Below are 48252 nucleotides of genomic sequence, written 5' to 3'. Positions count from 1 at the left end.
TCTGGTCTAGCAGCTTGAAACTACAGCGCTTTCAGGCGCACGCAACTTTTCCGGCCGAATTGGACGAATAAGCCGGGATGAACGCCCCCCTGCCGCCCTTCACCGATCAAGGCCAGACGCCGCCACGCTTCACGCCTGCGGCCCTTGTGCCGAACGCCCTTCTGCGCACCCCCGACGTTTGCGCCGTTACCGGCATGGCCCGCCCGACGCTGTATGAAGCTATGGCGAAGGGGCTGTTCCCGCGCCCGATCAAGCTTGGCGAAAAGTCGTCGGCATGGCCCGCGACCGAATGCAACGCCATTCTTGCCGCCCGCATTCGCGGCGCAACCGAAGACGAAATCCGCGCCCTTGTTGTCGAACTGACAGAAGCCCGCAAAGATTGCGCGTGATGGCAGCCGTATGGGCTGACAAAATCGAAGATAAGCCAATGAAGTAGGACGAAAAAATTTCGGCCAACAACTTCTAATAACAACCTACTACATTACAGGCCGAAAATGCAGCCGAAATTTACGTCGCAAGCCATGAAGGACACGGCCCGATGGCTTGTTTGGAAATACGGCGAACCCAATACCAAAGGCAAGCGCCCGAAGGTTCCGCACAATCCCCGAACCGGCCTTCGCTGCGACCCGACCAATCCAGACAACTGGACGACGCACAGTGAAGCCGCCGCGCTTGCATCCGGGCAGGGGTTCGACGGGCTAGGTTTCGCCCTGGGGGATGGCTGGCAGGGTATTGACTTCGACGGGGTGGACGCGAACGGCTTGGCCGATCTTGTGAACGCTGCGCCGGGTTACGTCGAATACAGCCCGACCGGAGCCGGGGCACATGCCATTGGCTTTGGGCAGCCCTTCCCGACGCTTGCCAGCAACGCCAGCGGCTTGGAAGCCTACAGCGGCGGGCGCTACTTCACCTTCACCGGGAACGCCTTCCGCGACGATCCCCTGACCGACCTTGCCCCCTTCGTTGCGCAGGCCATAGCGCCCCGCCACGGCGCAGGGAAGGCGACACCGGCTGCACCCCCTGCACGGGAACAGGCTGACCCGCTGGACGCTTCCACGGCGGCGCAGCTTGCCGACGCGCTGGACTGGATCAACCCCGATGCCCGCGAAAGCTGGATTGCCGTCATTGCCGCGTTGAAGTCGGTTCCGAACAACAGCGGCTTCGAACTGGGCCGCGATTGGTCGCGCCGGTCATCGAAGCATGACGATGCAGAGTTCGCCGCGAAATGGGCCGAAGACTGGAAGCATAGCAGCTATCGCGCTGTTTTCAGCATGGCGCAGGCGAACGGCTGGCAGAACCCCGGATGGCGACAGGACGTTGAACTTCGCCCGCATGGTCTTGCCGCCTTCGATCCCCGCTCCGGGCAGGGGGTGGAAACGCCGTTCCCTGCGACGCTGAATTTGACCGAACTTCTTCGAATTGTCCAAGCTACGCCCCCGCGCTTGTTCACAACAACATTCTTCACGCCCTGCGGCGAAGTTACGCTTCTGTCGGCAGATGGTGGCGTTGGCAAAACCAACTTCGCGCTTGCTTGGGCGCTGTGCTTGGCCTTCGGCATGTCGGGGCTGTCGCTTCACGTTCCGGCCCCGGTCCCGGTCCTTTTCGTGACCGCCGAAGACGATGCAATTGAATGCGGGCGACGGCTGGAAGCCATAGCCGCCGCGATGCATTTGAACTTTCAAGGTGAATGGTTGTCCGAAGGGTTCGGTCGCCTTCACCTTTGGGATGTTGAAGGTTCGCCGCTTTGGGTCGAAGCCCGCGACAGTGCCGCCGGGGTTGCGACCGCAGCCCTAGCCGAACTGGAACGTCGCATTATCGCGACGGGCGCAAAGCAAGTCTTTATCGACAATGCTTCGACGGTCTTCCTTGCCGATCACAACGCCCTTGTCCCGGTCAACGCATTTATCGGTGCGCTTCGCCGGATTGCCGCACGAACCGAATGCAATATTTTGCTTCTTGCGCACGTCAACGCCGAAACTGCAACCAAAGGCAGCGGCAAGACCTACAACGGTTCCGTCGCATGGAACAACAGCGTTCGGTCGCGCATGTTTATGAAGGTCGTTGTCGAAACTGATCTTCCCGAACATATCATCGTGTCGCATGAGAAGGCGAACTTGGGGCCGAAATCGGGGCCGTTCCGGCTGCGGCGAAATGCAGAAACCGGCGTTCTTTCCGCGTTCACTAATCACGAAGTTGCCGCTGCGATAGATGAAACATCTGCGCCGATGGTCGAAAAGGTCTTCGGCCATATTCAAGAAGCGCAACGTCGTGGTGAACCGATACGCGCCGCAGCATCCGGCCCGAAGACGGCTTATCACGGCCTTGCGGAAATCTTCCCCCGTGAATACGCCGAAGGCGATAAGGAAATGAAGCGCCGGGTCAAACTCGCAATCTCTACGCTTTCCAATAGTGGACGCATCGTAAAAAGAAACGGATGGGACAATAACCGAAATACGCATCAGTTTTGGGCCGTATTGACGCCCGACGATCCCCTTTACGGCACGGGGGTCTGATCGTGAGTTCGGAACCTACGAATTCGTTAGTTCAATTCATACCCCCCCTCGTGAGTTCTATCTCACAGGGGGTATGGGGGAACTTAGACGACGAACATTACTCACGATGCGAACTCACGCACCCACCTGCACGGCAACCCGGTTGCGTCCAGAAGCGGGATTTATCGTGATGGCAGCGCAGCCCGCTACCGATGGTCGTTGAAATAACTGCGAAATCTAGCGTCGAACCGTTGCTACTACATCGCTACTAACGAAGGAACCGGCGAAATGAAAGAAAATGGACACGGCGCAGTTGCCGAAGATTTCATTGCAATGATTGACGAAAACGGGGGATGCTTCGACGTTCTGTTGTGCATGAAGCTTATGGACCGTAGCCACGAAATGCCGACTGTCGCGACGCCGGATCAACTGTTGACCGACGTTCTTGTTGAATGGGTCGGCGCGAACTTCACAAAGCTGTCGTCGTTCCGCGTGTCGCGATACATGCAGCCGCGCGAAATCCCGATGATCGTCGCAGCATTGAAGCCGCTTTGCGGTCGGGCGTTCCTCAAGCTGAACATCATGCTTTCGGTCGAACGTGACCACCTGTTTGCATCGCGCGACTATGTTCGGGTTATGGGCAGGCTCTATAGCGAAGAAGCGCCGTCGGCGACGTTCGTTCGCTTCCTCAATGACATGGAAAGGTTGAAGGCCGTCGGTTCCGAAACCTATGAACGCAATGTTCCTCGCATTTCCGAAGTTCACGCCCTGAACCGCGTCGCCGAAATCATGCCCCGCGACTTTCATCATGGATGGTCGGGCAGGCTGCAACCGGGTCAGTCATATGACGCGCTACGATGGGCCGACGTGCTGGCGCTTCGCGACAGGACCGGGATTCACGCGATGGACGATCTTCTTGCCAGCGCAGGGGCGCTGTAGGGCGGCAAGCGAGGTTCGGGCAGGGTTGCCCTACCCCCGACGGCTAGAGGCGCTCCACGGGCCGGAAATCGGGGTCTGCGACGGGGCGGCATTGTGGGCAGGGTGACAGATGGGCAGACAGATAGTGCTTCCTTATTCCGAATATCGCATCGCAAATGCCTTCAAGCCGGGCATTGAACTTTCGGATAACGATATTGCCGAAATGTGGCTCCGTTGTATTGCCGACTGCGGCGATTGGAAACGCCGAAAAAATAGGACCGAAAACCTAGGCGAAGTATTGAAGAAAAAGCCGAAACCACGCTGCAAAATACGTCGCGATTTATCGCATAAAGATATTGTCCTGTTAAAAGCCGCATGGGGCTGAATATGGCTTGACAGACTGGCATTAATTGGCTCGTAACTGGCATTAATTGGCGTTCACGCGACCGATAAGGAATAACGATCATGGGCCAAGTTCCAATCAATGCATGGGGAAACCCGGTTAACCCCCCTATGGGTCAACCGAAGCCGAAACGCATTCGCTGCAAGCTGGATACGGTCGCCGATGTAAAGGCCGAAGCCTGCAAGCTGTATCGGTCTGTCAGGGCGAAGGAAATCGACGCTTCGGAAGCCGGTAAGCTGGCCTATCTGTTGCAGATCATCGCGAAGCTTGCGGAAACCGCCGATCTTGAAGCCCGCCTTTCCGAACTGGAAAATGAACAGTGAACCGCGCCCTTGCCGCCCGGATTGAACGCTTGGAACGTCGAAAGGCGAACCAAGCGCCCATGCGGCAATTTGGGGTCTTTGGTAGGGAACCAATCTGGCGAACCGAAGAACGGGGCGGCGTCGTGTATTGTTTGCCGCTTCATTCCGGCGACGCATATTCCGAACTTGCCCGCAATCAGCAACAGGCACTTTTGGCGCGGCTGAATGAATACGCCGATCAATTTGACGAAGAAGGGAACAGCGATGGCCGGGACACGTCGCCCCATGTGGGCATAGAACTAGCGCCCCTTCTGCCCGGCAAGACCAAACGCCCGCGATTTGTCGAAATCGACGGGCAGGAAATCGACGCCGAAGCATGGCGCGCATTGAAAGCGCAAAGGAACTGAAAATGAGCCGCTACCTGAACCCCAATCCTTCCCACGTCGATTTCTTGAATTTGGTCAGACTCAACGTCGGCTTCCGGGCGCATTTCACGCCAATCGGTGACGACGAAAGCGTTGACGCTATCCCGCGAACTTCCGCCAAAAGGGCCGAACATGCCGTCGCGAACGCAATCGCCCGGCTTGAACGCATCGCCCGCGACACGACCGTTACCGAAGACGTTCGCCATGAACACGCCGGTATCGTGCTGAAAGCCGTTCAGAAGGAAGTTCGCGAAGCCGCCGACACGATCCGCCGTTTCGGGGAACGGGAAGCCGCCGAAGCGCAGAAGCGCGCATTTGCCGTGCTTGAAGCCGATACCGGCAAGGCGTCGGTCTATTCTGAAATCCGCCAAATCTTCCGCGAACGTGCTGCGCAGGGTGATCCGAACTGGCCCGCCGAAGCCTCGCGCCTTGTTGCGACCAACCTTGACGTTGCCGCCGCGATCAACGCCGCGCCGGGGTTCAATTCCGGCCTGTCCGATGAACGGCATACTGCGCTGCGCCTTGAAGCCCTGAACGCCCATGCGCCCGAAGACGCTGCGGCGATCTTGCACAACGCCGACATTGCCAAGCAGGCCGACCGCATGGAAGCCGGGCTTCGCCAGCTTGGGGCGGCTTGGTATAGCCCCGCCAATGCCGACCGCGCGACAGCCAGCCGGGTTGACCCCCATGCGGCCCTTGTGCCGCCTGCCGACGCCTGACCTTGCGCCTTCGGGCGCACACAAGCTTCCGCTCACGGGCCTGTCGCGGGAGACCTTCCTAGCCCCGGTTGCAGCGATGCGCCGGGGTCTCTTAATCGCTTTCAGAGTCAGTCGGCTTAGGCAGTATCTTCGGTGGCTTAGCGTATATGCGATCCGTAAGATAGTAGAGGCCATAGAACGTGGTAACTATCATTGCTGAAACAATTACGCAGTAAATTCCAATAATAGATCCTCTAGCTACCTCAAAAATTGGAATAGAATGACCTGCGAATTCAATAGGGCTGCGATCATGCAGGTCGGCGAAAGCGGGGGCGACGATTAGAATGAATGTTGACACTATTGCGATGAATAGTGACAGGAATGAAAGAAATCCAAACATCGCACATATATACTCGCGCCGCGTTAAAGAATCTTCATCGCCTATATTCAGAAAAATCTTTCCATTTGAGATTGGAGAGTCCAGATCGCCGATAGATGCCGAAAAGCTGGCGACCGCAACCAATGCAGCAATGTAGAAACCAGTCAGAACAGCAGCAAGAGACCCCATTCGATCAACGAAACCCGCTGCGCGTGAGAAGTTCATCTGGTCGAAAACAACAAAGGGCGCGGTAAATACTAACGCAATTGCCAATATGGGGAAAAGATCACGAAAAACGAGCCGTGTCCCGCGCTCGTTTCGCAACTTCAAATACTTGAATGGTGAAATGAAGACTATCATTTCTTTTCAATGAGCTTAAGAAGCGCCAAACCCTTTGAAATCAGTTCGTCATGAAAATCAGTAGAGCAGACACTAATTTGTTTTGCAAGGTCAACTTTATCCGATTTGACAAATAATATTTCCTTGGCATCCTGAAACTGTTCTAGTTTTATCTGTCTAGAGCGTTCGTCCGGTAAGGAAATTTCGACATTAAAGCTCTGCCATCCGTCACCTTTGGCAGTTTCAATAAGATGACCAATCTTGTCCTTCCAGTTGGCTTCTTCAATTTCGCCTTTGACGCGAAGCTTCATTGTATCAACTGTTGGAACCCAGAGACCATCACCATCGGCATACTTGGCTGGCGCGGGGCGCGTGAGCGTGATCCAGCCTGCCTTGCCGGTTTTTAATGCGTCCGCAACAGTTTCCGACTTTATGCCTTCCGCCTTCACCGTGCAGTAAGTGTGTTCTTTCTTGCCCGGCTTTCTTTCAAATTCATACTCATAATCGACAAGCAACGAAGCTAGAACTTCGCGAACTGTCGCCATGCTTAGGCCAGGAATTTCTTCGAGTAGGGCGTAGTATCTTTGATCCTTGTAAGGCGAAGACCGGATAACCAAATGTGCTGACACTGACTGTTCTTCGTCGTCATCCTTGTCCGCAACTCTGACAGTTACCTTTCCTTCCTTCTTTTTTCTATATGTCGGATCGGCGGCGTCAGGATCTGCCCGGTGAAATAGAAGAACAACGCTTTTGGAAGCCTCATCGTGCTTAACCCGAACCAACTCTACAATGTCGCCGTTCGTTTGCTTGACCGAAGCCTTGTCTTTTGCGAGTTTGGCGTTGATTGCATCCAAGACAGAGTATTCCCCTGCGCCTGCGACAAGCGGAATCGTTGCGGCGGTTGGTTTGCGCGCACCAAGGATGATTTCGTAGCGACGGAAGTAGCGGCTAAACTTTTCAAGAAACATGTCACCCCCATTTCTTTCGACACTACGGCGGACCTTTCGTCTGATCAAGTCGGCAGTCACGAATGCCTTACGCTCATCGTTACAGGTCGCAACGCGTCGTCTGCGGCGCTTCGGCGACACTTGAGGCGTCAACAACTTCACGAATGCGTGATACCTGACCCCTCTGCCCGGCAGGCTACAGGGTCGAAAGGCGGGGATTTTCCGCTGTAGTAGCTTTGTAGTGGGATTTTGCGGCTCGGAAATTTCGCAACAAAATCAACAACTTACACGGATAAGTGGCAGCCCGTAGGGGAATCGAACCCCTCTTTCCAGGTTGAAAACCTGGCGTCCTAACCGATAGACGAACGGGCCGTGCTGGCTTGTGGGGCGTTTCCTAGATAAATTGGCGGGGCGGCGCAAGGGGGTATTTGGCAGTTTTTTTCGTCGATGCTCATCCGGCCCGTGCGGCGTCTTCCAGGCGGAGTTGTACCTGGCGGCGGCCGCCCCAGTCGTTGATCTCGAGCCGCCCGGCAAGGTGGAACCGTGCGCCGCCATGGGCTTCGAGCAGGGGGCCAAGGGGGGTGTCGAAGGCGCCGAAGGCGATGGCATCGAGCCGCGGGCCGGTGCCGTCGCCGAAACCGATCTTGAGATGCGTCTCGCCGACGCGGCGCACGAAGCCCAGCGCCATGGCGGCGAAGGCAAAGCGCGGGGCGGGGGCTGCGGCGCCGAAGGGGCCTGCGGTGTCGAGCCGGTCGACCAGATCGACCGTGGCCGCACCGGGCATCAGGAGCCCGTCGAGCCGCAGGTCGCGCGGGCCGCCCTCTGCGGCCCCCTGTTTCGCAAGCAAGCTGCCCAGCCGCGCCATCGCCTCGTCCAGCCGGTCGCGGGCGACCGTCAGGCCCGCCGCCATACGGTGGCCGCCGCCCTTGAGCAGCCAGCCTTCGGCCGCCAGCCGCTGCACCGATGCGCCCAGATCGACGCCGGAAACCGACCGGCCCGAGCCCTTGCCCTGGTCGCCCTCCAGCCCGATCACCACGGCGGGGCGGTTTGCAAGCTCCTTCAGGCGGCTGGCGACGATGCCGACGACGCCGGGGTGCCAGCCTTCGCCCGCGGCCCAGACCAGCGGGCCGTCGAGCCCGCGCGCCTCGGCCTGGGCCAGCGCCGCCTCGCGCACGGCGGCCTCGATCTCGCGCCGCTCGGTGTTCAGCCGGTCGAGCTTTTCGGCCAGTGCCGCGGCCTCGTGCGGGTCGGGCGTGGCCAGCAGGCGCGCGCCCAGATCGGCCTGGCCGATCCGTCCGCCCGCGTTGACCCGCGGACCCAGCAGGAAGCCCAGGTGATAGGGCGTCGGCGCGCTGGTCATCCGCGCGACATCGGCAAGCGCCACCAGCCCGGGCCGCGCGCGCCGCGCCATCACCTTGAGCCCCTGGCGCACCAGCGCGCGGTTGACACCTGTCAGCGGCGCAACATCGGCCACGGTGGCCAGCGCCACAAGGTCGAGAAACTCGATCAGGTTCGGCCCCGCCATCCCGGCGGCGCGCATCTGGCGGTTCACCTCGACCAGCATCAGGAACACGACGCCCGCCGCGCAGAGATGTCCCAGATCGCCCGATTCGTCCTGCCGGTTGGGGTTCACGACGGCCAGCGCCGGGGGCAGCGTCTCGGCGCCCAGATGGTGGTCGAGCACGATCACATCGGCGCCCCGCGCCGCGGCGATGGGCTCGTGGGACAGCGTGCCGCAATCGACGCAGACGATCAGATCGTGGTCGCTGGCAAGCGCGGCCATTGCGGGCACGTTCGGGCCATAGCCCTCGTCGATGCGGTCGGGGATGTATAGCGTTGCGCGATGCCCCATCGCCCGCAGCCAGCTCAGGATCAGCGCGGCCGAGGCGCCGCCATCCACGTCGTAATCGGCAAAGACCGCGATCCGTTCGCGCCCGCGCAGGGCGGCAAGGAAGCGTTCGGCCGCCGCCCCCATGTCGCGCAGCGACAGCGGATCGGGCAGCAGATCCTTGAGCGTGGGATCCAGAAAGGCTTCGGCCGCTTCGGGGGGCACGCCGCGCCGGGCCAGCACCGCCGCCACCGCAGGCGGCAGGCGCGCGGCCTGTTCCAGCGCCTCGGCCTGTCGGGCCTGTTCGGGCGTGGGGCCGGTCCAGCGCCGGCCCGTCGCCGAGGATTCGACGTCCAGAAACGCCCGGGACATCCGTTACTTCACGGGGGTCCGGTAGGTCATGCGCCGCACCGAGCCGGTCTTGGAGCGCATCAGCAGCGTCTCGGCGGTCAGCCAGCCCACCTCGCGCCGGATGCCGGGCAGAAGCGAGCCATCGGTGACCCCGGTCGCGGCAAAGATCACATCGGCACGCACCATCTCGTCGCGGGCATAGACCCGGTTCAGATCCCTGATCCCGGCACGCTCGGCGCGGGCGCGTTCGTCATCGTTGCGGAACAGAAGCTGGCCGAAGATCTGCCCGCCCATGCATTTCAGCGCCGCCGCCGCCAGAACGCCCTCGGGCGCACCGCCCGAACCCATATACATGTCGATGCCGGTGCGCTGCGCCTCGGCGCAATGCATCACACCCGCGACATCGCCATCGGTGATCAGCCGGATCGCCGCGCCGGTCGAGCGCACTTCGGCGATCAGCGCCTCATGGCGGGGGCGTTCCAGGATGCAGACGGTGATATCGGCCGGCGTGCCGCCCTTGGCCGCGGCCAGCTTGCGCACCCGCTCGGCCGGGGGCATGTCCAGCGTCACGATGCCATCGTCATAGCCCGGCCCGATCGCCAGCTTTTCCATGTAGACATCGGGCGCATGCAGCATGGACCCGCGCGGCCCCATCGCGATCACCGCCAGCGCGTTCGGCATGTCCTTGGCGGTCAGCGTCGTGCCCTCGAGCGGGTCGAGCGCGATATCGACCGCGGGGCCGGTGCCGGTGCCCACCTCCTCGCCGATGAACAGCATCGGCGCCTCGTCGCGCTCGCCCTCGCCGATCACGACCACGCCCGCGATATCGAGCTTGTTGAGCTGGGTGCGCATCGCATCGACCGCGGCCTGGTCGGCGGCCTTTTCGTCGCCATGGCCGATCAGCCGGGCCGAGGCAAGCGCCGCAGCCTCCGAGACACGGGCAAGGCCCAGCGAAAGCATACGGTCGTTGAAATCGTAGGCGGGCGTGTCGGTCATGGGAAATCCTGCGGGGTAAATCCGGTAAGTGGCGGCATCTAGCCCCGCAGGGGCGGGCGAGACAAGGGGTATCCCGCCCCGTTCCCGGCGCGCGGCGTTCTGCACCACCCGGCCTGCTGATGGCGTGCCGGCAAGACCGGATCGGATCAAGGATTGCTGCGGCGGGCAGACAGTGCCCTCAGCGTCCTGCCGCCCAGCATTCGGCCGGGACGGCGAAAAGCGACACCGGCCTGCCCCGCCATGCGCCCTGTTCGGGCAGGATCACCCGCAGGGGCGGGGTGTCTGCGATGCAGGCGGGTGCGGCGCCGAGCGTCGCGAACAGAACCTCGCCCGTCAGATCCGGGGGCAGGGGGTGTTTCAGCGCATAGTGATGCGGCGCCCTCCCCTCGGGCGGGACTGCGTGAAAGACCAGCCCGCTGTCGCGCGCGGAATAGAACAGGTCGGCCAGAATATCGCGGTTCGCCGCCACTATGATGTCCAGACCGGCCTCGCGCGCGGTGTCCACGATCTCCGCCGTCATCTCGTCGCGGCCTAGATAGCGCTGCAAGAGCGGCTGCCCGCCCGTCGCGGCCTTGTCGGCGAAGACGCCCAGCACCGGCAGCGCCAGCGCCAACGTGCCGTTCACGGCGAACGAGGCCAGACGCCAGCGCGGGGAAAGCCAGGGAAGGACGGCCAGCGACCCCGCCAGATAGGCCGCGGCCGCCCAGTTCGCATAGGCCCCCGACAGCAGTGCCTGCCCCGACACGATCACCAGCGGCGGCAGCGCAAAGACCAGCATCATCTGCCGCCCGCGGTCGCCCGCGCCGCCCCGCAGGCAAAGCCAGATCAGCGCACCGAACAGCACCGGGCCAAAGACCGCGAACTGGCTGGCCAGGAACTCGGCCAGACCGGCAAGGTTCAACTCGGCCCGGGTGCCCGGATCACGCACCCAGTCGGCATTGTCCAGCGTGTGCTGGACCGTGGTCAGGCCGTTCATCAGGTTCCAGACCACGTTCGGCGCGATGGTCAGCGCGAACAGCCCCAGCGCCGTCAACCCGTCGCGCAGCGCGGGCCGGGCGCTGCGGAAGATCAGCGCCGCCAGCAGGGCCGAGATCAGGTAATAGATCGCGGCGTATTTCGACAGGAAGGCCAGCCCCAGCGCGATGCCCGCGACCGCGGCCCAGACCCGCCCGCCGCCCCGCAGCAGCCGAAGCCAGCCGCCCAGCGCCAGCGCAAGGAAGGGGAACATGATCGTGTCGGTCGAGATCAGGATCGACCCCACCGCCACCATCGGCAGCGTGACATAGCCCAAGGCCACCCAGAACGCCGCCCGCGCCCCCCAGAGCCCGGCGGCGATCCAGCCCAGGATCAGCGCCGTGACCCCATGAAACAGCGGCGCGGGCAGGCGCACCCAGAACGGCGCATCGCTGCCCGCCAGTTCGGTTGCCGCCCGGATCACCCAGCCCACCATCGGCGGCTTGGAATAGTAGCCCAGCGCCAGCTCCCGGCCCCAGAGCCAGTACTGCGCCTCGTCCACGAACAGGTCCATGCGGTTGAACCACAACAGCGCGACCCGCGCCGCCGTCACGGCAAGGACGGCCGCGGCTGCCGGGATCAGCCAGCCCCGGGGCTCAGACGTTGCGGCGGTTTGCATGGATCAACCACAGGTTCCGGGAATAGATGATGATGCCCATGGACTGGCCCAGGATGAAGACCGGATCCCTGCGATAGACCGCATAGGCAAACAGGATCGCGCCGCCCGCCAGCGAAAAATACCAGAAGGCCAGCGGCACCACCGAATTCCGGGCGCGCTCTGATGCGATCCATTGCACCAGGAAGCGCGCCGTGAACATCAGCTGCCCGCCCAGCCCGATGACGACCCACCAGAATTCGGTCCAGCTTTTCACCGCCAGCACGGTGAACAGCGTCTCAATCGACATGGCGGGGCTCCTCGCTGGCGCGCGCCTTCTTGCGCCGCTTGATCAGCCAGGCCACCCCGACCAGATCGTGCAGGCCGACCAGCGCGCGTTGCAGGTTGTTGTAGTTCGACCGCCCGGCATGGCGTTCGCGATGGCTGACATCGACCAGCGCCACCTCCCAGCCGTCGCGGCGGAACAGCGCGGGCAGATAGCGGTGCATGTGGTCGAAATAGGGCAGCGCCAGAAAGGCATCGCGCCGGAACCCCTTGAGCCCGCAGCCGGTGTCGCGGGTGCCGTCGCGCAGAAGCCGCGCCCGCAGCGCATTGGCCAGCCGCGAGGCCCAGCGCTTCGACGCCGTATCCTGCCGCCCGACCCGTTGGCCCGCCACAAGCCCCAGCCGCCCGGTCGCGTCGGCGAGCAGCGGATCCCACAGTTTGGGCAGGTCGGCGGGCGGGTTCTGGCCGTCGCCGTCCAGCGTGCAGATGATCGGTGCCCGGGCCGCCAGAACGCCGCTATGGACCGCAGCGCTTTGCCCGGCCGAGGCGGCGTGGCGCACCAGCCTGAGCGCGGGATCGGCTGCCATCCGGTCACGCACACGGCCCGCGGTGTCATCGGTCGAGCCGTCATCGACCACGATCACCTCATGGCTGCCCAGCGCGGCGCAGGCCTGCGCGATCTCGTCCAGCAGGAACGCCACGTTCTCGGATTCGTTCTTCATCGGGATCACGATCGAGACGGCAGGCATGGGGGCCTCATCGGGGGCCGCCGCGGCAGGGCAGGCGGTGGCGCGGGTTAAACATGATCGGGGCGGTCTTGTCCACCGGGGCCGGGCGGTGCCATGCGCAGCGTGTCGCCGGGGTCGATCCGTGGCGTCAGCGCCACCCGTTCGCCCGCGCCCGAAAGCCCGCGCGCGACGCAGTCGGCGATGATCCGCGCCGCCCGCCGCCCGATCTCGCGGCGCTGGATGTCCATGGTCGCGGGTTTCAGCGGCAACCCGTCCAGGATCTCGATCCCGTTGAACCCGGCAAGCCCCATCCGGCCGGGAATGTCGATGCCCCGCTCAAGGCAGTGAAGCAGCCCGCCTGCCGCGATCATGTCATTGGAATAATACAGGAAATCCAGGTCCGGATTGCGGTCGAGCAGCGCGCGCGTCATCTCGCGCCCGGTGGCCAGCCCCGAGCCGCCCGAGTAGAATTCGTGATCCGCCACCTCGATGCCCGCCCGCGCCAGCGCGCCGGTGAACCCCTCGAAGCGTTTGCGCGCGCGGTGGTCCATCGGCATCTTGGTGCCCAGAAAGCCGATCCGCCGATAGCCCGCCGCGGCGATGGCGCGCGCCATCTCGGTACCCGCGCGGCGATGCGAGATGCCCACCACGGAATCCACCGGCTCGCCATCCAGATCCATGATCTCGACCACCGGAATGCCCGCGGCCTTTAGCATCGCGCGCGTTCCCTCTGAATGTTCGAGCCCGGTCACGATCAGCCCCGAAGGCCGCCAGGACAGCATCTCGAACAGCACCTTCTCCTCATGCGGGGGATCATAGCGCGACAGGCCGAACACGGGCTGCAACGGCGTGTCCTCCAGCACCTCGTTGATGCCCGACAGCACCTCGGGAAAGACCATGTTCGACAGCGACGGGATGATGACGCCCACCAGGTTCACCCGCTGGCTGGCCAGCCCCCCCGCGATGCGGTTCGGCACATAGCCCAGCCGCTTGGCCGCCTCGAGCACCTTTTCGCGGGTCTTGTTCGACACATCGCCACTGTCGCGCAGAACGCGGCTGACCGTCATCTCGGACACGCCCGACGCCTCGGACACATCGCGCAGCGTCAGCGGACGGCGCGGGCGGGGCGGGTCGGAAACGGTCACGGGTGCGGCGCTCCTGTCAAGGCGGGCTGATCTAGTTAAACGCGGCCCGCGGGAAAGTCCAAGCGCATGCGGGCTTGCATGCACGGCGCATTCCGGTGAAAAAGACCCCGCACGGCCCCGTGGCTCAACAGGATAGAGCAATCCCCTCCTAAGGGATAGGTTGCAGGTTCGAGTCCTGCCGGGGTCACCACTTGGCGCATTCCTTCCCGGTCTGGTTCAGTCCCCGGCGGCGACAGCAGCTTTCAGTGCGTCCAGCCCTTCGGGTGTCCAGCCGGGGGCGCCGGTCAGTTCGGCCCATGCGTCGAGATAGTCGTCGAAGGCATAGCTGTGGCCGTGGCCCGGCGGCGGCACCATGGGCATGGTGATGTCCATGGCCAGTTGCAGGAAGCTGACCACCGGGATCCAGCGGAAATCGGGCGAGACATCCGGCCCGCGCGGTTCCTCCAGCCAGGCCGGTCTGCGCCAGGCCGATGCCGGCTCGAAAAAGGTCACGGCGTCGCTGGCATATTGCAGGAAGACGACCCGGTAGGGCCCCCAATCCGCCTCGGCGCCGCGCCCCGCCCCGTTGCGGCCGACGAAGCGGATCACCGCACCATCGCGGAATCGCGGCAACCAGGCGGGTTTCTCGATCTCGCGCGCCCGTGTCACCGCGCGCCAGGTGCGGCTGTTGAAGGGCGGACCGGCCCAGAGCGCGCCATCATAGGGATCGCCGATCACCTGATAGAGGTCGTGGCTGAGATCGGAATTGAGCGCCCCGAGGCTGAGCCCGTGCAGCCACAGTCGCGGCCGCGTCTCGGGCGGCAGCGTGCGCCAATGGCCGTAGATCGCGGCGAAGACCGCGCGCGCCGTCTCGGCCCCGTAATCGGGATCGACCGTCAGTGCGATCCAGCTTGCAAGATAGGAATATTGCACCGCTACCGTCGCGACATCGCCGCGGAACAGGTATTCCAGCGCCTGCTGCCCGTTGGGATCGACCCAGCCGGTTCCGGTGGGGGTGTTGATGACCAGATGTGCGCGCTCGAACCCGCCCAGGCGGATCAGTTCGGCCAGCGCCAGTTCCGCCCGCGCCTCGAGGTCGGGGGCCGAATTCAGCCCGACATAGACCCTGATCGGCTCTTTGGCATCGGCAGCCCCGGTCCGCGCGGCGATGGTCGCGGCATCGGGACCGGCCGCGACCATCGCGCGCCCCGCCCGCCCAAGCCCGTCCCAGGCCAGAAGCGACCCCGGCCCGCCGGACTTGTGCGGGTCGGTCGGCTGCGGACTGGCCTCCTCGAACAGGGCATCATATTGCCGATAGCTGGCATCCAGACCCGTCAGGGCGCCATGCACCAGAAGCCCGTTGCCAAGGCTCCAGAACAGCGTTGCCGTCAGACCCACGCCAAGGATCACCGCCTGCGGCGTCGGCAATCGCCGCTCGAAGCGCTGCCTCAGCCGCGCGGCCACCAGCTTGAACAGCCGCGCGACCAGCAGGATCAGCGCAAAGACGGCCACCGCGACTGCGGCGATGGTCAGCGGGCGCCCGGTTTCGACCGGGTCCATGTCCATCAGCGCGCGCAGCCGGTCCTGCCAGACCGAGGCCATCCACAGCGCCGCGCCCGCGATCGCCAGCGACACCGCACCGGCCGCAAGCGCCAGCCAGCGCGCCGTCCGCGGCCCCGGATGCGGAAACTCCAGCACGGTCCACAGCATCCGCAGCGCAACGCCCAGCCCGTAACCGGCCGCCACGCTCAACCCGCTGAGCGCCCCCTGGATCGGCACCGAGCGCGGCATGAGGCTGGGCGTGAGCGAGGCCGCAAAGAACAGCGTGCCCAGCAGCACCCCGACCGTCGACACCAACGCCTTGCCCCCGGATGCCTTTGCCATGTCCCGTCCCTGTTGCCACCTCTCCGACTAAGTCGGCCAGCAGAGCATATGGGGTCAAGAGGACAGAGTCGGACATGCCGCCCGGGGGCCGGGCGGGCCGGAAGGACGGGCTCGCCCGTCGCACCCTGCCGGTGCAGCAACTCGATCAGCGCCGCAGCACGGAATCATCGCGCGTTGTCGGGGGCCATGCCCAGCACCAGATCGGCCGGACGCGAGTTCACCGCCACCCGGCGCGCATTGGCCAGGTCATTGCCGCGGGCGCGGCCAAGTGCTGCATCCGGGTCCAGCCCATGGGCCAGCCATCGGGCGATCAGGCGGCGTTCCAGCGCGGCTTCGGGGACGGAAAGCATCACGCTCAGATCGAATGCCGGCGCCAGCGCGCGCCAGGGGTCTTCGTCCAGCAAAAGCCAATTCCCCTCGACCAGAATCACGCCCGCCTCTTGCGGCACGGCGCGGGCCGCCGCACGCGACAGGTCCGCCGCGCGGTCGAAAACCGGCACGAAGACGGTTTCGCCGCCCGCCCGGATGCGCGCCAGATCGCGGATCAGCCCGGCCGCGTCAAAGGTCTGCGGGGCGCCCTTGACCGCGCGCCAGCCCAGCGCGTCAAGGATCGCGTTGTCCAGATGGTAGCCGTCCATCGGCACCACCACCGCGCAACCCGGCCGATCCGCGTTCAGCCGCGCCGCCGCGGCCTCGGCCAGGGTGGACTTGCCCGCTCCCGGCGGACCGGCCAGCGCCACGATCCGCCGTCCGCCCCCCGTCCCGCAGGCAGCCAGAGCGGCAGCCAGCGTCTCGACCATCTGCTGCACGGCTTACACCCCCTTCGAGATCGCGGCCGGATCGACCAGGAACCGCTCGGCCAGCGGCCGGCTGGCGGCCCCCAGCGTGCGCGCCTCGGAACCCAGCGTGCCCTCGCGCAGGACCGGCGGCGTCAGGCCGGTCATGTCCAGTTCGGCGGTCAGCGCGCCGGTTCGGGCAACCAGCCGGGCGCGCACATCGGCGGGTATCCAGCCGTCGATCAGCACGTTGTCCACGTCGATCACCGCGGCGCAGGCGACGATGGCGCGCGACATGCCATGCGCCGCACCCTCGATCCATTCGGCCAGAACCGTTTCGTCGACCGGCCAATGCCCGTCATGGAACCACAGCATGTCCGAGGCCAGCCCGCGCGCCGCCAGCATCCGTTCCAGCACCGCGATGGAGGCCAGTTCGATCAGTTGCACGGTGCGCCCCTCGCGGTCCGGTACCGGCATCGACCCCAGTGCCCCGGCATTCCCGTTCGGCCCGGTGTAAAGGCGCCCGTTCAGCACCAGACCTCCACCGACGAAGAACCCCAGATAGAAATAGACGAAATCGCGCAACTTTTGGGGATTGCCAAAGACCAGTTCCGCCCCGCAGGCGGCAGTGGCATCGTTTTCCAGAAACACCGGAAAGGCAAAGCGGGCTTCCAGTTCGGCCCGGATATCGCGGCTGCGCCAGGCGTTCATCCGCTCTTGCGGGGCACCGATCGCGGGTGCCCAGCCCCAAAGCTGAAACGGCATCGCGATGCCAAGCCCCGCGACCCTGCCAGCCTGAACCGGGCTCAGCCCGGCCAGCAGCGCGCCTACCGACTCGATGGCAAAGCCGGTGATCGTGTCGATGTCGGGCCAGGGATAATGCCGCAGGCGACGGTCGCGGATCCGACCCAGGAAATCGGTCAGCACCACCTCGCAACTGCGCCGCCCGATCTTGAGGCCAAGAAAGAACGCCCCTTCCGGGTTCAGCGACATCGGCACCGAGGGCTGGCCCACCTTGCCGCGCACCGGATTGCCGCGCGTCAGCAGCCCGTCCGATTCAAGCGCCCGCATGATGACCGAGACGGTCTGCGCCGACAGGCCGGTCGTCCGGGCGATCTCGGCCTTCGACAGCGCGCCTTGCTGGCGCACCAGCGTCAGCACAAGCCGTTCGTTCCAGGCGCGCATCCCCGACTGGTTCGATCCGCGCATGCCATCGCCCGCCAGGTTCGGCGCGGGCTGGGCCGGAGGGCGCTGGGTGAAGGCAGGCATGATCGGACCCCGGGGCAGAGGATGACCGGAGGAAAGCAGTCGTGCCTGAATCTGTCAATAATAAATCATTGTGACTTATTTATTGACAGGTCGGGGCGATTCCGTGTTTCCATACCCGTGCCGAGGGGGGAGTCCGGCAGCGGAGCCCGGCCACCGACACCAAGCAAGACAGAACCTGCAAAGGGAGGAACACCATGACCCGCACCATCCGCGCCGCCCTGACCTGTGCCGCCGCATTGGGCGCGTTCAGCGCAACGCCTGCCGCAGCCGACGCAATCGGCGCCTGCCTGATTACCAAGACCGACACCAACCCGTTCTTCGTGAAGATGCGCGAAGGCGCGACCGCAGCGGCGGCCGAGAAGGGCATCACGCTGCAAACCTATGCCGGGCGCATCGACGGCGACGTGGAAAACCAGATCGCGGCGGTGGAAAGCTGCATCGCGGCGGGCGTTTCGGGCATCCTGATCACGCCCTCTGACAGCCGCGCGCTTGCCCCGGCGGTGACCCAGGCGCGCGCGGCGGGGATCCTGGTGATCGCGCTCGACACCCCGTTCGAGCCCGCCGATACCGCAAGCGCCACCTTCGCCACCGACAATTTCCGCGCCGGGGTGCTGATCGGCGAATGGGCCGCGGCGACGCTGGGCGATGCGGCGGCCTCGGCCCGGATCGCCACGCTCGACCTCAACGCCAGCCAGATCAGCGTGGATTACCTGCGCAACCAGGGCTTCATGACCGGCTTCGGCATCGACGTCAAAGACCCCACCCGGATCGGCGACGAGGATGACGGGCGCATCGTCGGCTCGGACGTCACCAATGGCAACGAGGAAGGCGGGCGCACCGCGATGGAGAACCTGCTTCAGGTCGATCCCGCCATCAACGTGGTCTACACGATCAACGAACCTGCCGCCGCCGGGGCCTATGAGGCGCTGCGCGCGATGGGGCGGCAGAACGAGGTGCTGATCGTCTCGGTCGATGGCGGCTGCCCCGGCGTGCGCAACGTCGCCGAAGGCGTGATCGGCGCGACCTCGATGCAGTTTCCGCTGCGGATGGCGTCGATGGGGATCGAGGCAATCGCAGCCTTTGCCGCCGACGGTACGGAACCGGCGAATGCCGAAGGGCTGGATTTCTTCAATACCGGCGTGACGCTGGTCACCGACAAGCCGGTTGACGGCATCCCCTCGATCACCTCGGACGAGGCGCTGGGGCTCTGCTGGGGCTAGGCCCCGGACCGGCCCGACCGGCCGCCAGACGGGGGCGCGGCAGCCGCGCCTTCGTCCGGTCCTGCGGGCCAGCCCAAGCGTCCCGCCACCGGCAGACCTGCGCCCCGCAGATCACCGGTGACCCGATCCCCGACCCGTGGCAGACTGGCCCGGCCGCGATCCCGCGCGCCGTCCGTGCCCGGGTCCGTCCCCGAACCGGAGGACCGGATGACCACCACCCCGCCCCCACCGCCCCGACCCGGCCCCGTTTCCGGCCGCGGCCCCTCGGATTTCGAGACCGGCCTTGCCGCCAGCCCCCAGGGCGTTGCACGCTTCGAAGCGCCACGCCGCACACCCCTGGCGGGGATCCAGCACCTGCTGCATGCCACACCGACGCTGGTGCCGGTCATCGTGCTGGCGCTGAGCATCCTGGTCTTCGGCCTGATCGCGGGCGAGCGGTTCTTCTCGCCCTTCAACCTGTCGCTGATCCTGCAACAGGTCTCGATCATCGGCATCCTCGCCGCGGCGCAAAGCCTGATCGTGCTGACCGCCGGGATTGATCTGTCGGTGGCCGCGATCATGGTGCTGATGTCGGTCGTCTCCGGCAAGCTGGCGATCACCATGGGCGTGCCCGCCCCGCTGGCGCTGGGGGCGTCCTTTGCGCTGGGGACGCTGGCGGGCATGCTGAACGGGCTGATGGTTGCGCGGCTCAAGCTGCCGCCCTTCATCGTCACGCTGGGCACCTGGAACATCTTCTTCGCGCTCAATCTCTGGTTTTCTGGCGCGCAGTCCATCCGCAGCCAGGACATCGACGCGGCCGCTCCGCTCCTGAAATTCTTCGGCAACAGCTTTCGCGTCGCGGGTGCCAACATCACCTTTGGTTCGATCCTGATGGTCGTGATCTTTGCGGTGCTCTGGTACGTCCTGAACCGCACCGCATGGGGGCGGCACGTCTATGCCATCGGCGACGACAAGGCAGCGGCCGAGCTTGCGGGCATCCGCACCGACAGGGTGCTGGTGCAGGTCTACGCGCTGGCCGGTTTCATCTGCGCCATCGGGGCGTGGGCGGCGATCGGGCGGGTCGGCTCGATCTCGCCGCAATCCTTCTACGAGGGCAACCTGCAATCCATCACCGCCGTCGTGATCGGCGGGATCAGCCTGTTCGGCGGGCGCGGCTCGATCATGGGGGCGCTGTTCGGCGCGCTGATCGTCGGCGTCTTCCAGTCCGGGCTCAGGCTTGCCGGGGTCGATGTGCTCTGGCAGGTCTTTGCCATCGGCTGGCTCATCATCATCGCGGTCGCCATCGACCAGTGGATCCGGAAGGTGTCGGCATGAACCGGGAACCCATTCTCAAGGCCCGCGGGCTGGTCAAGCGCTATGGCCGCGTCACCGCGCTGGACGATTGCGATTTCGACCTGATGCCGGGCGAGATTCTGGCCGTGATCGGCGACAATGGCGCCGGGAAGTCGAGCCTGATCAAGGCGCTTTCGGGCGCGATCGCCATCGACGAGGGCGAGATCACGCTTGACGGTCAGCCGGTCAGCTTTGCCTCGCCGCTGGCCGCCCGCGATGCCGGAATCGAGACGGTCTATCAGACGCTGGCGCTTTCGCCCGCGTTGTCCATCGTCGAGAACATGTTCATGGGCCGCGAATGGCGCCGCCCCGGACTGGCCGGTCGCTGGTTCCGCGCCCTCGACCGCGACAGGATGCGCGCCTTTGCCCGCGACAAGCTCAGCGAACTGGGGCTGATGACGATCCAGAACATCGACCAGCCGGTGGAGACCCTGTCGGGCGGCCAGCGGCAGGGGGTGGCGGTGGCCCGCGCCGCGGCCTTCGGCTCGCGCGTCGTGATCCTGGACGAGCCGACAGCGGCGCTGGGCGTAAAGGAAAGCCGCCGCGTTCTGGAACTGATCCTCGACGTGAAATCGCGCGGCATCCCGATCATCCTGATCAGCCACAACATGCCCCATGTCTTCGAGGTCGCCGACCGCATCCATGTCCACCGCCTGGGCCGCCGCCTGTGTGTGATCGACCCGCGCGAACATTCCATGTCGGATGCGGTGGCCTACATGACCGGAGCGAAGGCGCCGCACTGACGGGTGGAACGGCCTGCCGCATTGGTGAGATGGCGGAGTTGGCGGGACGGCTGGCACTTGCAGGCGCGCTTCTGTCGGTCGCGATGGCGCAGGCGGGTTTGAAAGGCCGATGCCGCCCGGCAGGCATCGCCGGGCGCGCTGTCAGGCCGGGGCGCGCGCGCCGGGCTGATCGACGAGGAAATCGGTGACGATCCCGCCGATCCACATGGACAGAAGCGCAAGCCAGGCGGTTGCCACGAAGATCGAGCCCCCGGTCACGCCCGCACCGATCGAGCAGCCGCCCGCAAGCATCGCGCCAAAGCCCATCAGGACCGCACCCAGCATCGACCGGCGCATCTGCCCCTCGCCCTCGAAGCCCTGGAATTTCAGCTCCCGCGCAAGTGCCGCCGCGGCGAAGGCCCCGATGAAGACGCCCGGAACAAGCCCGATGTCGAAGCTCGCCGCGGGCGCCGGTTCCAGAAAGAACATCAGCGTGTTGGCCGACGGGCCGGAGAAGGTGATCGAGGTGACGGTGACGGGATCGAAGGCGATCTGTGCAAGGCTGTAGGTCAGCACCCAGCCCAGCGCGACGGCGAACCCGACCGCCGAGGCGAACAGAAGCGCCCGCGGCCCGATCCTGTTGCGCCGCGCAAGGACAAGCGCGAGCGCAGCCGTTGCAATGCCGAACAGCAGGCCGGCAACATGCGGAAGCCCCAGCGCCGCGACCAGATCGACGTTATGTCCCCCCGTCGTGACCCAGAGCCCGGCGAACCACTGGCGCAGCGGCGACAGCACCCCGCTGATGCTCATCTGCGTGACCACCGCAAAGATCAGCCCCGACATCACCGACCGCAGGTTGCCCGTCGCGGCCAGCACAAGCAACCGGCCCGGACAGCCGCGCGCCAGCACCATACCGATGCCGACCATCAGCCCCCCGGCAATCGCCCCCGACCATGACCCGGTGACGGCCATCATCCGCGCTTCCTCGGGGCGGAAAAGGCCCAGCTCTTGCGCGCCCTGCACCCAGACAACGGCGGTCGAGAAGGCAAGAAGCCAGATCGCCATCCTTGGGCCAAGGCTGCCGCGCGCGAATTCCACCGTCGCCGCCCTCAGGCAGAATGACGACCTTTGCGCGGCAACGCCGAACACGGCACCGGCCAGCAATCCGATCAGCGCCGCCAGATGAGCCTCTTCGAGATGGTCGAGAAGAAGCTCCAGGTTCATCCTCTTCTCGCTCCCATTCGGGCCTCAACAATCACAGACTTGCTGCTTGCACGCATGACTTGCCTTGATCCAGGTCAGGCCGCCCCGGATGCCCGCGGCGGTCCTGTCCGGATTGATCCGCGATAATCGCAAGGAAACCGTTCCCTGTCGCATGATCTGACAAGTCGGGCCGGGTCGGAGGCGTCGCATGGGCAACACGGGCACCTACTCGAACTCCATCTCGGCGAAGACGACACCCGCGTTCCTGGTGGCCAGTTCCTCGAACGTGTCGAGATGCGCCCATTGCGACTGGTCGACGTAATAGGCACCGGCAAGATCGCCTCCGTCTTCGATATGCGCGCCGATCCTGGCGCGCAGGTCGAGAAGGTAGTCGCGCGTATAGCGGGTCACCTGCGCAAGGTTGGTCGGATGGCCATGACCGGGGATCACATAGGTCGGTTCCAGCGGCGCAAAGGCGGTGTCCCAGGTCTCGATCCAGCAGGAGGTGCAGGTGCCTTCGAAGATCGGCGGCATCCGTTCGTGAAAGGCGATATCGCCCGCGATCATCATGCGCCATTCGGGGATCCAGACCTGCGTATCGCCCGGCGAATGGGCCGGGCCGAGATGCAGGACTTCGATGGTCAGGCCGCCCATCTCGATCACCTTGCGGTCGGTGAAAGTCTCGGTCGGCAGGGCGATGACGGTGCCCTCGGCATTTTCGCGTGCGTAACGTTCGAGCGCGGCCAGATCCTGCCCCGCGCCGTCGGCGAACTCTGCGGCGGCCTCCTCATGGGCAAGGATCGGCACGCCCTGCGCGGCCCAGTAGCCATTGCCGAGCATCGAGTGGCCCTGTCCGTTCTCGTTGATGAGAAGCTTCACCGGCTGGTCGGTGACGGCCCGGATCTCTGCATGCAGCGCCTCTGCCAGCTTCCACGAGGCACCGCCATTGATGACCACCACGCCGTCGCCGGTCACGATGAAGGACAGGTTGTTGTTGTGGCCTGCATTCTCGTAGGTCGGGGGCGCCGTGGCCCCGATGGCGGACCAGACATGCGGGATCACCTCGACCGGTTTGTTGTAGAGCACCGATTGCGGGTACTTGTCGGGGATATCCTCCGAGGCGGCGGCCGGACCCGCGGCGAGCAGGAGCAGCAGAATACCCTTGCGCATCATGCCTCCTCCACGAAACGAAAGCCGGATCCGGTGCGTTCGGCGCGGCCGATGCCGCCGCCGGGCAGGTGAAAGCCGACGAGGCGGGTCTGCCCGGACGCCAGACGGTCGAGCAGCGCGCTGCGCGTCGCGGCGGCGGTTGCGGGATCCTGGTCCGATCCCGACGCCCAGTCGGGCCGCTCGAACGCGACATGGTGGTTGCCTATGGCATCGCCGACGACCATGACGCTGTCCGCGCCCGCGCGGATTTCATAAGCCATGTGACCCGGCGTATGGCCCGGGGTCAGCAGGGCTGCGACACCCGCAAGCGCCTCCTCGCCGTCCTCGAGCAGCCGCAGGTTGTCGGCAACGGCTTCCAGCCGCCGGGCCGCACCCACGGCAAAGGACGTGCGTGCCTCGCCGATGCTGTCCAGGGTGGCAGGGTCCATCCAGTAGTCGAATTCTGCGCGGCCGATCATCAGCGCGGCATTGGGGAAAAGCGGCTCGTCGAAATCGTCGAGCAGGCCCCAGAGATGGTCGGGATGGGCATGGGTGAACAGGACATGCGTGACATCCCCGGGCGCGAGCCCGAGACTGTCCAGCGCCTCGGGCAGCAGCCCCGCGCTGTCCTGGAAATCGGGACCGGCGCCCACGTCGAACAGGACCGTATGGCTGCCGTCGCGCAGAAGCGTGACATTGCAGGGCGGCCTGAGCGTGTCGGTCGGCAGGCCGTATCTTGCAACGATGGCCGACATTTCCTCTTGCGGCATGCCGCCAAGGATGAAGTCGCCGGGCAGCACGAGGTTTCCGTCTGACAGGGTGTCGATCCGCAGGCCGCCAAGGTCCAGCGTCGTGGACGCCCAAACGCGCCGCGGAATGGCGGGCAGGGCAAATGCGGCAGCGGCAGAGGAAAGAAGCGTGCGTCGGGTGATCATGGCGCTCTCGGACTGCGGGCAAGGATGCGGGCGCCCCACGGGAGGACAGAGCGCCCGCAGTCGGGGAGGAAGGGTCAGCCGAACATGTCGGCGGTGATTCCGGCGTACCAGCCCAGCGATTCCTCGTAGGTCGCCTTGCGCAGGGCTGCGTCCTCTCCGGTCTGGGAGATGAAGCTCTCGACGCTGGCGATCTTTTCGGCCGTGGGTTCGTAGGAGGCACCGACCTTGACCCCGTCATCGGTGTCGATCAGCGACCAGCAGGTGTTGGAATACTTGGCCGGGAACACGCGGCTGCCGGTCAGTTCGCCCCGGATCGCATTGGCCGCGACCTTGGCCTGGCTGTTGGCCGAGAACCCCGATTTGGGCATGTCGCCCTGGGCCGAACTGTCGCCCAGCACCCAGATGTTTTCGTCGGCCCGCGATTTCATCGTGAACGGATCGACGGGCGCCCAGCCGGTGTCATCGGTCACACCCGCTGCGGCTGCGATCACGCCCGCCTTCTGCGCCGGGATGACGTTGCAGACATCGACCTTCTGGGCCTCGCCATCAACGATCACTTCCATCGTGTCGGGCCGGACCTCGACATTGCCGCCGCCGAAATCGGGGCCGATCCATTCCACCATGCCGTCATAATGCCTGCCCCAGCCTTCCTCGAAGAGCGCCTTCTTCGAGAAGTTCTCCTTGGGGTCCAGGATCAGGATCTTGGCGGTGGGATTTCGCGCCTTCAGCAGATGCGCGATCATGCTGACGCGCTCGTAGGGCCCGGGCGGGCAACGGTAGGGGTTGGGCGGCGCGACCATCGCAAAGGTGCCGCCCTCGGGCATCGCCTCGACCATCCGTTTCAGCAACTGCGTCTGCGGACCGGCCTTGTAGGCATGTGGCATGATCTCGGCATGGTCCAAACTCCAGCCGGGCACGGACCCGTCCTTGAAGTCGATGCCGGGCGACAGCACGAGCCGGTCATAATCCAGCGTCTGCCCCCCTGCGAGCGTGACTGTCCGGGCGGCGGCATCCACGGCGGTCGCGAGGTCATGGATGACGTTCACGCCACCCGAGGACAGGGTGCCGTAGCCGTGCTGAAGCTTGTCGAAATCGTAGAAGCCGCCGAGATAGAGGTTCGAGAAGAAGCAGGTCGTATAGATCGGGTTTGCCTCGATCAGCGTGACGTCAAGCGCCCCCTCGCTGTCCTTGGCCATGTAGCGCGCGGCCGTTGCACCACCGGCGCCGCCGCCGATCACGATAACCCTAGGCTTTGCCTGGCCAAGCACCGCCGGTGCCGACAGGAATGTCGCGGTGGCCAGCGACGTGCCGAGGAAGTGGCGTCTGTTCAGTGTCATCTGGGTCTCCTCCCCATGCGTTCGTGCGTTTTTCGTCTTCTGGCATGTTCGCCATGCCACTTGCATTGGTCCGATGCGTGTCTGTTCGCCCGCCGGCCGGGGCGCCGATCGCCGCGCGCTAGAGCGGCGGGATGGTCCCGGCCGGCCGACCGTCGGGATCCGTGGGGGTCACGCCCAGATCCACGGCGCGCTTGGTGATTTCGGGCGCTGCCGTGCGGCAATTCTCCATGCAGGGCGCGGCGCTGAACAGCGGATGCTCGGTCTCGGCCCGGTCGTCGGGATAGAAGCCGTCCACGTTGGGCATCACGATCTCGGTGAAATTCTCGTTCGACAGGACGAAATCATCCTCGACGATGCCGTTCGAGTACAGCAGGAAAGCGGTGATCGCATAGGTTTCGTCCACCGAGACGGTCTGCGCACCGCCGAACGGCATCGAGCGGTGGATGTAATCGAACACCGTCGAGAGGTAGGGCCAGTAGGAACCGACCGTCTTGACCGGGCGCGGGTCGGTCAGCGTTCCGCGACCACCGGCAAGCACCGGCCAGCTGTCGAGCCCCTCGGCGAATTCGCCGTGGCATGTGGCACAGACCTCCAGGAACACTTCCTCGCCGGTCAGCACGTCGCCCGAGCCCACCGGCAGCCCGGTCCCGTCGGGCAGCACGGCAACATCCCAGGCCGCGATTTCCTCGGGCAGCGCCGGTCGGCCAAGGCCGAGCCTTTCGGCTAGGGCAGGCGCGGCGAGCGAGGCGGCAAGGGCCGTGCCGATCAGAAGCTTACGCGATCTCGACATTCTCCACCTCCCCGTCGGCCCTGACCCACCAGACCTGAATCCCGTTATTGTGGTAGACGTTGTTCAGGCCGCGGATATCCCGGAGCGCCTGCTTGGTCGGCTGGACATAGCCGGTCTCGTCGATGCAGCGGGACATGATGAACATCTCCTGCCCGTCCCAGGTCATGTCATAGTGGAACCGGGTCAGCGCCTTGGGCTTCACATCGCCCGAAAGCCGCGCCTCGTGCCAGGTGTTGCCGCCATCGGTCGAGACATCGACGCGCACGACCTTGCCAAGGCCCGACCAGGCCAGCCCGGTAATGACAAGGGGGCCCGCGCCGTGGCGGATGGGGGCCTGCGGGCTGGGCGCGGTTATGACGGATTTCGCATCCATCACCCAGGTCCATTTCCGCGCCCGCCCGTCGGGCATCAGGTCGGTGTATTTCGAGGTTTCCTCGCGGCTTTCCACCGCCTGATCGTAGACCGCGATCCGGCGCAGCCACTTGACCCACATGTTGCCCTCGAAACCCGGCACCACAAGACGCACAGGGTAGCCATGTTCCTTCCGCAGCGCCTCGCCATTGGCGTAGAAGGCAACCATCACGTCATCCAGCGCCTTTTCCAGCGGCATCGAGCGCCCGTTCGACGAGGCGTCCGCACCCTCGGCATAGACCCATTTGCCCTCGGGCTTGATCCCGGCCTCGTTCAGAAGGTCGCGGAGCATCACGCCGGTATATTCCATGTTGTGGATCATGCCCTGGGTGAACTGGCAGCCTTCAAGCTGGGCGCCGCCCCACTCCATCCCGCCATTCGCCGCACATTCGCAGAACGCCGTCAGCACATGGCGCGGGAACCGTTCCAGATCGGCATAGGTAAAGACGAGCGGCGTCTCGACCAAGCCGTTTATCATCAGCCGGTACTCGGATTTCGACAGCTCGATGGCGCCCGAATGATGCCGTTCAAAGGCGCAGCCCTGCGGCGTGATCGTGCCTTCAAGGGCGTGGATCGGCGTGAAGTTGATCGAGGAGACCGGGCTTTCGGTCAGCCACTCGACATTGCGGCGCACGACATGGTCTTCGAAATGGATCGGCAGGCCATAGGGCGCGGCATCGACCGGATCGCCGAAGCTCGACGCCCAGCCCTGAACCTCGGTGATGAGCGGATCGGGGCCGTCGGCACGCGCGGCCGCTGCCCCGGCGACAAGGCCCGCCCCGGCCGCGGCGGTCTGGCGCAGGAACCCGCGGCGGGTGCTGCCCGTCCTACCGCCCTTGATCGGTTCGTCTGTCATGGCGAACGCTCCTTTTCTGTCATCGTCTCGTCAGGTGCCGGACACGTCGACCGAGGTATTGGGCGCAAGCCTGACGGTGCCGAGCTTGCGCACATGCGCCTCGACCACGTCCCAGATCTGCGGTCCCTCGGTGCCCTCGTTCACACTGGCCCAGCCCGCGACCGTGTAGGATTTCGCGGCGTCGATGCCCTCGCCGGTATCGGTCAGATGCAGGCCGGAAATGCGCGCGCCGATCGGCTTCGAGACGTCGATGGCAAAGCCCAGCCCGCCCACCCGCACCATGTCGCCGCCCTGCTGGTAATAGGGGTCGGGATTGAACAGGTTGTCGGCCACGTCCTCTAGGATCGTCTTCAGCATCTCGCCGGTCATCTCGGTGCGGTAGCACTGGCCATAGGTCATCGAGGTGACGTTGTGGATGTCCTCGCGGGTGATCGGATCGCCCGGCATCAGCGTGGTGCCCCAGCGCACACCGGGGCTCATCGCGATCTGGGCGTCGCGTTCCGACCGGACCGCATCGCAGATCAGGTCGTCCCAGGTTCCCTGGAAATTGCCGCGGCGGTAAAGCAGGCTTTCGGTCGTGCCGATGACTTCCTCAAGCTGGTCCCTGTAGGGCGCGCGCTCGGCGTCGATCAGGGCGGCCATTTCCGGGTCGGGCGCGATCACGTCGGAAAAGACCGGGATCAGCTTGTGGCGGAAGCCCATCATCCGGCCATCGCGCACGTCCAGATCCACGCGGGAGACGAACTTGCCGTTCGAACCCGAGGCGATCAGGATCGTGTCGCCGATCACCACGGGTTCGGGCACGGCGTCATGGGTGTGGCCGGTCAGGATCACGTCGATGCCGGACACCCGCGAGACCATCTTGCGGTCCACGTCGAAACCGTTATGCGACAGGCAGACGACAAGATCGACGCCTTCGCCGCGCACCTCGTCCACCATCTGCTGCATGCGTTCTTCGCGGATGCCAAAGGAGTATTCCGGGAACATCCATTTCGGGTTCGCGATCGGCATGTAGGGGAACGCCTGCCCGATCACGGCGATGCGCGTGCCGGCCTTCTCGAAGATGCTGTAGGGCTCGAAGGCGGGCTCGTCCCATTCGGCATCGAAGATGTTCGCGCCGAGGAAGGGGAACGGCAGGCTTTCGACGATCTCGGTCACGCGCTCGGTGCCGAAGGTCCATTCCCAGTGGCTGGTCATGGCGTCGACGCCAAGCAGGTTCATCACGTTGACCATGTCCTGACCCTTTGTCAGGAACGAGGTCATCGAGCCGTGCCAGGTGTCGCCGCCATCGAGGAGCAGCGCATCGGGACGCGCCGCGCGGATCGCCTTGACCACTGTCGCCACGCGATCCATTCCGCCCATCCGGCCATAGGCCCGGCCCAGCGCCTCGAAATCCTCATGGGTCAGCGCATAGGCTTCGGGGCTGCCCGGCGCGATGCCGAACATGTCCTGAAAGGCCCGGCCCACCACATGCGGCGGCTTGCCCTTCGCCTCGCCCACGCCGATGTTCCATTCCGGCTCGCGGAACCAGATCGGCTTGAGCTGGGCATGGATATCGGTGACATGGATCAGCGTGACATTGCCGAAATCGTCGAACTGCAACAGCTGGTCCTGCGTCAGGGCCTGCTGCGCGGCGAGTTTCGACCAGTTCCCGAATCCGGACCCGCCCAGAATGGCCGATGCGGCCATCGACGCCTGAAGGAACTCGCGTCGGGTTATCATGCTGGAACTCCTTGCCTGCCGGGCAAACCTGCTGCGTTCGCGGATGGCCGCGTCAGGCAGGCTGCCCCGGATCCGAATTGTGTCTGATGGGTCGGGGATCCCCGCGGCGGGCGCGGGAATCCTCGGTGTCAGTGGCGGACGCCCAGACCCTCGACCGAGAGGCCGTTGCCGCGCGACGCGACATAGAGTTCGAGCGCCTTGAACTCGTCCGATCCCGCCTTGAAGGTCTCGGCCCGGGTGTCGCGGACGCAGCCGACGAAACGCTGCTGCGCCGAAACCACGCCGGCATCCTTCAGGCGATAGACCGGCATGCCGCTGATCTGTCCCTGGCTCAGATGGTCGGCCCGGATCATCTGTCCGGTATTGTCCTCATGGCAGTTGGCGCAGGACATCTCGAGCTGGCCGTAGCGCGTATAGTACATCTCCTTGCCCTTCTCCCAGAAGGGTGCGGCGGGACCGTCGATCGCCACATTCACCGTCTCGCCCCGCGACTGAAGCGAGATGAGGGCAAGCATGTCCTTCATCTTGTCGCCGGTCACGCCCCACGCCTCGAGGCCCATGCGCTCGGTGACACAGGCGTTGACGTAGTCCTCTATGATCATCAGCTTGCCGGTCTTGGCATCGACCCGCGGCGTCACCGCGCGCAGGCCCTTCATGCTTTCCGGGCCGCCGTGGCAGCTTGCACAGGACTCGCCCCCGGTACCGATTTCGGCATTCCAGTTGTCGTGGCCCCGGTCGGCAAAGACCATGCCGGGATTGTCGAAATCGTCGCGTTGCAACGCGCGGGTCTCGTCCTCGCGATAATGCCAGCCCGAATAGATCGTCGGGAGGACATCCTTCAGATGGTCCGGCGCCGCGGTCCTGGTCACGATCTCGAGTTCGCCGTCCTCCGTGATGACCGTCAGCGAATCTTCGACAGGGTCTGCTACGGCCGCGCCCGTCAGGGCGAGGCCAAGGGCCGCCGAGGCGGCGAGTGTGGCGATGTGGCTCCGCATGATCTTCCTCCCTTGTCGATCCGCGGCACTCAGCCGACCGTTATCTCGGCGGTATCGGTGTAGACCGACCCGTCGTCGTCGTACCAGGTGAAGGTGAACGTGCCGGAGGCATCCACCCTGGCGTCGAACTCGAAATAGGGGTTCGTCGAAACCGCGGGGTCGATCGCGATGTCGATCACGTTCACGCCGTTCAGATCGCAGGTGAACCTGTTGATGATCGAGCGCGGGATAAGCGTGCCGTCGGCGTTCTTGCGCTGGCCCGATTCCATCTTGTGGCTGATCAGGCTCTTGATCGTCACGATCTCGCCCGCGGATGCGGTCTTCGGGACGCGGACGCGGGGTTTTGCATCGTCTGCCATGTCTTTTCTCCTGATCCCTGTGTCAGCCGCCGCAGCCGCCGATGGTGACTTTCACCGTGGCCTGCGCCCGCACGATGCTGCCATCCGCCATCTTCGCGAGCGCGATGACATCCTGCGTCGAGGCAAGCCGGATCCGGGTCGCGGCCATCTGCCGGCCCGCGGCCGGGCCGAAGGTGAAGGTGGCGACCGCCGGTTCGGGGTTGCCTGCGGCCAGCAGCATGATCGCCACCGCGCCGGGCGCCTCGACCGACACGGGAACGGTGTTGCCGTTCTCGGCGATCTCGGGCGCGGTCAGCGTGATCCCGCCTTCGCCCACAGCAGAGCCGCCCGAAAACTCGGCGATCATCTCGTCGGTCGTCCGGGCCAGCGCCAGGCTCGGCACCAGCGCCGCAAGGCTGCCGAACCCGACCCAGAGGGCGTCTCGTCTTGAAAGTTTCATGGCGAACTCCTTTCGTCGGTTGCGCCGGTTGCGCGAAGTCTGTGACGTCAATCCCTGAGCGTCAGAAGATAGGCAACAATGTTCTCGATCTGCTGCGCACTCAGGATCGGCGGCAGGTCACTCTCCGGGGCCTTGCCGGTATAGCCATCGCCGGGGCGGATGAAGCCCTCGGTCTTGTAGAAGGCCGGCATGAAGGTGGCGTCGAAGGTCATCTTTGCGTTGACCAGAAGGCCGCGAAGCTCTGCCTCGGTCCAGCGGTCCGCCGCCCCGTCAAGGGCCGGTGCGATCGTGCCGGGGAACTGCACCGCCGGCATCGCCTCGATGAGGTGGCAGGCCACGCAATTGCCAAGCGAGGCGGTGGTCATCACCTTGGCGCCCGCTTCGGGGTCGCCCGGCACGCCGGTCAGCGAGGCGGCGACGGCGCCACCCTCGAACATGACTTCCGTCGGCGCCACCTCGGCGGCAAGGGCCCATGTGGCGGCAAGCGAAGCCACTGCGGCCAGCGCAATCTTTCGCGTCATGGCAATCCTCCCTGATCTCTCCCGCAATCAGGATAGCGTCAGCATACCACCGCACGCAACACAAATATAAGCATTCGTGAATATTTCTATGTTTCATATTTTTTATTCTTTTTCAATCAGTTGGCCGCCCTCATTCGGTCGGCAAGAAACTTCTGGAAATGCTCGCCGCTCTCGTAGCCATGGTCGCGGACCCAGGTCAGAAGCGCCTCGGTGGTGCCCTTTCCAAAGGCGCCGGGCATCATCGCGACCGACGCTTTCGCGACCGTTTCGCCCTCGGGCACCTCCTCGGGCAGGAAGATCAGCGTCGGCGTGAACAACACGCCCCAGCGCACCGCCATCTGTTTCTCGGGCAGCGCCGTGCCGTCGAAATCCGTCACCTCGACATCGCCGAAAAGGTTCATCTGGACGACAAAGAAATGGTCGCGGATGAGCTGTTCGATCGCGGGGTCGGTAAAGACCTGCTCGTGCATCTGCGTGCAATAGATGCAGCCGCGCTGCTCGACCGTGATCAGCAGCCGCTTGCCTTCGGCATTTGCCTCGGCAAGATCCTCGCGCAGATCCTTGAAGGTCTCGCGCAGCCAGCCGGGCTTGTGCAGGCCGTCATCGCCAAGCTCGACCGCGAACGAGGCCGAAACCGAGAGAGCAACCGCCAGTGCGGCGGTGGCAAGGGCGCGGATGGCAGTCATGGTCGGTCCTCCCGTGGAAATCACTGAAGCGTTGCGGTCCAGTCGAAGTTGCGGATCATCCAGTCGGCGATCAGGTTGACGGAATTGGTGGCGATCAGCACGCCAAAGAGGATCAGCATGGCGCCCATCGCCTTTTCCACATGGCCCATCATCGCGCGATGGCGCGAGACCCAGCCAAGGAACGGCCCGGCGAACAGTGCCGCGACGACGAATGGCAGCGTCATGGCAAGGCCATAGACCAGAAGCAGCGTTCCCCCGCGCCACAGATCGCCCATCCCGCTTGCCACCATCAGGATCGCGGCCAGGGCCGGGCCGACGCAGGGTGTCCAGCCGAACCCGAAGGCAAGGCCCATGACATAGGCCCCGAGGATGGTGGTCGGCTTTGCCTCGGACTGTACCCGCGCCTCTCGGTAGAAAAGCCCGATGCGAAGGACGCCAAGAAAATGCAGCCCGAACAGGACCAGCACGCCGCCTGCCACCCAGGACAGCGGCTCGCGCCATTGCAGGAACGCGCGCCCAAGCGCCGTCGCCCCCAGACCAAGCAGGACAAAGATCGTCGTCACGCCCAGCGCGAACAGCACAGCCTGAAGCACCAGCCGGTTGCGCGCACCCGGCGCGATCGTATCGCCCGCGCGCAGTTCCTTGACCGATAGCCCGGCCATGTAGGACAGGTAGAAGGGCACCATGGGCAGGATGCAGGGCGACAGAAAGGACAGGACACCCGCAAGCGCAGCGCCGGTATAGCTGATCTCCAGCATCGGCTCCTCCCAAAGCGACGCGATGCCGGTTCCGGCGGCATATATTAGAATATTGCAATCTTTAGATTGAACGTGTCAACCCGCTGCACCGGCTGCGTCTGTGCCCGGACCTGCCCGAGACTGTCGCGCTGAATGCACCCGCTGTCTTCACCCCGGCCTTCGTCCTTGTCTGCGGCGAGGCCGGGATGACAGCCCCTGCGGCCACGGTTTCCCGCCGGGAGGGGGAGCCCCCCGGCGGGCATGGGTCTCTCAGAGGCTGTCGCCGAAATCGGCCTTGAACTTCGCCACCAGCTTTTCCTGCCAATCCGACACCGGCGCCAGACGCCCGTAGAAGAAGCGCAGGATCTCGGGTTCCTCGACGAATTTCAGCCCGCCGACCAGTGCGCGGTTCTGGTAAAGCCAGTCGATCCGGTCGATGGCGTATTTCACCTGGGACAGCGTGAACACCCGCCGCGGCAGCGCCAGACGCACCAGTTCCATATTGGCCAGCGGCTCGGTGCCGTCGGGGTTGCGCTGTTCCGACAGCGTGCCGCGTTCCATCCCGCGGATGCCCGACACGATGTAAAGCGCCGAGGCCAGCGCGCCCGCGGAATATTGCGCCTGCGGCACATGGTCGAGGAAGCGCATGACGTCGATATGGCAGCCCAGCCCGCCCGCGGGCGTGATGACCGGGATGCCGCGGCGGTCCAGTTCGTTGACCATATATTCGATGAAGATCGGCCCCTGCGAGATCATGTCCTCGTCCATGGTCTCTTCCAGGCCCACGGTCAGCGCCTCGATCTCGCGCACCGACATGCCGCCATAGGTCAGGAAGCCTTCGTAAAGCGGCACCAGCCCGCGCATCTTCTGGTACATCTGTTCGTCGCGGATGCAGATCGCGCCGCCCCGGGCACAGCCCAGCTTGCGTGCCGAGAAATAGATGATGTCGCACAGATCGGCGATCCTGCGGGTGATCTCGCGGATCGACAGATCCTTGCAGGCGTCCTCGCGCTGCTTGAGGAAGTAGAGGTTGTCGGCCATCAGGCTGGCGTCATAGACCAGCGTCAGCCCGTGCCGGTCGCAGACCGCGCGCACTTCGGCCATGTTCGCCAGCGAGACCGGCTGGCCGCCGATCAGGTTGGTGCCTGCCTCGATCCGGACAAAGGCGATCTTTTCCGCGCCATGCTCTGCCACCAGCCGTTCCAGCGCGGCCACATCCATGTCGCCCTTGAAGGGTTCCGAGGATGTCACCTGCAAGCCCTTTTCGCAGATGATTTCCTCGACCGAACCGCCGTTCAGCACGATATGCGCCTTGGTGGTGGTGAAGTGATAGTTCATCGGCACGATCGAGCCCGGCGTGACCAGCACCTGCGCCAGGATGTTCTCGCAGGCGCGGCCCTGGTGGGTGGGCAGGATCCAGTGCATGCCGAACAGATCGCGCAGCTTGGCCTCGAGCCGGGTGTAGGTGGCCGAGCCCGCATAGCTGTCATCGGCCACCATCATCGCGGCAACCTGCTGATCGCTCATCGCGTTCACGCCGCTATCGGTCAGCATGTCCATGAACACGTCCTTGTTCTGCAACAGGAACGTGTTGTTGCCGGCCTCGGTGGCGGCGGCCAGGCGCGCCTCGATCGGCGGCAGGTTCAGCTTCTGGACGACGCGGACCTTGTGCATCTCGAGAGGCACGGTCTCGCCGCTGAAGAAACGGACGTTGGGCATGGCGGATTCCTCCCTTGCCGGATTTGCATCGCTTGAGTGACCCGCAGACTTGTCGCGTCCCGGGGGCCTCTTGGCACTGCGTCAAACTGGCATCTGGGCGGATTCCTGACCCTTGTCTGGGATCAGTACGACTCGGGCAGGCCGGTTCGGGCGGTCAGGGCGTTGCGGCCAGCGCGTCCATCCGGCGGGCCAGTTCCACATCGCGCGCGCTCAGCCCGCCCGCGTCATGGGTCGTCAGCACCACCTCGACGCGGCAATAGACATTGCGCCATTCGGGATGGTGATCCAGCTTCTCGGCCCAGAGCGCGACCCGCGCCATGAACCCGAACGCCTCGATGAAATTCCTGAATTCATAGGTCTTTTCGATGGCGTCCCAGCCTTCGGCCAGCGCCCATCCCGCCGCCAGCAGCGGCGCCAGAGCCTGCGTGCGTGCGTCCCCGGTCAGTGTCTCGGTCATGTCTCCTCCGCCATGGTCCTGCGAAACGGTCCATACTCGGTCAGCACCTCGATCTCCTCCTCGACGGCATCGCGTTCGGCCCGCAGGTATTTCGCAATCGCCCCCCGCAACCCCGGATCCCCGATCCAGTGCAAGGAATGGGTCGCTACCGGCAGATACCCCCGCGCCAGCTTGTGCGCCCCCTGCGCGCCCGCCTCGACGGTGGCAAGGCCATGGGAAATGGCGTGGTCGATGGCCTGGTAATAGCACAGCTCGAAATGCAGGCAGGGGTGATCCTCGATGCAGCCCCAGTAGCGGCCGTAAAGGCGGTTGCGGCCGATGAAGTTCAGCGCCCCCGCCACTGGTCGGCCGTCGCGTTCGGCCAGCACCAGCAGCATGTCCTCGCGCAGCGTTTCCTGGGCGCGGTCGAAGAAGGCGCGCGTCAGGTAGGGGGTGCCCCATTTGCGCGCGCCGGTATCCTGATAGAACCGCCAGAAGGCATCCCAATGCGCGGGCCGCAGCATGTCGCCCGTATGGTGGCGGATGACCCCGCCAAAGCCCTGCGCCGCGGCGCGTTCCTTGCGGATGGCCTTGCGCTTGCGTGAGGACAGATCGGCAAGGAAGGCGTCGAAATCGACGTAACCGCGGTTTTCCCAATGGAATTGCTGGGTGACGCGGTGCATCAGGCCCATATCGGCCCCGGCCTTCGCCTCGGCCTCGGTGCAGAAGGTGACATGGACCGAGGACAGCCGGTTGCGCGCGGCGATCTCGACCGCGCCCTGAACCAGCGCCGCGATGCCGGTCACCTCGGCCCCGGGCCTTGCCAGAAAGCGCCGCCCGGTCGCGGGCGTGAACGGGACCGCGATCTGAAGCTTGGGATAATAGCGCCCGCCCGCGCGCTCATAGGCATGGCCCCAGTTGTGGTCGAAAATGTATTCGCCCTGGCTATGGGTCTTGGCGTAAAGCGGTGCGACCCCGATGGTTGCGCCGCGCTGCCGGGCTACCAGATATTGCGGATGCCAGCCGGTGCCCGGGCCGACCGAGCCGCTGTCTTCCAGCGCCATCAGGAAGCGGTGCGTGGTGAACGGATCCTCGGGGCGGCCGCCATCCGCGGTTTCGGGGCAGGCGCAGGCATCCCATTCGGCGGCCGATATCTGCGAAAGCGAGGTCAGGATCTCGACCTCGATCCGGTCCGCCCCGGCCGTCACGCTGTCAAGCTGCCCTTCGGCCATGCGCGCCCTCCTGTCCGACCGATCAGATGGGCCGGGCCGGGCGCTGGTCAAGCGGCGGGGTGGGGCGCGGCATAGCCTTCGAAGGTGACGTTCTGCGCGATCGCCCGCGCGATGGCCTCGTCCCTTGGGCTGCGGATCGTCCAGCACAGGATCGTCGCGCCATGATCGCGCAATTCGGCCACGCGCGGCCGGGCCAGATCCGACCAGCGATGCGAGATGAAGCAGGCGCCGACCCGGTCATAATCGGGAATTCCGCGCAGCAACCCGCGGACCGGGGCGGGCAGGCCGGGCCAGTTCGGCCGCGCATAGGCGCAGGTGGTGATTCCGCGGGGAATGTCGGGCGCGGCCTCGGCCAGCGCGGCGACCGAATGGGGGTTGAAGGACATCACCGCCACCGGCCCGTCATAGCCCGCCAGCGCGCGCGCCACGGCGCGTTCCAGCGCGCCCACCTCGCGGCCCATGGCGCCATCCTGATCCTTGATCTCGATCAGCACGGGCACCCGGCCTGCAACCTCATCCAGCGCCTCGTCCAGCGTGGGGATCGCGCTGGCGCCGCCCAGCAGCGGGAAGTCGCGCAGCTCGGCCCGGCTGCGCTGGCAGATCGGGCCGGTGCCGCCGGTCAGCCGCTTGAGGTCATAGTCATGGAACACCATCGCCGCGCCGTCCGAGGAGGGCTGGATGTCGATCTCGATGCCATAGCCCGCCGCCAGTGCGGCGCGCACGGCCTCCATCGAGTTTTCGGGCCGGCCCGCGGCGCGGTCGTGGAACGCACGATGGGCAATGGGCGTGTCCAGGAACGCGCGCGGCAACCCGGTCATCGGATCTGGAAGATCCCCTCGATCTCGACCGCGACGCCGAAGGGCAGGGACGCCGCGCTGACCGCCGAACGGGAATGGCGCCCGGCCTCGCCCAGCGCCTCGACCAGGAAATCCGAGGCGCCGTTGATGACCTTGGGCTGATCCCCGAATTCGGCGGTGGAATTGACGAAGCCGGTCAGCTTGACCACCCGCACCAGCCGGTCGAGATCGCCGCCGCAGGCCGCCTTGAGCTGGGCCAGAAGGCCGATGGCACAGGTCCGCGCCGCCGCAGCCCCCGCCGCCACATCCATGTCGGCGCCCAGCTTGCCGGTGATGAAGGCGCCATCCGCCATCGAGATCTGGCCCGACACGAAGACCAGATCGCCCGAGACCACGTAAGGAACGTAATTCGCCGCGGGCGCCGGGGCCTCGGGCAGGGTGACGCCAAGCTCGGCCAGCCGGGCTTCGAATTTTCCGCTCATGCGCAGTCTCCGGATCGTCTGTTTCCTGGGCGGTGACGCTACAGCCGTGCCCGGATGGGCGAAACCGAAAAATGAACACATGCCTGCGCGGGCTTGGCCCTTGTGATCGCCGGCGTGGCATGGTTCGGTAACCAAATTCGTTCATCTGTTGCGGATGCTGACCTTGTCCCCCTTCGCCAAGCCCCTGTTCCGCCGGTTGCTGCCCGCGGCCGCTCTGGTCCTTCTGGCCGGATGTGCCGCGCCGATCCCCAGCGGCATTTCCGACCCCTACGAGGCGCAGAACCGCGCCGTGCATCGGGGCAATGTCGCGCTTGATCGGTCTGTGGTCCGCCCCACCTCCATGGCCTATGGCCACACGTTACCGGGGCCGGTGCGCACCGGCATCAGCAATTTCGCCTCGAACCTGTCGCTGCCTGCCGCGGTCGTGAACAGCCTGTTGCAGCTTCGCCCCGGCGATGCGGCGCAGAACACCACGCGCTTCCTGATCAATACGACGATCGGGGTTGGCGGTCTTCTGGATCCGGCGACGCCGATGGGGGCGACGCAGATTGAAACCGGGTTCGGCGAGACGCTGCATGTCTGGGGCGTGGCCGAAGGCAATTATGTGGAACTGCCGCTCCTCGGGCCATCGACCGGGCGGGATGCGGTGGGGACCGTCGTCGATGTGGCGCTCAGCCCGACCGTGGTTCTGCTTCGGGCAGAGCGGCTGCGGGCAGCGGTGGGAACCGGCATCCTGTCGCAACTGGGCAGACGCTTCGACCGCTCGAATCTTGTCGATCCGCTCCTATATGAAAGCGCGGACAGCTACGCGCAGAGCCGCCAGATCTATCTGGACAACCGCCGCTTCCGGCTGCGCCGTGGCGCCGAACCGGACTATTTCGACCCCTACGAGGATCCTTATGACGACCCCTCTGCCCAGTGACCCCGCCCGCCGCGCCCTGCTGACCAGCTGCCTTGCCGCGGCTGCCGCACTGACATTGCCCGGACGGGCGCAGGCGCTGACCCAGGCCGAGGCGGCGCGGCTGATCGACCAGGTGGTGGGCGACATCAACCGGGTGATCAATTCCGGCCGGTCGGAAGCGCAGATGCTGCCCGAGTTCGAGCGGATATTCGCCCGCTATGCCGATGTGCCGATCATCGCGCGGTCGGCGCTGGGCGTGGCGGCGCGGTCGGCCAGCGCAGCGCAGTTGCGCGCCTTTACCGAGGCGTTCCAAGGCTATATCTCGCGCAAATATGGCCGCCGCTTCCGCGAGTTCATCGGCGGCGAACTCAAGGTGCGCGAGGCGCGCCCGTTCCGCGATTTCTACGAGGTCAGGACAACGGCCGTTCTGCGCGGGCAGGCGCCGTTCGAGGTGGTGTTCCTGGTCTCGGACCGCTCGGGGCGCAACCTGTTCTTCAACATCTTCATCGAAGGCGTGAACATGCTGGCGACCGAGCGCACCGAGATCGGCGCGCTTCTGGACCAGCGCCGCGGCAATTTGGATACGCTGATCGCCGATCTGCGCCGGATGGGCTGAGGCGGCGCGCGCCTCAGTTCCGGCTGCCGCCCAGGATCGAGCCCAGTACTTCCAGCAGGATGCGTTCGGCCACATCGCCGCTGCTTTCGCGCTGTTGCTGTTGCTGTTGCGGCACCGGCGTCGGCTGTGCCTGCTGGCCATGGCTTTCGCCCGCGGAATAGGTCTCGCCCGGATAATAATAGTCCGGTGTCGGCGGGGCAGGGGGCTCGGGCACCAGCATCGGCAGCGGCCGCGGCGTCAGGCCCTCATGCACCCGCACCATCACTTCGCGCCAGATTTCGGCAGGCAGCCCGCCGCCTGTCACGCCGGTCATCGGCGTGTTGTCGTCATAGCCCATCCAGACGCCCGCGACGTAATCGGCGGTGAAGCCGATGAACCAGGCATCGCGCACCGCCGAGGTTGTGCCGGTCTTGCCCGCCGCCTGCCAGCCGGGAACCTTGGCGCGCTGTCCGGTGCCGGATTCGATCACCTGATGCATCATGTAGACAAGGCTTTGCGCCGCGCGCTCTGAAATCACCCGCTCGCCCATGCCGCCTGCCATGCCCATCAGGGCATCGCGCTCGCCCTTCAGCCGCAGATCCAGAAGGCCGTAGGGGGTCACGCTGGATCCGCCGTTCAGGATGCCCGCATAGGCGCCGGTCATCTCGATCAGCGTCGATTCCGAAGCCCCCAGCGCCAGCGCCGGACCAAGCGCGAGGCTGCTTTCCAGCCCGAAATCGGCAGCGATCCGGCGCACCTTGTCCCGGCCCATCTCTTCGGACACCTTGACCGCGGGCACGTTGTAGGAATGCTTAAGCGCCTCGGTCAGGGTGACGCGGCCGTGAAAGCGGCGGTCGAAATTCTCGGGCGAATAGGGCCCTGACCCGGGCACCCGGATCGTGATGGGTTCGTCCACCACCGTCGCGTTGGGCGTATAGCCAAGGTCCAGCGCCGCAGCATAGACGAAGGGCTTGAAGGCCGAGCCGGTCTGCCGCAGCGCCATGGTGGCGCGGTTGAACCCGCCGATGGTGTTCTGCCGCCCGCCGACCATCGCGCGCACCGCGCCATCGGCCGACATCACCACGATCGCCGCCTCGGCCTTGGAGCCGGGCTTGAGCTTGGTCTCGAACACCACCTTCAGCGCGTCCTCGGCAGCCTTTTGCAGGCGCGGGTCGAATGTGGTGCGGATGATCACATCCTCGGTGGTGTTGTGGGTCAGGAAATCGGGGCCCGTGGACATCACCCAATCGGCGAAATACCCGCCCGAGCGGGCATTCGCGGCCTCGGACAGCCGCGCGGGGTTGGCGCGGGCATCGGCGGCCTCGCGCGCGGTCAGGAAGTCCTGTTCCTCCATCAGGCCCAGGATCAGGTTCGCCCGGTTGCGCGACCGTTCAAGGTTGTTGGTCGGCGCATAGACCGTCGGCGCCTTCAGAAGCCCGGCCAGCATCGCCGCCTCGGCGGGCGTGACCTGGTTTGCAGACTTGCCGAAATAGCGCTGCGCCGCCGCCTCGAAGCCGCGCGCGCCCGCGCCCAGATAGGCCCGGTTGAGATAGATCGTCAGGATCTCTTCCTTGGTATAGCGCGCCTCCATCGCCAGGGCATAGACCGCCTCTTTCAGCTTGCGGCCCAGCGTGGTGCGGCGGCAATCGGCTTCATAGGCCGATTCGGATTTCCACTGGCTCGCGTCATAGGGCACGCCCAGGCACAGAAGTTTCGCGGTCTGCTGGGTGATGGTCGAGCCGCCATTGCCCGAGAACGGCCCGCGCCCCTCGGACATGTTGATGCGGACCGCGCCCACGATGCCGATCGGGTCAAGCCCCGGATGAAGATAGAAGCGCCGGTCCTCGGTGGCGATCACCGCGTTCCGCAGCGCTGGCGCCACGGTCGAGGCGCTGATCTGCCCGCCGAATTGTTCGCCGCGCCAGGCAAAGACCTGGTTATCGCGGTCCAGAAGCGTGACAGAACCGCGGTTGCGTCCGTCCAGCAGCGCCGAGACGGGGGGTAGCTGCACGTAGAAATATAGAACCGCAAGGCCCAGCACGACTGCGCCTGTCAGCGCGATCCGCGATCCGATCTTCCAGAACAGCCCCACGATCCAGCCGATGATCCCCGCGAAGAACGCCACCACCGGGTTGCTGCTGCGGCGCGACCTGCGACGCCCCCCGCCGCCCGACTTGCGCCGGGCCGGGGCGGGTTTCTTCGCCGCCGGCTTGCGTGTGGTACGCCGATCCGCCACCAGCGGCGGTTTTCTCCGGCCCGTGCTGCTCATGTCCATTCCGATTGTTCTGCCTGCCTCGCCGCACCATACCCCGGCGGCCGGGGAATGTGGAGTTCCCTGGCGCTCACGTTACGCCTTTCTTGATAGCCCAAGAAATAGGCATGTTGCCCATTCTGTGCAATAATTGTGCAAGCTTTCCTGCCTCGGGCGCGCCGAAGGACGGCGATTCCTTGTCTCCCCCGCGCCATCGGATCCTCCTTGCCGCATTACTCCCGCAGGGCCTCCTGCCAAACCGGAAGGGTCATGACGTGAAACTCATCATTGCTGCAATCAAGCCGTTCAAGCTGGAGGAGGTGAGGGAAGCGCTCACCGCCATCGGCGTGCGCGGCATGATGGTGACCGAGATCAAGGGCTTCGGCTCTCAGTCCGGCCACACGGAAATCTATCGCGGCGCGGAATACGCCGTGAACTTCGTCCCCAAGGTCAAGCTCGAGATCGTCGTGCCGTCGGCAATGACCGACCAGGTTGTCGAAACGATCGCCAAGACCGCCAAGACCGACAAGATCGGCGACGGGAAGATTTTCGTCCTCGACGTGAACCAGGCCGTCCGCGTGCGCACGGGCGAAACCAACGAAGACGCGATCTGAGCGCCAAGACGATCCTCACGAAAGGACCATAGAGACATGAAACCGACGAAACTGATCCCCCTTGCGGCGATCGCGGCGGCGCTGATGCCCGGGCTGGGCCTGGCACAGGACGCGGTGGCCGAAGTGGCCGAGGTCGCCGAAGCGGTCGAGGCCGTGGCCGAGGCCGTTTCCGGCGCGCCCGGCGAACAGACCGCCTATATCTTCACGACGCTGCTGTTCCTGTTCGGCGGCGTACTGGTGTTCTGGATGGCCGCGGGCTTTGCCATGCTCGAGGCCGGGCTTGTGCGCTCCAAGAACGTCACCATGCAGCTGACCAAGAATATCGGACTCTTCTCGGTCGCGGCGATCATGTATTACCTGATCGGCTTCGGCCTGATGTATCCCGGCGAGTGGTGGATCGAGGGCTGGCTTGGCCCGCTTTTCGCAGTCACCTCGCTTGAACCCGTGGGCCTGTCGCCCGAGGATGCGGATCTGGCCTATGCCTCGGCCGGTTCGGACTTCTTCTTCCAGCTGATGTTCTGCGCCACCACCGCCTCGATCGTGTCGGGTGCGCTGGCGGAACGCATCAAGCTCTGGCCGTTCCTGCTGTTTGTGGTCGTGCTGACCGGCATCATCTACCCGATCGAGGCGTCCTGGCAGTGGGGCGGTGGCTGGCTGTCCGAAATGGGCTTCTCCGATTTCGCCGGTTCGACGATCGTGCACGCGGCGGGCGGCTTCGCGGCGCTGGCCGGGGCCATCGTGCTGGGCGCGCGCAAGGGCAAGTATGGCAAGGACGGCTCTGTTCATCCGATCCCGGGCTCGAACCTTGCGCTGGCCACTCTGGGGACGTTCATCCTGTGGCTGGGCTGGTTCGGCTTCAACGGAGGCTCACAGCTGGCCATGGGCACGATCTCTGACGTCGCCGATGTCAGCCGGATCTTTGCCAACACAAATGGCGCTGCTGCGGCCGGTGCGCTGGCCGCGCTGATCCTGACGCAGCTTGTCTATGGCAAGGTCGACCTGACGATGGTGCTGAACGGCGCGCTGGCCGGTCTGGTCTCGATCACCGCCGAGCCGTTGGCACCCTCGCTGACCGAGTCGACGCTGATCGGTGCCGTGGGTGGCGTGATCGTGGTCTTCGCTGTGCCGCTTCTGGACAAGCTCAAGATCGACGACGTCGTGGGCGCCATCCCGGTGCACCTGTTCGCGGGTCTGTGGGGCACGTTCATCGTGGCCTGGTCGAACGATGACGCAAGCTACCTGACCCAGATCATCGGGTTCCTGGCCATCGGCGCCTTCGTCTTCGGCGTCAGCCTGGTCTGCTTCGCGCTCATCAAGGCGGTGATCGGCCTGCGGGTCAGCGAGGAAGCCGAGTACAAGGGCCTCGATGTCAGCGAACTGGGCATGGAAGCCTATCCGGAATTCGGCAAGTCCTGAGTTCCGACCCCCTGAAAAACCGAAGGCCCGGGCGATCCGCCCGGGCCTTTTGGTTCCGCCGTCGCCCTGTGTCAGAGACCGGCGGCCAGCATCGCCCGGGCCACGCGCGGGATGTTCGCCTCGGACAAGCCGGCCACGTTCATCCGCCCGTCGCCGATCACATAGACCCCATGCGCATCGCGCATCACGGCCACCTGATCGGGTGTTGCGCCGATCAGCGAGAACATGCCCTTCTGCGCGGCCAGATAGGCGAAGCGGTCCGAGCCACTGATCTCGCGCAGCGTGTCGGCAAGGCTTGCGCGCAAGCCCTCCATCCGGGTGCGCATCGCGTCGAGTTCGGCCAGCCAGTCGGCGCGCAGTTCCGCATCGGTCAGGATGCCGGTGACCACGCGCGCGCCGTGATCGGGCGGGAAGGCATAGGTCTGGCGGTTCAGGTTCGACAGGTTGCCGCGTGCCAGCGTTGCGGTCGCCGCATCGCCCGCCACGGCCAGAATCGCGCCGACCCGTTCGCGGTAAAGGCCGAAATTCTTGGACCCGCTGACCGCGACCAGCATCTCTGGCAGCCGCGCGGCCAGCATCCGCAGCCCCTCCGCATCCGCCTCGACCCCGGCACCGAAGCCCTGATAGGCCAGATCGACCAGCGCCAGCGCGCCGGTCCGTTCCAGAACGGCCGCCACATCCGCCCAGTCGGCCGCGGTCAGGTCGGCGCCGGTGGGGTTGTGGCAGCAGCCATGCAGGATCACCACATCGCCCGGCCCCGCGCCGCCCAGATCGGCAAGCATCCCATCGCGGTCGAGCCCCCGCAAGGCGGCGTCGTAATAGCGGTACTCGACCTGTTCTAGCCCCAGATGGCCGACGATGGCGGCATGGTTCGGCCAGCTCGGATCGGGCAGGAAGACCCGCGCAGCGGGATTGGCCAGCCGCACGAGGTCAAGCGCGATCCGCACCGCGCCGGTCCCCCCCGGTGTGCCGATGGCGGCCACCCGCTCGGCGGCGACCGCATCGGCCAGAACCAGTCCGCGCACCGCCTCAAGGAATTCGGGATCGCCCTCGATCGCGACATAGCCCTTGGTCTGCTGGCTCTGCCACAACTGTTCCTCGGCCGCCTTGACCGCGCGCATCACCGGCGTTGCGCCCGCCGCGTCGCGATAGACGCCCACGCCCAGGTCGATCTTGTCGGGCCGGGGATCGGCGCGGAAAGCCTGCATCAGGCCGATGATCTTGTCGGGGGCCTGCGGTGAAAGTCTGCTCAGCATCATGCACCTCCCGTTGCGACCGGCAGATCGCCATACATGCCCCATTCGGTCCATGACCCGTCATAAAGCGCGTGGTCGCGATGGCCGATCCGTTCCAGCGCAAGGTTGATGACCGCCGCCGTGACGCCGGTGCCGCAGGACGTGATCGCGGGTTTGCCCAGATCCACCCCCGCCGCGGCAAGGACCGCGCGCAGGTCGTCGGGCGATTTCATCGTGCCGTCGGGGTTCAGCAGCGTCTGGAAGAAGATGTTGCGCGCGCCCGGGATATGGCCGCCGCGCAGGCCGGGGCGCGGCTCGGGGTCGGTGCCGGCAAATCGGCCGGGGCTGCGGGCGTCGAGGATTTCGCTGTCGCCCAGCTTCGAGGCCGCCGCGACCTGGGTAACATCCTTGATCAGATGGGCTTGGCGCTGGACCGTCATGTGCCGGTCGCGCAGCACGGGTGGCATGTCCTCGACCGGATGCCCCTCGGCCCGCCATTTCGGCAGGCCGCCATCCAGCACCGCCACATCGCTCTTGCCCATAAGGCGAAAGGTCCACCACACCCGCGGCGCCGAAAAGATGCCTGCGCCGTCATAGATCACCACCTGATGCCCGTCGCCGACCCCCATCGCGCGCATCCGGGCGATGAACTTTTCCACGGGCGGCGCCATGTGCGGCAGGTCCGAGCGCAGATCCGCGATTTCGTCGATGTCGAAGAAGCGGGCGCCGGGGATATGGGCGGCCTCGTACTCGGCGCGCGGGTCGCGCCCGGCACCGGGCAGATACCACGAGGCATCGAGGATGCGCAGGTCCGGGTCTTTCAGATGCGCCGTCAGCCATTCGGTCGAGACCAGCGTCTTCGGATCGTCACAGGCCATCAACCCCTCCGCCTCGCGCAGCACCGAATTCCCTTAGAACGGCGCCGCGCGGCTGGCAAGGCGGTCAGCCGCGCTCCTTGAGAAGGCGCTGTTTTTGCCGCTGCCAGTCGCGCTTGGCCTCGGTTTCGCGCTTGTCCTGTGTCTTCTTGCCCTTGGCGATGCCGATCTTCAGCTTGGCCACGCCCTTGTGGTTGAAATACAAGACCAGCGGCACCAGCGTATAGCCCTTGCGCTGGGTGTCGGACCACAACCGCGCCAGTTCCTTGCGGCTGACCAGCAGCTTGCGGCGGCGCCGTTCCTCATGGCCCCAGGTCTTGGCCTGTTCATAGGGCGGGATGTAGCCGTTGATCAGCCACAGTTCGCCATTCTCGACGCTGGCATAGCTTTCGGCGATGTTGGCGCCGTTCTCGCGCAGCGACTTGACCTCGGATCCTTGCAGGATGATCCCGCATTCCAGATCGTCCTCGATCGCGTAATCGTAACGCGCCCGCCGGTTCTCGGCGATCACCTTGTAGTTCGGATCGGATTTCGCATTGGCCATGGTGCAGCGCATATAGGCGAAACCGTCAGGCGGGGGAAGCGTCCCGGATGTGCGGCCTTGGCGGTGAGTTGCGAAACGACCCGGACAAGAGGCCGCGTGCCTGCCGGATAGGCCGCCGTGGCAAGGAAAATTCAGCGGAAACGGTTTGTTTCCATCTTGCGAACAATCGAAAGATGGCCGGATGGCCTTGATCCATTGTTCGTGCGCAGGAAACGAAAGCGCGGGTTTCGGCGGGTCGCGGCGGGAAAGCAGCGGTCTGTCGGCGCGACTGTCGCCCACTCCTGGACAATGCGCGAAACCCCTTCCGGCCTTTGTGGACGCTGTGTCACCAAAGCTCCACAAAGGCGCAGCACTCTACCCGAGAATTGACCCATTCGGCGCGCCTATTGAGTCCCGGGCCGGATACGTCCGGTCCTGTGTAAGGGCCTTTCGGGGCCAGTAACCAGTGGTGTGGTTGCTTGGGGTGCCCGGGATATCGGGTTTTTCGGGCCCGGTGCACCCCAACGCAACCTGCCGCCCGCCATCACGGGGCAGCGGCAGGGGCAAGGCAGCCCGCCCGTAAGGACCGGCGATGACTGACCCGTCTTCGATCAGGGGCTTTCGGGATTGCGCGACGCCGCCGGGCGGGTCGCGGGGCTGGGCCTTGCCGGGCTTCGGGCCGATGACCCGGATCACCACCGATTTCGGCGACTTCCCGGCGCAGACCCTGCGCGTCGGTGACCGGGTACGAACGCGCCGCGGCCCGTTCAAGCGCATCGCCTGGCTGGACCGCGTGCTTCTTGACGAGGGATTCCTTGCGCTACATCCCGAGGCGCTGCCCGTTCTGATCCGCCCCAGTGCCTTTGGTGCGGGCCTGCCGGCGCGCGATGTCGTCGTCTCGCCCGGCCAGCGCATCCATGGCCCCCGCATGCAGCCCGGTGCCCGGCCGCAGGCGGCAGGCCAGCTGACATCGGGGCCGCGGATCATGCGCAAGCCCGAGCTGGTCTTTACCTATACGCTGTTTCACTGCGACGAACTGGTGGACATCCATGTCGAGGGGCTGTGGATGCCGATCCCGCCCCGCGCGCCGCTGCCCTCAGCCGAGGATTGAAGGCAGGGCGCGGCGGTCTACCCTCTTGCGGATGGCGGCCCCGGCTGCGGGCCGCCTTGTGTCGCCGTCAGACAGGGAGGAGTCCGACCATGACCGCTGTTTCGTTCGCCCGTTCCGCCAGCCTTGCCCTGGGGGCCGTTCTGGCCCTGCCCGCCATGGCCCAGGACCGCACCCCGGCGCCCGAGGGCGCGCGCGTCTACATCATCGCGCCCGAGGACGGCGCGACCTTATCGAACCCGGTGACGATCCGCTTCGGCCTGGAGGGGATGGGCGTGGCCCCTGCCGGGGTCGATCAGGCGGGGACGGGGCATCACCATCTGATGATCAATGTCCCGCAGGAAGGGTTCGATTTCTCGGCAGCGGTGCCGGCGGATGAAAACCACATCCATTTCGGAGGCGGCCAGACCCAGGTCACGCTGGACCTGCCCGCAGGCACGCACAGCCTTTGGCTGCTGCTGGGCGATGCCGCGCATCTGCCGCATGAGCCGCCGATCCTGTCCGACCCGGTCAGCGTGACGGTGGAGTGACGGGTTCCGCACGGCCGGGGCGCATCGCGACAGGCGTCTATCCCGCGTCGCCGGGCGGCATGTCGATGGTGGCGAGCCACGGCTTGATATCGAGAAGCGGCGTGCCGTCGAAGCAGTCGATGGCGTCGATCCCGAATGTCGCGCGCAGGGGGTCGAGCGCGGTGATCCGCACCGTTGACTGGGAAATCATGTTTGGCCGGTTCGGCGAGCGCAGCGCAAAGGTGCCGCGCGGCGCCTCGACATGGCGCGGCGCCTGGGTCAGCAGATCGCGCCGCGCCCGGTCCATCCAGTAAACCCGCGATATTCACCGGCCGGCTGACATTGGAGCCAAGGTGCTGCTTTCGGGCGGGTCGAGGGCGTCCTGAGGGCCC

Annotated in this window: 50 protein-coding genes and 2 tRNA genes; 17 read left to right on the top strand and 35 right to left on the bottom strand. The window is 65.4% G+C overall.

Annotated elements, in window-relative coordinates:
• Positions 1-77: 77 nt before the first annotated feature.
• The 7 genes from GH815_RS15785 to GH815_RS15755 all read left to right on the top strand — a co-directional run bounded on the left by GH815_RS15785 (position 78) and on the right by GH815_RS15755 (position 5259).
• On the top strand, positions 78-389 hold the full coding sequence (locus tag GH815_RS15785) for a helix-turn-helix transcriptional regulator (RefSeq protein ID WP_153749720.1): 312 nt from the start codon (positions 78-80) through the stop codon (positions 387-389).
• Positions 390-494: 105 nt separating this feature from the next.
• A complete protein-coding gene (locus GH815_RS15780) occupies positions 495-2513 on the top strand; it encodes an AAA family ATPase (RefSeq protein WP_153749719.1) in 2019 nt (672 codons plus the stop codon).
• Between the two features lie 267 nt (positions 2514-2780).
• Complete coding sequence (locus GH815_RS15775) at positions 2781-3431, top strand: hypothetical protein (RefSeq protein WP_153749718.1); 651 nt, start codon at positions 2781-2783, stop codon at positions 3429-3431.
• A 109-nt stretch (positions 3432-3540) separates the two neighbouring features.
• Positions 3541-3795 carry a hypothetical protein gene (locus tag GH815_RS15770; protein WP_153749717.1) on the top strand — a complete coding sequence of 85 codons (255 nt, stop codon included), beginning with the start codon at positions 3541-3543 and terminating at the stop codon, positions 3793-3795.
• A gap of 80 nt (positions 3796-3875) precedes the next feature.
• Positions 3876-4136 (top strand): hypothetical protein, encoded by a 261-nt coding sequence (locus GH815_RS15765; RefSeq protein WP_153749716.1) that lies wholly within the window; start codon positions 3876-3878, stop codon positions 4134-4136.
• Complete coding sequence (locus tag GH815_RS15760; RefSeq protein ID WP_153749715.1) at positions 4133-4522, top strand: hypothetical protein; 390 nt, start codon at positions 4133-4135, stop codon at positions 4520-4522. Before GH815_RS15765 ends, GH815_RS15760 begins: the two co-directional genes overlap by 4 nt.
• Before the next feature lie 2 nt (positions 4523-4524).
• A complete protein-coding gene (locus GH815_RS15755; RefSeq protein WP_153749714.1) occupies positions 4525-5259 on the top strand; it encodes a hypothetical protein in 735 nt (244 codons plus the stop codon).
• Positions 5260-5350: 91 nt separating this feature from the next.
• Here GH815_RS15755 and GH815_RS15750 read toward each other — a convergent pair whose 3' ends face one another.
• The 9 genes from GH815_RS15750 to GH815_RS15710 form a co-directional block, all read right to left on the bottom strand.
• On the bottom strand, positions 5351-5977 hold the full coding sequence (locus GH815_RS15750; RefSeq protein WP_153749713.1) for a hypothetical protein: 627 nt from the start codon (positions 5975-5977) through the stop codon (positions 5351-5353).
• Entirely contained in the window at positions 5974-6924 is a 951-nt protein-coding gene (locus GH815_RS15745; RefSeq protein WP_153749712.1) for a hypothetical protein, read from the bottom strand. The genes GH815_RS15750 and GH815_RS15745 overlap by 4 nt, the downstream gene beginning before the upstream one ends.
• A gap of 276 nt (positions 6925-7200) precedes the next feature.
• Positions 7201-7275, bottom strand: a tRNA-Glu gene (locus GH815_RS15740).
• Positions 7276-7354: 79 nt separating this feature from the next.
• Positions 7355-9103, bottom strand: a complete 1749-nt coding sequence (recJ, locus tag GH815_RS15735; protein WP_153749711.1) for a single-stranded-DNA-specific exonuclease RecJ — start codon at positions 9101-9103, stop codon at positions 7355-7357.
• 3 nt (positions 9104-9106) lie between these two features.
• The gene (glpX, locus tag GH815_RS15730) at positions 9107-10078 is read right to left on the bottom strand and encodes a class II fructose-bisphosphatase (RefSeq protein ID WP_153749710.1); all 972 of its coding nucleotides are present in this window, start codon (positions 10076-10078) and stop codon (positions 9107-9109) included.
• Positions 10079-10256: 178 nt separating this feature from the next.
• A complete protein-coding gene (locus tag GH815_RS15725) occupies positions 10257-11711 on the bottom strand; it encodes an ArnT family glycosyltransferase (RefSeq protein ID WP_153749709.1) in 1455 nt (484 codons plus the stop codon).
• Positions 11689-11997 (bottom strand): lipid-A-disaccharide synthase N-terminal domain-containing protein, encoded by a 309-nt coding sequence (locus tag GH815_RS15720; protein ID WP_153749708.1) that lies wholly within the window; start codon positions 11995-11997, stop codon positions 11689-11691. Before GH815_RS15720 ends, GH815_RS15725 begins: the two co-directional genes overlap by 23 nt.
• Positions 11987-12721 carry a glycosyltransferase family 2 protein gene (locus tag GH815_RS15715; RefSeq protein ID WP_153749707.1) on the bottom strand — a complete coding sequence of 245 codons (735 nt, stop codon included), beginning with the start codon at positions 12719-12721 and terminating at the stop codon, positions 11987-11989. Before GH815_RS15715 ends, GH815_RS15720 begins: the two co-directional genes overlap by 11 nt.
• Before the next feature lie 47 nt (positions 12722-12768).
• The gene (locus GH815_RS15710) at positions 12769-13845 is read right to left on the bottom strand and encodes a LacI family DNA-binding transcriptional regulator (protein ID WP_153749706.1); all 1077 of its coding nucleotides are present in this window, start codon (positions 13843-13845) and stop codon (positions 12769-12771) included.
• A gap of 113 nt (positions 13846-13958) precedes the next feature.
• On the opposite strand from GH815_RS15710, the gene GH815_RS15705 reads away from it, so the two are divergent.
• Positions 13959-14035: transfer RNA gene (locus GH815_RS15705), tRNA-Arg, on the top strand.
• A 26-nt stretch (positions 14036-14061) separates the two neighbouring features.
• Here the strand turns inward: GH815_RS15705 and GH815_RS15700 are convergent.
• The 3 genes from GH815_RS15700 to GH815_RS15690 all read right to left on the bottom strand — a co-directional run bounded on the left by GH815_RS15700 (position 14062) and on the right by GH815_RS15690 (position 17753).
• Positions 14062-15708: an alpha/beta hydrolase gene (locus tag GH815_RS15700; RefSeq protein ID WP_153749705.1), complete on the bottom strand. Its 1647-nt coding sequence runs from the start codon at positions 15706-15708 to the stop codon at positions 14062-14064.
• 164 nt (positions 15709-15872) lie between these two features.
• On the bottom strand, positions 15873-16508 hold the full coding sequence (locus GH815_RS15695; RefSeq protein ID WP_153749725.1) for a nucleoside triphosphate hydrolase: 636 nt from the start codon (positions 16506-16508) through the stop codon (positions 15873-15875).
• Positions 16509-16520: 12 nt separating this feature from the next.
• A complete protein-coding gene (locus GH815_RS15690) occupies positions 16521-17753 on the bottom strand; it encodes an ROK family transcriptional regulator (protein ID WP_153749704.1) in 1233 nt (410 codons plus the stop codon).
• Between the two features lie 194 nt (positions 17754-17947).
• On the opposite strand from GH815_RS15690, the gene GH815_RS15685 reads away from it, so the two are divergent.
• The 3 genes from GH815_RS15685 (at position 17948) to GH815_RS15675 (ending at position 21048) form a co-directional block, all read left to right on the top strand.
• Positions 17948-18973, top strand: a complete 1026-nt coding sequence (locus GH815_RS15685) for a sugar ABC transporter substrate-binding protein (protein ID WP_153749703.1) — start codon at positions 17948-17950, stop codon at positions 18971-18973.
• Between the two features lie 207 nt (positions 18974-19180).
• Positions 19181-20287 (top strand): ABC transporter permease, encoded by a 1107-nt coding sequence (locus tag GH815_RS15680; RefSeq protein WP_153749702.1) that lies wholly within the window; start codon positions 19181-19183, stop codon positions 20285-20287.
• On the top strand, positions 20284-21048 hold the full coding sequence (locus tag GH815_RS15675; RefSeq protein ID WP_153749701.1) for an ATP-binding cassette domain-containing protein: 765 nt from the start codon (positions 20284-20286) through the stop codon (positions 21046-21048). Before GH815_RS15680 ends, GH815_RS15675 begins: the two co-directional genes overlap by 4 nt.
• 141 nt (positions 21049-21189) lie before the next feature.
• Here the strand turns inward: GH815_RS15675 and GH815_RS15670 are convergent, their stop codons facing one another.
• The 18 genes from GH815_RS15670 to GH815_RS15585 all read right to left on the bottom strand — a co-directional run bounded on the left by GH815_RS15670 (position 21190) and on the right by GH815_RS15585 (position 37833).
• Positions 21190-22251 (bottom strand): YeeE/YedE family protein, encoded by a 1062-nt coding sequence (locus GH815_RS15670; RefSeq protein ID WP_153749700.1) that lies wholly within the window; start codon positions 22249-22251, stop codon positions 21190-21192.
• Between the two features lie 204 nt (positions 22252-22455).
• On the bottom strand, positions 22456-23400 hold the full coding sequence (locus tag GH815_RS15665) for an MBL fold metallo-hydrolase (protein WP_153749699.1): 945 nt from the start codon (positions 23398-23400) through the stop codon (positions 22456-22458).
• Complete coding sequence (locus tag GH815_RS15660; RefSeq protein ID WP_153749698.1) at positions 23400-24314, bottom strand: MBL fold metallo-hydrolase; 915 nt, start codon at positions 24312-24314, stop codon at positions 23400-23402. The genes GH815_RS15665 and GH815_RS15660 overlap by 1 nt, the downstream gene beginning before the upstream one ends.
• A 74-nt stretch (positions 24315-24388) precedes the next feature.
• On the bottom strand, positions 24389-25651 hold the full coding sequence (locus GH815_RS15655; protein ID WP_153749697.1) for an NAD(P)/FAD-dependent oxidoreductase: 1263 nt from the start codon (positions 25649-25651) through the stop codon (positions 24389-24391).
• A 118-nt stretch (positions 25652-25769) separates the two neighbouring features.
• On the bottom strand, positions 25770-26441 hold the full coding sequence (locus GH815_RS15650; protein WP_153749696.1) for a c-type cytochrome: 672 nt from the start codon (positions 26439-26441) through the stop codon (positions 25770-25772).
• A complete protein-coding gene (soxC, locus tag GH815_RS15645; RefSeq protein WP_153749695.1) occupies positions 26425-27708 on the bottom strand; it encodes a sulfite dehydrogenase in 1284 nt (427 codons plus the stop codon). Before soxC ends, GH815_RS15650 begins: the two co-directional genes overlap by 17 nt.
• 30 nt (positions 27709-27738) lie before the next feature.
• Positions 27739-29430: a thiosulfohydrolase SoxB gene (soxB, locus tag GH815_RS15640; protein ID WP_153749694.1), complete on the bottom strand. Its 1692-nt coding sequence runs from the start codon at positions 29428-29430 to the stop codon at positions 27739-27741.
• Between the two features lie 128 nt (positions 29431-29558).
• Entirely contained in the window at positions 29559-30425 is an 867-nt protein-coding gene (soxA, locus tag GH815_RS15635) for a sulfur oxidation c-type cytochrome SoxA (protein WP_153749693.1), read from the bottom strand.
• A gap of 29 nt (positions 30426-30454) precedes the next feature.
• Positions 30455-30784, bottom strand: a complete 330-nt coding sequence (soxZ, locus tag GH815_RS15630) for a thiosulfate oxidation carrier complex protein SoxZ (protein WP_153749692.1) — start codon at positions 30782-30784, stop codon at positions 30455-30457.
• A 22-nt stretch (positions 30785-30806) separates the two neighbouring features.
• On the bottom strand, positions 30807-31223 hold the full coding sequence (soxY, locus tag GH815_RS15625) for a thiosulfate oxidation carrier protein SoxY (RefSeq protein WP_153749691.1): 417 nt from the start codon (positions 31221-31223) through the stop codon (positions 30807-30809).
• A gap of 47 nt (positions 31224-31270) precedes the next feature.
• Positions 31271-31744 carry a sulfur oxidation c-type cytochrome SoxX gene (gene soxX / locus GH815_RS15620; protein WP_153749690.1) on the bottom strand — a complete coding sequence of 158 codons (474 nt, stop codon included), beginning with the start codon at positions 31742-31744 and terminating at the stop codon, positions 31271-31273.
• Positions 31745-31860: 116 nt separating this feature from the next.
• Entirely contained in the window at positions 31861-32430 is a 570-nt protein-coding gene (locus GH815_RS15615) for a SoxW family protein (RefSeq protein ID WP_153749689.1), read from the bottom strand.
• A gap of 20 nt (positions 32431-32450) precedes the next feature.
• Positions 32451-33188 carry a cytochrome c biogenesis CcdA family protein gene (locus tag GH815_RS15610; RefSeq protein WP_153749688.1) on the bottom strand — a complete coding sequence of 246 codons (738 nt, stop codon included), beginning with the start codon at positions 33186-33188 and terminating at the stop codon, positions 32451-32453.
• 249 nt (positions 33189-33437) lie between these two features.
• The gene (locus GH815_RS15605; RefSeq protein WP_153749687.1) at positions 33438-34886 is read right to left on the bottom strand and encodes a tryptophanase; all 1449 of its coding nucleotides are present in this window, start codon (positions 34884-34886) and stop codon (positions 33438-33440) included.
• Between the two features lie 154 nt (positions 34887-35040).
• Entirely contained in the window at positions 35041-35343 is a 303-nt protein-coding gene (locus GH815_RS15600) for a 4a-hydroxytetrahydrobiopterin dehydratase (protein WP_153749686.1), read from the bottom strand.
• On the bottom strand, positions 35340-36554 hold the full coding sequence (locus GH815_RS15595; protein ID WP_153749685.1) for a GNAT family N-acetyltransferase: 1215 nt from the start codon (positions 36552-36554) through the stop codon (positions 35340-35342). Before GH815_RS15595 ends, GH815_RS15600 begins: the two co-directional genes overlap by 4 nt.
• 47 nt (positions 36555-36601) lie before the next feature.
• Positions 36602-37372: a glycerophosphodiester phosphodiesterase family protein gene (locus GH815_RS15590; RefSeq protein ID WP_153749684.1), complete on the bottom strand. Its 771-nt coding sequence runs from the start codon at positions 37370-37372 to the stop codon at positions 36602-36604.
• Complete coding sequence (locus tag GH815_RS15585; RefSeq protein ID WP_153749683.1) at positions 37369-37833, bottom strand: RidA family protein; 465 nt, start codon at positions 37831-37833, stop codon at positions 37369-37371. Before GH815_RS15585 ends, GH815_RS15590 begins: the two co-directional genes overlap by 4 nt.
• Before the next feature lie 154 nt (positions 37834-37987).
• On the opposite strand from GH815_RS15585, the gene GH815_RS15580 reads away from it, so the two are divergent.
• Together GH815_RS15580 and GH815_RS15575 are read left to right on the top strand one after the other, a co-directional pair.
• A complete protein-coding gene (locus GH815_RS15580) occupies positions 37988-38755 on the top strand; it encodes an MlaA family lipoprotein (RefSeq protein ID WP_246176484.1) in 768 nt (255 codons plus the stop codon).
• Positions 38733-39350 (top strand): MlaC/ttg2D family ABC transporter substrate-binding protein, encoded by a 618-nt coding sequence (locus tag GH815_RS15575; protein WP_153749682.1) that lies wholly within the window; start codon positions 38733-38735, stop codon positions 39348-39350. Before GH815_RS15580 ends, GH815_RS15575 begins: the two co-directional genes overlap by 23 nt.
• 13 nt (positions 39351-39363) lie before the next feature.
• Here GH815_RS15575 and GH815_RS15570 read toward each other — a convergent pair whose 3' ends face one another.
• Positions 39364-41598: a transglycosylase domain-containing protein gene (locus GH815_RS15570; RefSeq protein ID WP_153749681.1), complete on the bottom strand. Its 2235-nt coding sequence runs from the start codon at positions 41596-41598 to the stop codon at positions 39364-39366.
• Positions 41599-41855: 257 nt separating this feature from the next.
• Here GH815_RS15570 and GH815_RS15565 point away from each other — a divergent pair, with 257 nt between their 5' ends.
• Together GH815_RS15565 and GH815_RS15560 are read left to right on the top strand one after the other, a co-directional pair.
• Positions 41856-42194: a P-II family nitrogen regulator gene (locus GH815_RS15565; protein ID WP_343030917.1), complete on the top strand. Its 339-nt coding sequence runs from the start codon at positions 41856-41858 to the stop codon at positions 42192-42194.
• A 36-nt stretch (positions 42195-42230) separates the two neighbouring features.
• Positions 42231-43610 carry an ammonium transporter gene (locus GH815_RS15560; protein WP_153749680.1) on the top strand — a complete coding sequence of 460 codons (1380 nt, stop codon included), beginning with the start codon at positions 42231-42233 and terminating at the stop codon, positions 43608-43610.
• A 71-nt stretch (positions 43611-43681) separates the two neighbouring features.
• On the opposite strand, the gene GH815_RS15555 is transcribed toward GH815_RS15560, so the two are convergent.
• The 3 genes from GH815_RS15555 to smpB all read right to left on the bottom strand — a co-directional run bounded on the left by GH815_RS15555 (position 43682) and on the right by smpB (position 46264).
• Entirely contained in the window at positions 43682-44866 is a 1185-nt protein-coding gene (locus tag GH815_RS15555; RefSeq protein WP_153749679.1) for an amino acid aminotransferase, read from the bottom strand.
• Positions 44866-45723, bottom strand: coding sequence for a 3-mercaptopyruvate sulfurtransferase (sseA, locus tag GH815_RS15550; RefSeq protein WP_153749722.1), 858 nt, complete (start codon positions 45721-45723; stop codon positions 44866-44868). The genes GH815_RS15555 and sseA overlap by 1 nt, the downstream gene beginning before the upstream one ends.
• 64 nt (positions 45724-45787) lie before the next feature.
• Entirely contained in the window at positions 45788-46264 is a 477-nt protein-coding gene (gene smpB, locus GH815_RS15545; RefSeq protein ID WP_153749721.1) for an SsrA-binding protein SmpB, read from the bottom strand.
• 571 nt (positions 46265-46835) lie between these two features.
• Between smpB and GH815_RS15540 the strand changes: the two genes are divergently transcribed.
• Together GH815_RS15540 and GH815_RS15535 are read left to right on the top strand one after the other, a co-directional pair.
• Complete coding sequence (locus GH815_RS15540; RefSeq protein ID WP_153749678.1) at positions 46836-47354, top strand: Hint domain-containing protein; 519 nt, start codon at positions 46836-46838, stop codon at positions 47352-47354.
• A gap of 89 nt (positions 47355-47443) precedes the next feature.
• Positions 47444-47881, top strand: a complete 438-nt coding sequence (locus GH815_RS15535) for a DUF4399 domain-containing protein (RefSeq protein WP_153749677.1) — start codon at positions 47444-47446, stop codon at positions 47879-47881.
• A gap of 37 nt (positions 47882-47918) precedes the next feature.
• Here the strand turns inward: GH815_RS15535 and GH815_RS15530 are convergent, their stop codons facing one another.
• Complete coding sequence (locus GH815_RS15530; protein ID WP_153749676.1) at positions 47919-48167, bottom strand: TrmO family methyltransferase domain-containing protein; 249 nt, start codon at positions 48165-48167, stop codon at positions 47919-47921.
• Between the last annotated feature and the right edge of the window lie 85 nt (positions 48168-48252).

It is taken from the genome of Rhodovulum strictum (assembly GCF_009649175.1).
In the GTDB taxonomy this organism is placed as follows: domain Bacteria; phylum Pseudomonadota; class Alphaproteobacteria; order Rhodobacterales; family Rhodobacteraceae; genus Rhodovulum; species Rhodovulum strictum.
The sequence above is the reverse complement of the archived record's forward strand: the minus strand, read 5'-3'. Positions and strand labels throughout refer to the sequence as shown.

What these genes read in the sequence shown, in the direction of transcription:
- GH815_RS15665 (WP_153749699.1), bottom strand. Translation starts at nt 23,400, where the DNA reads ATGCGCAAGGGTATTCTGCTGCTCCTGCTCGCCGCGGGTCCGGCCGCC.
- GH815_RS15745 (WP_153749712.1), bottom strand. Translation starts at nt 6,924, where the DNA reads ATGTTTCTTGAAAAGTTTAGCCGCTACTTCCGTCGCTACGAAATCATC.
- GH815_RS15770 (WP_153749717.1), top strand. Translation starts at nt 3,541, where the DNA reads ATGGGCAGACAGATAGTGCTTCCTTATTCCGAATATCGCATCGCAAAT.
- recJ (WP_153749711.1), bottom strand. Translation starts at nt 9,103, where the DNA reads ATGTCCCGGGCGTTTCTGGACGTCGAATCCTCGGCGACGGGCCGGCGC.
- GH815_RS15775 (WP_153749718.1), top strand. Translation starts at nt 2,781, where the DNA reads ATGAAAGAAAATGGACACGGCGCAGTTGCCGAAGATTTCATTGCAATG.
- GH815_RS15685 (WP_153749703.1), top strand. Translation starts at nt 17,948, where the DNA reads ATGACCCGCACCATCCGCGCCGCCCTGACCTGTGCCGCCGCATTGGGC.
- soxX (WP_153749690.1), bottom strand. Translation starts at nt 31,744, where the DNA reads ATGACGCGAAAGATTGCGCTGGCCGCAGTGGCTTCGCTTGCCGCCACA.
- GH815_RS15555 (WP_153749679.1), bottom strand. Translation starts at nt 44,866, where the DNA reads ATGCTGAGCAGACTTTCACCGCAGGCCCCCGACAAGATCATCGGCCTG.
- GH815_RS15670 (WP_153749700.1), bottom strand. Translation starts at nt 22,251, where the DNA reads ATGAACCTGGAGCTTCTTCTCGACCATCTCGAAGAGGCTCATCTGGCG.
- GH815_RS15680 (WP_153749702.1), top strand. Translation starts at nt 19,181, where the DNA reads ATGACCACCACCCCGCCCCCACCGCCCCGACCCGGCCCCGTTTCCGGC.
- GH815_RS15700 (WP_153749705.1), bottom strand. Translation starts at nt 15,708, where the DNA reads ATGGCAAAGGCATCCGGGGGCAAGGCGTTGGTGTCGACGGTCGGGGTG.
- GH815_RS15780 (WP_153749719.1), top strand. Translation starts at nt 495, where the DNA reads ATGCAGCCGAAATTTACGTCGCAAGCCATGAAGGACACGGCCCGATGG.
- GH815_RS15590 (WP_153749684.1), bottom strand. Translation starts at nt 37,372, where the DNA reads ATGACCGGGTTGCCGCGCGCGTTCCTGGACACGCCCATTGCCCATCGT.
- GH815_RS15695 (WP_153749725.1), bottom strand. Translation starts at nt 16,508, where the DNA reads ATGGTCGAGACGCTGGCTGCCGCTCTGGCTGCCTGCGGGACGGGGGGC.
- GH815_RS15755 (WP_153749714.1), top strand. Translation starts at nt 4,525, where the DNA reads ATGAGCCGCTACCTGAACCCCAATCCTTCCCACGTCGATTTCTTGAAT.
- GH815_RS15675 (WP_153749701.1), top strand. Translation starts at nt 20,284, where the DNA reads ATGAACCGGGAACCCATTCTCAAGGCCCGCGGGCTGGTCAAGCGCTAT.
- soxY (WP_153749691.1), bottom strand. Translation starts at nt 31,223, where the DNA reads ATGAAACTTTCAAGACGAGACGCCCTCTGGGTCGGGTTCGGCAGCCTT.
- GH815_RS15610 (WP_153749688.1), bottom strand. Translation starts at nt 33,188, where the DNA reads ATGCTGGAGATCAGCTATACCGGCGCTGCGCTTGCGGGTGTCCTGTCC.
- GH815_RS15530 (WP_153749676.1), bottom strand. Translation starts at nt 48,167, where the DNA reads ATGGACCGGGCGCGGCGCGATCTGCTGACCCAGGCGCCGCGCCATGTC.
- GH815_RS15560 (WP_153749680.1), top strand. Translation starts at nt 42,231, where the DNA reads ATGAAACCGACGAAACTGATCCCCCTTGCGGCGATCGCGGCGGCGCTG.
- sseA (WP_153749722.1), bottom strand. Translation starts at nt 45,723, where the DNA reads ATGGCCTGTGACGATCCGAAGACGCTGGTCTCGACCGAATGGCTGACG.
- GH815_RS15650 (WP_153749696.1), bottom strand. Translation starts at nt 26,441, where the DNA reads ATGTCGAGATCGCGTAAGCTTCTGATCGGCACGGCCCTTGCCGCCTCG.
- GH815_RS15725 (WP_153749709.1), bottom strand. Translation starts at nt 11,711, where the DNA reads ATGCAAACCGCCGCAACGTCTGAGCCCCGGGGCTGGCTGATCCCGGCA.
- GH815_RS15750 (WP_153749713.1), bottom strand. Translation starts at nt 5,977, where the DNA reads ATGATAGTCTTCATTTCACCATTCAAGTATTTGAAGTTGCGAAACGAG.
- smpB (WP_153749721.1), bottom strand. Translation starts at nt 46,264, where the DNA reads ATGGCCAATGCGAAATCCGATCCGAACTACAAGGTGATCGCCGAGAAC.
- GH815_RS15580 (WP_246176484.1), top strand. Translation starts at nt 37,988, where the DNA reads ATGCTGACCTTGTCCCCCTTCGCCAAGCCCCTGTTCCGCCGGTTGCTG.
- soxZ (WP_153749692.1), bottom strand. Translation starts at nt 30,784, where the DNA reads ATGGCAGACGATGCAAAACCCCGCGTCCGCGTCCCGAAGACCGCATCC.
- GH815_RS15785 (WP_153749720.1), top strand. Translation starts at nt 78, where the DNA reads ATGAACGCCCCCCTGCCGCCCTTCACCGATCAAGGCCAGACGCCGCCA.
- GH815_RS15765 (WP_153749716.1), top strand. Translation starts at nt 3,876, where the DNA reads ATGGGCCAAGTTCCAATCAATGCATGGGGAAACCCGGTTAACCCCCCT.
- GH815_RS15615 (WP_153749689.1), bottom strand. Translation starts at nt 32,430, where the DNA reads ATGACTGCCATCCGCGCCCTTGCCACCGCCGCACTGGCGGTTGCTCTC.
- glpX (WP_153749710.1), bottom strand. Translation starts at nt 10,078, where the DNA reads ATGACCGACACGCCCGCCTACGATTTCAACGACCGTATGCTTTCGCTG.
- GH815_RS15595 (WP_153749685.1), bottom strand. Translation starts at nt 36,554, where the DNA reads ATGGCCGAAGGGCAGCTTGACAGCGTGACGGCCGGGGCGGACCGGATC.
- GH815_RS15605 (WP_153749687.1), bottom strand. Translation starts at nt 34,886, where the DNA reads ATGCCCAACGTCCGTTTCTTCAGCGGCGAGACCGTGCCTCTCGAGATG.
- GH815_RS15655 (WP_153749697.1), bottom strand. Translation starts at nt 25,651, where the DNA reads ATGACACTGAACAGACGCCACTTCCTCGGCACGTCGCTGGCCACCGCG.
- GH815_RS15585 (WP_153749683.1), bottom strand. Translation starts at nt 37,833, where the DNA reads ATGAGCGGAAAATTCGAAGCCCGGCTGGCCGAGCTTGGCGTCACCCTG.
- GH815_RS15540 (WP_153749678.1), top strand. Translation starts at nt 46,836, where the DNA reads ATGACTGACCCGTCTTCGATCAGGGGCTTTCGGGATTGCGCGACGCCG.
- GH815_RS15690 (WP_153749704.1), bottom strand. Translation starts at nt 17,753, where the DNA reads ATGCCTGCCTTCACCCAGCGCCCTCCGGCCCAGCCCGCGCCGAACCTG.
- GH815_RS15720 (WP_153749708.1), bottom strand. Translation starts at nt 11,997, where the DNA reads ATGTCGATTGAGACGCTGTTCACCGTGCTGGCGGTGAAAAGCTGGACC.
- GH815_RS15575 (WP_153749682.1), top strand. Translation starts at nt 38,733, where the DNA reads ATGACGACCCCTCTGCCCAGTGACCCCGCCCGCCGCGCCCTGCTGACC.
- GH815_RS15535 (WP_153749677.1), top strand. Translation starts at nt 47,444, where the DNA reads ATGACCGCTGTTTCGTTCGCCCGTTCCGCCAGCCTTGCCCTGGGGGCC.
- GH815_RS15660 (WP_153749698.1), bottom strand. Translation starts at nt 24,314, where the DNA reads ATGATCACCCGACGCACGCTTCTTTCCTCTGCCGCTGCCGCATTTGCC.
- soxB (WP_153749694.1), bottom strand. Translation starts at nt 29,430, where the DNA reads ATGATAACCCGACGCGAGTTCCTTCAGGCGTCGATGGCCGCATCGGCC.
- GH815_RS15715 (WP_153749707.1), bottom strand. Translation starts at nt 12,721, where the DNA reads ATGCCTGCCGTCTCGATCGTGATCCCGATGAAGAACGAATCCGAGAAC.
- soxA (WP_153749693.1), bottom strand. Translation starts at nt 30,425, where the DNA reads ATGCGGAGCCACATCGCCACACTCGCCGCCTCGGCGGCCCTTGGCCTC.
- soxC (WP_153749695.1), bottom strand. Translation starts at nt 27,708, where the DNA reads ATGACAGACGAACCGATCAAGGGCGGTAGGACGGGCAGCACCCGCCGC.
- GH815_RS15570 (WP_153749681.1), bottom strand. Translation starts at nt 41,598, where the DNA reads ATGAGCAGCACGGGCCGGAGAAAACCGCCGCTGGTGGCGGATCGGCGT.
- GH815_RS15600 (WP_153749686.1), bottom strand. Translation starts at nt 35,343, where the DNA reads ATGACCGAGACACTGACCGGGGACGCACGCACGCAGGCTCTGGCGCCG.